The organism is Gilliamella sp. CG16 (assembly GCF_046635785.1).
Classification (GTDB): Bacteria; Pseudomonadota; Gammaproteobacteria; order Enterobacterales; family Orbaceae; genus Gilliamella; species Gilliamella apicola_I.
The window spans coordinates 1-57,671 of the sequence record NZ_JBIDFL010000007.1 but is presented as its reverse complement, the minus strand read 5'-3'; the positions used below and the strand labels follow the sequence as shown (position 1 = coordinate 57,671).

Genomic DNA, 57,671 nt, shown 5'->3' with positions numbered 1-57,671 from the left:
CAATAACAATGGTTTTACCAAGTTCATTCGCTGCACGTCGTAACTGTTTCATCATGGTCACAGCATGCTTCATATCCAAATTATTTAACGGTTCATCAAGTAACACATATTCAGTATTTTGACAAAGCACCATCGCGACATATGCTCGTTGTCGCTGTCCGCCAGATAACTCATCTAAAAAACGATCTTTAAACTCAGTTAAATTTAAAAAATCCAATGCTCGATGAATATGCTGATAATCATCAGGATTTAAACGCCCTTTTGTATGAGGATAACGCCCGAATCCGACCAGTTCAAATACGGTAAGCCTACTGGTAAAGCGATTTTCTTGTCTTAATACGGAAAGATGAGTAGCTAATTTATCACTCGGCGTTTCAAACACATCCATGTCTTGAATTTTAACGTTTCCTTCATCAGCGTTCAAAAGTCGACTTATAATCGAAAGTAAAGTTGATTTTCCAGCGCCATTAGGTCCAATGATTGCCGTTACTCCTCCTTGTGGAATAGTGGCGGTAACATTTTTTAAAACCGAAAGGGTTTGATATTTTTTATTAATATTATCAATTTGTATCACATCGGTACCTTTTTCAATAATAAGAAGATAAACAAACAACCACCAATAAACTCTATGACGACCGTAATGGCGCCAACCATATTCAAAACATGCTCTAAAAACATTTGACCACCCACCAGAAAAATCACGCCAAGTAAAAAGGCCGTGGGAAGTAAAAATCGATGTTGGCTTGAGCGACTTATGCTATAAGCTAAATTTGCTATCAGTAGACCAAAGAAGGTAAACGGCCCCACCAATGCGGTTGAAATTGCAACTAATATCGAGACTAAAAGTAAAATAATTGTCACGCTTTGATGATAATTAACGCCCAGATTAATAGCGTTATCACGTCCTAAAGCCAAAACATCAAATTGAAAACGCATTCTCCATAAAAATAGTCCGATACATATTGCAATAATGAATGAAAAAATAATTAAGATGGGATCAGCCCGAGTGAACGTAGCAAAAATTCGACTTTGCAGAACAGCAAATTCAGTTGGTGTCATTAACCGTTGTAATAAGTTTGCAAAACTGCGGAAAAGTGTGCCCAGAATAATCCCAATTAATAATACTAAATGAAGATTTTGCTTAAATTTTGTGAATAAACCTTTATATAACAATAGAGAAAATAAGATCAGTAAAAGCGATTCAACGATAAATTTGCCCATAATACCGATGTAAGGAATACCTTGCACATCGATAAAGAAAATGACAATTGTTTGAATTAAGACAAATAAAGATTCAAACCCCATTATCGACGGCGTTAATATGCGATTATGGGTCACCGTTTGAAAAAGGAGTGTGGATGTTGCAGCCGAAAAAGCAACTAATATCATCGTCAACACTATCCACATACGATGAGTCAAAATATACCTAATATTCCCTTTTAGATTAAAGGTCATAAAAAAGATGATACAAATAAGCGCTATACTCAATAATAGCCAAACTCTTTTTTGACTGGAAAGATAGTGTTTTGAACTAACTAGCATGTTTTTTTCGACTTAATAATATTAAAAAGATTACGGCACCGACAATACCAAGAATTACACTGACAGGGATTTCAAATGGATAGCGAATTAAACGTCCAATAATATCGCAAATTAATACCAATCCCCCACCAAATAAACAGACCCAAGGAATGGTTTTACGCACATTATCACCGAATAACAAGCTGACAATGTTGGGGACGATTAATCCTAAAAACGGTAATACACCAACCACCACAACAACAATACCGCCAATCAATGCTATGACAATTAGTCCAATTATCATGACTCGACGATAATTAAGTCCCACATTAACCGAAAAATCTCGACCTAACCCCACGACTGTAAACTGATCTGCACTCCAGCATGCTACCAATGTCAAACCACAAACTAGCCACAATAGTTCATAACGACCTTGTAAAATCCCAGAAAAATCACCTGATTGCCATCCATAAAGCGATTGCAATAGATCATAATACATGGCAAAAAATGTGGTTACAGCACTGATTATCGCGCCTAGCATAATCCCAATAAGTGGAACCATTAGTGCTGATTTGAGAACAATTTTATGGGATATTATCATAAAAAGAATCGTACCCATCATCGCAAATAAACTTGCAACCACCATTTTGATCATGACACTTTGTTCGGGCGCGAATACCATCATGATGAGTAAACCAAGACTGGCTGATTGGGTGGTGCCAACAAGGGTAGGCTCCACAAAGCGGTTTTGTGTTAATAACTGCATCACTAAGCCAGCGACACTCATTGCACTACCGGCTAACAATAACGCTAACGTTCTTGGCAAACGACTGACAAAAAAGATCTGCTGCATATTTGTATTGGTGAAAAGTTCATGTAAATTGACATGCCCTGCACCAATAAACAAACTTATTGCAGTCAAAATTAATAAAATAATGATGCCTGCAATAAAATATAACGACAACTTCATGTTTTTTTATTGATTAGTCGATGATTCTTGTAGTGCTTCTGCTATTTGATCCATTAAACGACTATACGTTTGAATCCCGCCTGCGATATACATCGATGTTGAATCAAGATAAACAATATGATTGTGCTGCCATGCTGCCGTTTTTTGAATTAATTCATTATTTAATACTTGTTGTGCTGATTGAGCTTCTTTATTACCAATGGCATTATCTCTATCTAACACAAATATCCATTCGGGATTAGTACTTAAAATGAATTCAGAAGTAACACTATTCCCATGACGACCGGCTTCTTGAAAAGTGGTTGCTGGTTGGAAACCTAACACATCAAAAACAAATCCAAAACGTGATTTAGGGCCATATGCAGACATTTTTCCACCATTAATCATAATCACTAATGCCGAACCGGCTGTACTGGTTTTCGATTTTAGTTGGTCAATTTTTTGATTAAAGTCTTCAATCAATTTAGATGCTTCTTTCTCTTTTTCAAAAATCCCACCTAATTGACGAGTTCGCTCCGTTAAACTTGCTAAGAAGTTATTGGAATCAATATCTAAGGAGATTGTTTTTGCTAATTTTTCCAATTTTGGATAGGCATCTGTTGCTCGTCCACCTGCTATAATTAAGTCAGGATTGATAGAGCTAAGTACTTCGTAATTTGGCTCAAACAAAGTCCCAATGTTAGTATAGGACTTATCACTATATTTAGATAAGAAATCAGGTAAATGGACATTTGATTGTGGTACAGCTGAGACTGGAATATTCAATGCATCAATAATATCAAGAGTTGCAATGTTAAAAACAGCTACTTTTTTGGGAACCGACCCAAAAAATGCTTCGCCTTGAGCGTGTTTAATTACCAGAACAATTTTCTTAGTATCGGAATAATCTGGTTTTTGGTTATTCTTATTATTATCACACCCAACAACTAACAGCAATACAGCAAACAGCACTGTAATTTTAACTTTGATAAATGAATACATATGAACTCCTAATTATTGTTCAGATAAAAACAACACAAATATAAATAATTCTCATTTGCATTAAATTGTATCTAAAAACAACTCAGTGTTCAATAAACTTTAAAGAATATCTAAAGTCAGTGTTAAATGATTAGAAAACGTTTCTTTACATAGCGTTATGTCAAAATTTTATAGATTAATTAGCCAATATCACTGTCATTTTTATTTGAAAACTCTTTTAACTTTCTGGTTAAAGTATTACGCCCCCACCCTAATAAATTTGCTGCTTCTTGTTTATGTCCTCGGGTAAAATTAAGTGCGCAATTTAATAAAATACGCTCTACTTCTGTCACTGCCTCAGTTAAAATGCCCGATTTTCCTGCGACAAGCGATTGTTTAGCCCATTGTTCCAGTAAAAATTGCCAATCCATTGCAACTTGAGAGTCGTTTAATGTCAAACTTATATCATTACGACCAACCGAAATTTTAGGCATCGGAAATTGTAATAGCTCTGGTGGTAGATCTTGCACTAAAATTTCTTTACTAGAAGACATGACTGTCACCCAACGACAGGTATTTTCAAGCTGTCTTACATTGCCCGGCCAATTAAATTTACATAGAACACTCATCGCTTCGGGACTAAAAACTTTACTTTCAACGCCTAACTCTTTAGCCGTGGTATATAAAAAATGCTCTGCAAGTTTCGGAATATCTTGAGCACGATCACGTAAAGGAGGCAATAAAATACGGATTACATTTAAGCGATGAAACAAATCATCCCGAAATTTGCCTTCACGCACTCTTGCTTCTAAATCTTGATGCGTTGCGGCAATAATTCTGACATCAACTTTTACGGGGGAATAACCACCAATACGATAAAATTGTCCATCGGCAAGGACTCGAAGTAACCGTGTTTGAACATCAAGAGGCATATCACCAATTTCATCTAAAAATAAGGTTCCACCATTAGCCTGTTCAAATCGTCCGTGCCTGATTTGTGCAGCCCCAGTAAACGCTCCTTTTTCGTGTCCAAAAAGTTCAGATTCAATCAGATCTTTGGGAATCGCTGCCATATTAAGTGCGATAAAAGGTGAATGTGATCGAGGGCTATGAGTATGCAACGCTTTTGCGACTAACTCTTTACCTGTACCTGATTCACCATTAATCAGCACACTAATAGAAGATTTTGATAAGCGTCCAATAATCCGAAATACCTCTTGCATTGAAGGTGCTTCACCTATTATGCCTGTTGATGCTTTTGCCGTAACATGAGTACGTTGATAATTTGGTACTTGTAAATGTTGAGACTGTGCAATAGCACGTTCAACAAGTTGGATCATTTCATCCACATCAAAGGGTTTGGGAATATAATCAAAAGCGCCTTTTTGGTAAGCATTGACAGCAGCATCAAGATCAGAATGCGCTGTCATGATAATGACAGGCAAATGGGGGAATTGTGCTTTGATATAATTAAGTAATGATAGACCATCGATGCCAGGCATTTTAATATCAGAAATTAGTACAGCTGGTTTGGGTAGTTGATTAGTCAAAGCTTCGATCACATCTTGACCGTTTGCAAAACTAATACAATTAAAATGCGCATTGGTAAGTGCTTTTTCTAATACCCAACGAATTGAACTATCATCATCAACAACCCAAACATTCATTTTAAATTACCTCATTGTTTGATTGGCAAATAGACAGAAAATTCAGTGTGTCCAGGCCAACTATTAAATTCAATTTTACCATGATGTTGATCAACAATATTATGTGCAATAGAAAGACCGATTCCTGTCCCACCTTCATAACCGCTTACCATAGGATAAAAAAGTGTATCTTGAATATGAACAGGTACCCCCGGTCCATTATCTTCAATATCAATACGTGCACATAGTCGATAACGTTGTCCATGCAATGTAATTTGAAAGGCAGTTCTCGTTCTGATTGTTATCGTACCTGTTTTCGTACCAATAGCCTGTAAAGCATTTCGCACAATATTTAAAATAACTTGTTCGATCTGCTCTGAATCATGGATAAATTCTGGCAAACTTGGATCATAATCCCGTAAAATAGTCACATTTAATGGTTTTTCGATGCATAATAACGCATAGGTTCGCTCAATCGCTTGATGAATATTTTGTACTTTTTGGTGCAAGCGTTGCTGTGGTCCCAATAACCTATCTACTAGATTTCTTAATCTATCTGCTTGTTCAATAATAATCTGCGTATAATCTTGCAACTCATTTTTTGGTAATTCTCGTGATAATAATTGTGCAGCACCTCGAAGCCCACCTAATGGGTTTTTAATTTCATGTGCTAGCCCTCGCACAAGTTCACGAGCAGCACTTTGTTGAGCTTGTTGTAACTGTTCTTGGCTTAACCGTTTATGATTATTTAAAGGCGCCATTTCAATTAAGATCTGTTCATTACTTAAGGGTTGTGCCGTTAACGATAAGATATGCAATTCATTATTCACCACCAAATTCACTTCAGTATCCGTAAAACCTTGATTTTTGGATAATGAACTTTGCATTAACTCGAAATCTAAAGAATGGTAACTCAATAAATCAGGAAGATAACTATCTAATAACTTTTTGGGACTTTGTGCTAATAGCTGTTGGGCAGCGGTATTGGCGTAAACAATATTGAGATTTTTATCAAGTAATAAAATACTTGTAATCATCGAGTTGAGAACAAGATCAGCATCAGATTCACTATCAAATGTCATCGTCGGTATTCCGTCCTCATTAAAATCCACCGCTTTAGACGGTGGATTAACTGTTTAAATTTTAGATAAATTTATAAACTATAGTAAAGTTCAAATTCAACTGGATGTGGTGTCATACGTACACGATCAACATCTTGACGTTTTAAATCAATATACGCATCAATCGTATCATTAGTGAAGACATTACCACGCGTTAAGAAGTCACGATCAGCATCTAATGCATTAAGCGCTTCTTCAAGTGAACCCGCCACTTGTGGAATTAATTTAGATTCTTCCGGTGGTAAATCATATAAGTTTTTATCCATTGCATCGCCAGGATGAATTTTGTTAATAATACCATCTAAACCAGCCATTAACTGCGCGGCAAATGATAAATATGGATTACCTGCTGGATCAGGGAAACGAACTTCAATACGGCGTGCTTTCGGGCTAGTTACAACCGGAATACGAATTGAAGCAGAACGGTTACGAGCAGAATACGCAAGCATAACAGGCGCTTCATAACCCGGTACTAAACGTTTATATGAGTTTGTTGCAGGGTTAGTAAATGCATTGATAGCTTTAGCATGTTTAATAATACCGCCAATATAGAATAATGCCATTTCAGAAAGCCCAGCATATTTATCACCGGCAAATAAGTTAACTCCATCTTTAGCTAAAGATTGATGGCAGTGCATGCCTGAACCATTATCGCCAAACATCGGTTTCGGCATAAATGTCGCTGTTTTACCATAAATATGCGCTACATTTTGCACAACATATTTATAAATTTGAACTTCATCCGCTTTTTTAGTTAATGTATTGAAACGACAAGCTATTTCATTTTGTCCTGCAGTTGCCACTTCATGGTGATGAGCTTCAACCACTAAACCAAGTTGTTCCATAATTAAACACATCTCTGAGCGGATATCTTGCGATGAATCAACCGGAGGAAGTGGGAAGTAACCGCCTTTTACGCCTGGGCGATGACCTTTGTTACCTTCTTCATATTTTGTGCCTGAATTCCAAGCGGCTTCAATATCATCAATATGAACAAAACTACCTGACATCGGTGAACCAAAACGAACATCATCAAATAAAAAGAATTCGGGTTCAGGTCCAAAAATAACGGTATCAGCAATGCCTGAAGATTTTAAAAACTCTTCAGCACGTTTTGCGATTGAACGAGGATCACGATCATAACCTTGTAATGTTGCAGGTTCGAGTACATCACAACGGAGATTTAATGTTACATCTTCAAAAAATGGATCAATAACGGCACTTGAAGCATCAGGCATTAATACCATATCCGATTCATTAATCCCTTTCCAACCAGCAATTGATGAACCGTCAAACATTTTACCGTCTTCAAAAAAGTCAGCATCAATTTGACTAACGGGTATCGTAACGTGTTGCTCTTTACCTTTGGTATCAGTAAAACGCAAATCGACAAATTTAACATCATTTTCTTTAATTAGTGTTAATACTTTTTGTATAGACATGTATCTTCTCCGTTGAGGACAAATAATTGTTCAGTTCGTAAGGCATTCTTGCCAAGTTATTTTCTTTAATGCAAATATGATGCCAAGTTTTAAGTCACGTTATTCTAGTGAATTTACGGGTTAAATAGTAACACAAATAGCATTGATGCACCAAAATAATGCATAAAAACACTTAAAATGCACCAATAAAAGGCGTTGCATATTTATTTTGCTAAAAAGAAGTCGTTCACGCATTCAATCATCCTTGTAATAATTAAAATCTCAATAAGAATCTTCTCAATTTAACGCTCGATAATTAGGGGAACACAAGATTTTCTTATAGGTACTGTATTTCAGTGCATAATATCGCTATAATCTCTTCTTATATTGAAAAACTAGGTAATTATAAAAGTATGGACTTTATTACACTCGAAATTATACCTTTTGTTAAAAATCATATTTTACTTTCTTTAGGTTGGATTGTACTTTTTATTGCAATAATTGTATTAACCATCAAAAGTAAGTTATCAAAAGTTAAAATCATTAATAATGCTCAAGCAATCAATCTGATTAATAAACAAAATGCTAAAATCATTGATTTGCGATCAGCTGATAGTTTCAAAAAGGGGCATATTACCGATTCCCTGAATATACTCCCCATTGATATCAAAAATACGAGTGCAAATTCTATCGAAAAACATAAAGAAAATTTTGTTATCTTGATTGATGATAATGGTCTGTCATCAGTCGGCATCGGTGAAATACTTGTTAAACAAGGTTTCTTGAATGTTTTTGCATTAAAAGATGGCATTGCAGGATGGAATGGCGAAAATTTACCATTAGTTAGAAAATAAAACTATATTTAAAATAAGGTTAGATCATGACAGAACAAAACAATACACAACAACCAGAAACACAATTTGCAATTCAACGTATTTATACAAAAGATGTTTCATTTGAAACCAATAATGTACCCGAAGTTTTTACCAAACAATTTCAACCTGCCATGAATGTTGAATTGAATTCATCATCTCAATCCTTAAATGATGATGTTTATGAAGTCGCATTACGCATTACAGTAACAATGAAATCACAAGACGAAGTTGCCTATATTTGTGAAGTTACGCAAGCAGGTATTTTTTCACTTGTTGGATTCAATGACGCACAGTTACAACACTGTTTAGGTGCTTACTGTCCGAATATTTTATTCCCGTATGCACGAGAAACAATTTCTAACTTAGTCATTAAAGGTTCTTTCCCACCAGTTAATTTAGAACCGGTTAACTTTGACGTGTTATTTATGAACTATCTTCAACAGCAACAACAATCAGTTGAAGAAGAATCAACAGAAACATTACAATAATCATTGTGATTTAATCTAGAACGATAAATCTAACGGTTAATTATGGAAAAACATGCTGTTGTCACAGTAATCGGTGCAGGTTCTTACGGAACCTCTTTAGCTATTTTACTTGCACGTAATGGTCATCAAACATTATTGTGGGGACATAATTCACACAAAATGATGGCTTTACAGCATGACAGGCAAAATAAACAATTTTTGCCTGATATTCCTTTTCCTGAATTACTGCACATTGAAAGTGATCTGCAAACAGCTGTTTCAGCGTCACCAATCTTACTCATAGTGGTACCTAGCCATGCTTTTGGTACTATTTTAAAGCAAATAAAACCCTATTTACGCAAAGATAGTAAAATTGTTTGGGCAACCAAAGGACTTGAGGTCAATACCGGACGTTTATTGCAAGATGTCGCCAGAGAAATTTTAGGCAATCAAATCCCCCTAGCTGTCATTTCAGGCCCTACTTTTGCTAAAGAAGTTGCCTCAGGTTTGCCAACGGCGGTAACAGTTGCTTCAACGGATGATGATTTTTTAACTGAGTTACAAAATTTATTTCATTGTAGTAAAAGTTTTCGGGTCTATAGCAGTAAAGATTTTATTGGGGTGCAACTTGGCGGCGCCATTAAAAATGTGATTGCGATAGGAGCAGGATTGTCTGATGGGCTGGGTTTTGGTGCGAATGCAAGAACAGCGTTAATCACACGTGGACTGGCTGAAATGATGCGATTGGGCGAAGCGCTTGGTGCAGATCCTGCAACGTTTATGGGCATGGCTGGACTTGGTGATCTTGTATTAACCTGTACGGATAATCAATCACGAAATCGACGTTTCGGTATTTTGCTGGGACAAAATAAATCTATTCAAGAAGCACAAGATATTATCGCACAAGTTGTCGAAGGATTTAAAAATACTAAAGAAGTTTGGACACTTGCAAAACAATATCATGTGGATATGCCAATCACTGAACAAATTTATAAAGTACTATACGAGCATAAAGATCCTAAACAAGCGGCAATGACCTTACTCGGACGATCACAGAAAGAAGAACTAAAAAGTTAATTTTTAATACCGTTATATCATCACTTTGTATTAACGCTATTAAATAACGTTGTAATTAAAATGAGCTATTCTTTCTAATCTTTAGGTTATATAGTTGTTCCAATACCCTTTTCTTTTGCTTTTAGATAAATATCATATCCAACATAAACATCGAGAACGGCTGTTCCCACCGTTTTAAATAATGTGATTTGCTCATCGTTTTGGCGACATTTTTGCGAATCAGTAACTAATTCACCCAACTCAAAAAAATCATTTTTTGATACACGTTTCTGGTTAATTGGATCAATAATATCCCCTGCTTCGGCAAAAACGCCCTCTTTAGTATCAAGTACACGAATGTCCGCTTTTTCAACAATATTACCTGGTATTTCATGCATTTCAGGGGTATATGCACCCACACCATTAATATGAGTACCAGGCTTAACGATATCACCATTAAATGTGACCACTTTAGATGTTGTCACTGAGGTGATTATATCTGCTTGACCAATGTCTTCATCAAAATTTTGCGAAAAATAGAAATTGGCTGAAAAATGTGAAAAGTGTTTTTTCATCGCTTCCGTAAATTGTTTCGCTTTTTGTTCATCGATATCGTAAATAGCTACATCAGTCAGATCCCGAACGGTTAACATGGCTTCTAATTGTGATACTGCCTGACCTCCTGTTCCAATTAATACTGCTCGTCGAGCATTTTTTCTTGCTAAAAGATCGGTTGCCGCACCTTGTACCGCCCCTGTACGAAGTTGAGTTACAAAAGTACCATCTAAAATGGCACAAACTTCCCCAGTTAAAGGATCTAACATCATCACTTGCGCTGGTACGGAGGGTTTACCCAATTTAGGATTATCCGGAAATACAGACACAATTTTAATGCCAACAATATCCTTACCTTTTATATGCGCGGGCATAAATAAACTTTGCCCTTTCTGCATATCAAAATTGATACGTAAAGGCACTTCACTATCTCCTTGGGTATAGATTTTTAAAGCTTGTTTATCTGCCTCAATGGCATCTTTCATACTATAAACATGTTGAATATCATTTGCGGATAAAATTAACATTTTCACTCCAGACCTTTTTTTATGATTTATTTTACGTTTTTTATAGGCATTGTCTAACTTTTAGATAACTAACCAAAGAAAATCATTAATCATGTTCAGATTATTCATAATAAATTCAAAATAAACAACATATCTTGTGTATTTCCTCTATTTTCACTATTATGACAAGGTGCAATTTTGCACGGAAATTGAGAATTAAGATGTTATTCAATATATTAAGGGTTATTTTAAAGTTTCTTTTTCATGTCAAAATTTATGGTAACCTAAAAAACTTAAAGCAAGAAAGATTGCTTATCACTCCTAACCATGTTTCCTTTCTTGATGGTCTTCTAATCGGTGTTTTCTTACCTGTTAGACCCGTGTTTGCCATTTATTCAGGTTATATTGATCACTGGTTAGTTCGTTTAGCAAAACGGTACGTGGATTTTGTGCCGATGGATCCTATTAATCCTATGGCGATTAAACGCTTAGTACGCGAAATTGAAAAAGGACGTCCGATAGTCATATTCCCTGAAGGAAGAATCACCGTAACAGGGTCATTAATGAAAATTTATGATGGAGCGGCTTTTGTAGCGGCTCGATCGAAAGCAACGATTGTACCAGTCTGGATTGAAGGAGCAGAGTTCACATTAACTAGCCGCCTAAAAGGACTGTTTAAACGTCGCTTATTTCCTAAAATAACGATTCATGTACTTGAACCGACCACAATTCCAATGCCAAATGTGCCTAAAGCAAAAGACAAACGCTATATAGCGGGTGAAAAATTGCATCAAATCATGATGAATGCTCGTCTAGCAAGCCGTCCTAAATTAACACTATTTGAAGCATTACTTGAAGCACAAGTTCGCTACGGGACAAAATCAAGAACAGTACAAGACCCGACAACGTCCGAATTATCTTATCGTAATTTACTTAAGCAAATTATTGGTGTAAGTTGCATTATCGAAAAAATTACCGAAAAAAAAGAACGAGTGGGTGTTTTACTCCCCAATGCCACAATCACCGTTGCGACTATTTTCGGTTTATTAGTGAAAAACCGAGTACCTGCCATGCTTAATCATACTGCTGGTACAAAGGGATTAACCTGTGCAATTACTGCCGCCGAAATTAAATCCATTGTCACGTCGCGTAAATTTATTCAAAAAGGTAAACTCGATTATCTCTTAGATGAGATCAAAGGCATTAAGTGGTATTTTCTGGAAGATTTACGCAGTAGTTTGACTTTAAAAGATAAGCTCTATGTGGCAGTGAATCAATATATTCCACGTTTTGTTGAATGTAATCAAACGAGTGATGATGAAGCACTTGTTCTTTTTACATCAGGCTCTGAGGGTAACCCTAAAGGGGTTGTGCATACGCATGGTAGTCTACTTGCTAATGTTGAACAAATTCGATCGATCATTGATCCTACTCCAGCCGATCGATTTATGTCTGCGTTACCGTTGTTCCATGCTTTTGGTATCACAGCTGGTTTATTTTTACCGCTTTTTTCAGGTAGTCGTACATTTTTATATCCAAACCCATTACACTATCGAATGGTACCAGAAATTATTTATGACCAAAATTGTACCGTTCTATTTGGTACACCAACTTTTTTAGCTAACTATGCTCGCTATGCCCACCCATTTGATTTTATGCGTTTACGCTATGTGGTAGCTGGCGCTGAAAAATTATCAGAACCAGTACGAGAACTATGGAAAGATAAATATGGCATTCGTATTTTAGAAGGTTATGGCGTCACCGAATGTGCACCGGTCGTTGCCCTCAATGTACCTATGGCATTTAAAAATGGCACAGTTGGTCGTTTATTGCCGGGGATGACTTCACGGTTAATTCATATACCTGGCATTAGTGAGGGAGGAGAGTTACAAGTTAAAGGGCCAAACGTGATGAAAGGTTATTTGCGCGTTGAAAATCCAGGCACCCTTGAACCACCTGTCGCCATAGATGAAAACGGTGAAGCTGAACAGGGTTGGTACGATACTGGTGATATCGTTTCAATTGATGATGAAGGTTTTATCACCATTAAAGGACGACTAAAACGATTTGCCAAAATAGCAGGTGAAATGGTCTCTTTAGAGAGTGTAGAGGCACTCGCTAAAAAAGTGGATCCCGATGCAATGCATGGTGCAACAGTAAAAGCTGATGCAGCAAAAGGGGAAGCAATTGTACTTTTCACAACTTCAACCAAGTTAGATCGTGAACAACTAAGTCAAACAGCACAAGAACTTGGTATTCCTGCTTTAGCCGTTCCTCGTGATATTCGAGTTGTTAAAGAACTTCCACTTCTTGGAACAGGAAAAATAGATTTTATCACACTTCGAAAAATGGCTGACGAATAGCATAAGGATATCACATGAACCACAATTCACTATTAAGCAAAGGCATGGTGGCAACCATGCTGGCGCAATTCTTTTCGGCATTTGCAGATAATGCAATATTCTTTGCTATTCTTGCCTATATCAGAAAACTTCAGTACCCAGAATGGAGTGAGTCAGCACTACAAATCGGTTTTGTGATTCCTTTTATCATCCTTTCTCCTTTTGTTGGTCAATTTGCAGACTGTATGTCTAAAGGAAAAGTCATGATGATTTCAAATGGTATGAAGCTATTAGGCGCAGCCTGTATCTGTCTTAATTTCAACCCTTTTATTGGCTATTTTTTAGTAGGTGTTGGTGCAGCGGGTTATTCGCCTGCTAAATATGGCATTTTAGGCGAACTGACTTCAGGTAATAATTTAGTCAAAGCGAATGGATTGATAGAAGCATCCACTATTGCGGCTATTTTACTGGGTTCACTTGCTGGTGGACATCTTGCCGATATGAATGTCAGTGCGTCCTTACTTGCATGTGTATTAATGTATGGTTTTGCTGTTATTGCTAATATTTTTATTCCTAAACTCCCTGCTGCCAGAAAAGATATTCAATGGAATATAAAGGGTATGATAAAAGATTTTAGTAAAACCGTTCACATTATTCTCAATAATAAACTTGTTTTATATACTTTATTAGGCACAAGTCTATTCTGGGGGGCGGGAGTTACCTTAAGATTTTTATTAATCCTTTGGGTACCAGCTGTTTTAAATATTACTGATATCGCAACACCAACAAATCTAAATGCAGTCGTTGCTATCGGCATTGTTATTGGAGCAGGATTAGCCAGCTTACTGGTCTCAATCAATAATACGTTACGTAGCATTCCGGCAGGTATTATGATGGGCATTGCCGTTATCGCATTCACTTTACAAAGCAATCTTATTGCTTGTTATGTATTATTAATTGTTATTGGTGCGTTAGGCGGATTCTTTTTAGTACCCTTAAATGCATTAATTCAAAAAACGGGTAAAGATATCGTTGGAGCAGGCAGTGTCATTTCCGTACAAAATTTAAGTGAATATACTACAATGATGGTTATGTTGGGTCTTTATACTGTTGCTGTATCTTTTAAGATCTCGATAATAACAATTGGCGTTAGTTTCGGCGCTTTATTTGCAATTGTCATTTTTTTACTGTGGCTAGGATTAAAAAAGTATGCAACCAATAAATCTATCAAAAATGTTAACTGAAAGTCGTAATCCATACAGCGAAAAAATTGATAGCTGTTCGACGATCGATATACTCAAAATCATTAATAATGAAGATAAGCATGTTGCCGTTGCTATTGAAAAAGAGTTAGCAAATATCGCTAAAGCAGTGGATGTGATTAGTCAAACTTTTTTAAATCACGGTCGTTTAATTTATCTCGGTGCCGGCACTTCAGGTCGGCTTGGTATTTTAGATGCAAGTGAATGCCCACCCACCTATGGCACCCCTTCTCAACAAGTCATCGGATTGATTGCTGGTGGTCAAACGGCAATTTTTAAAGCAGTTGAAAATGCAGAAGATAATCCTGAATTAGCAATAACTGATTTGAAAAATATTCACTTTTCAGCCAATGATATTTTAGTTGGTATTGCCGCAAGTGGTCGCACTCCCTACGTTATAGGTGGTATGCAATTTGCTAAATCAATTGGCGCAACAGTGATAAGTTTATGCTGTAACCCCAATGCCCCTATGATTGATCTGGCAGACGTCGCCATCACACCAATTGTAGGAGCTGAAGTGATAACAGGTTCATCAAGAATGAAAGCCGGAACAGCACAAAAACTTGTCCTTAATATGTTAACCACCGCTAGCATGATCAAAATTGGTAAAGTTTACGGTAATTTAATGGTCGATGTCGAAGCCACTAATGCTAAATTAATTGAGCGACAAATATCCATTGTCATGCAAGCAACTGAATGTGACCGCCAAACGGCAATGTTAGCGCTTAAACAGAGTGATAGACACTGTAAAACAGCTATTTTAATGATTCTCGGTCATCTTGATGTTGATCAAGCAAAAAAATTATTATCAGAAAATAATGGTTTTATCAGAAAAGCACTATCGGCGAGTTGATAAGATAATTATAGAAAAAATAAACATAAATGGTCTGTTTTTATGATCTATGTCTAATTTTCAAATTAGGATTATTGACAATCTATTACATAATAGAGAAATATAAAAACTGTACCATTTATTTAAACAGAATATTACAGGCATAACAGTGCACTGAGATAATTATAATAATATGATTTAGTAAGATTAAGCGTAAATTCATCACTTCTTTCATGGATGTATACACTTCTCGCTAATTTCTGATATTAATTTTTTATTCATTTTTTGAAAGACACAAGGACATTGTATGAGGAAATCACTATTTCATATCGCTATACTTGGTATTTTCATCCTATCAACGCCAATTGTTGTCTATAGTCAAAATCATCAGCTTTTAACAAATTCCAATTTATCAACGATATCCACTATCTCGGATCCAACTTTGATAAAAACCCAATTTGGATTAGTTAAAGGTCAACTCGACAACCTCAACAACGTTCTCGTGTGGACAGGCATACCTTATGCGAAAGCACCCTCAGGGGAGTTAAGATGGAAAAAACCGATTGACCCTGAACCATGGGAAGGTATATTTGATGCAACTCAAGCAAGTCCTATCGCATTTCAGCTCAATGAAAATAACATCATTGGTTCAGATAATAGTTTAAATCTCAATATCTATCGACCGAATAATAATAAAAAAAATTTACCAGTTCTCGTTTATATTCACGGTGGCAACAACCAAATCGGAAAAGCAGAAGAGATGACAGGCAACGGCATGGTAACCGATCTGGATGCAATTTTTATCTCAATTAATTATCGTTTGGGGCCACTCGGATTTAATCCGCTTCCTGCCTTGCAAACGGGTGATAGACTCGAAGATTCGGGTAACTATGCGTTATTGGATATGGCAAAATCATTAGATTGGATTAAAGACAATATTACCTATTTTGGTGGAAATCCTCACAATATCACTGTCTCTGGCTTTTCAGCGGGTGGACGAGATGTGATGGCGATGTTAATCTCACCTATTTTTAAAGATAAATTTCAAAAAGCGATCTCTTTTAGTGGCGGTATGACCATTGCAAATAAAGAGGATAGCATTAAAGTCTTTGCCAAAGCTATAGCCCCACTTGCTGTTGAAGATAAAATAAAGCCAACTGAAGAACAAGCTTATCATTGGCTGTTAACCAATCATCCCGATGTCAAAGCATATTTGTATAGCCTATCTTCTGAAAGATTGGTTTCACTAATGAATAATGCCGGAATCAGAATGAGTGTCTTTCCGCATTTATATAACGACGGCTATGTAATCCCCAAAGAAGGGTTTAATACGCATCAATATCATTCTGTGCCATTGATCATGCTGACCGGTACGGGTGAATTTTCATTATTCGCAAAATCTTCAGCTTATTTTAGCTCATCCTTCAATCATGGTATACCAAGTGGACAAACACTAACAGCATTTCAATTCGCCAATAAATATGGCGGAAAATTATATGATTTATTTAACGTTTCAGACTCAGCCCAAAAAATGGCACCTTTTTATAAAGCAAAAATTTATGGTATGGAAATACAATATGGCGAAGATCAAAATGTTGTAGGCTTACCAATGGGATTATATGGTGCTTTTCATGGTGTTTTTTTACCACTGATGGATCCGTATTCAGAAAATTATAACGGGTTAATAGCAAATGCCTATAAAACTCAAGGCGCTAAACAACTCAGTAAAATTTATAAAAAATATATTCATAATTTTATCTATAACGGCGATCCTAATGGCAACGATTTAGTCTATTGGAATAATTGGTCTATAACAAATAATAACGCGAATAAAGGACTACTCTATATCAATGCCGACAGAGAAAAAGCTATAGTTTATATGGGAAGACAACATTTTTCTTACCGTGATGTGCTTGATGAAATGGATAACGATCAATCTATCCCACCAGAAATAAAAAAAACGCTTATTTCTGAGGTATTAAATGGTCGGTGGTTTAGTCATGAACTTGATCTTAGATATCATAATAAGTCATTATGGTTAAAATAACTAATCTTAATGAATAAGATTATCGATCTTATTGTTCTGTCAAGAAGTTGAAATTTGTCAATGAGTAAACTTTAACATCCAATGACACAACTCAATTATCAGATAAAAGACTTTAACTTTTTTATGATTAAACATTTTGTATTTTATGAAGGACAACAGATTATTTATACAAAAAGCTATTTACAAAATGGGGATTTATTTCAATAATTCTATTCGAAATAAAACTTATATTGGTTCGTTAATATCACGAATTTCAGCCCTGTTTAAAGTTACAGACTATATTATTTATAGTTAATTTTTAATATCAATTTTTGATAAAAATTTATGACATTTATATTATGAATATAATATAAAAATTGGGAGGTAGTTGTATGGTAGGAATTATTCTAGCAACTCATGGTGAGTTTGCAGAAGGGATTCTACAATCTGGGTCAATGATTTTTGGAGAGCAAGAAAACGTGCAAGCCGTAACCTTGCATCCGAGTGATAGCCCTGAAAGTTTAAAAGAACGAATGTTAGCCGCAATAGCAACATTCGACGATCAAAATGAAGTACTTTTTTTAGTTGATTTATGGGGTGGCACGCCATTTAATCAAGCAAATAATCTATGTGGTGAGCACCCCAATTGGGCAATTGTTGCAGGTTTAAATCTACCGATGCTTATTGAAGCTTATTCATCTCGTTTTTCAATGGAAACAGCTAAAGAAATTGCCGTTGCAATCTTAGAATCAGCGAAAGAAGGAATTAAAGCAACAGTTGAAGCACCGGCTGCAAGCACCACTAGTACTCAACAAACGAATACCATACCTGAAGGCACCGTTCTAGGTGATGGTAAAATGAAAATTGTCTTGGCTCGAGTTGACTCTCGTTTATTACATGGTCAAGTCGCCACCGCTTGGACAAAATCAACCAATCCTAATCGTATCATCGTTGTATCGGATTCAGTATCGAAAGATGAATTAAGAAAAAAACTGATCGAAGAAGCCGCTCCTCCGGGGGTAAAAGCAAATGTCGTGCCGATTAAAAAAATCATCGAAGTTTCGCGCGATCCACGATTTGGCAATACTAAGGCATTGTTACTATTCGAAAACCCACAAGATGTATTACGAACTATTGAAGGCGGTGTCGACATTGATACCCTTAATATTGGCTCAATGGCGCACTCTGTCGGTAAAGTAATGGTAAATAAAGTACTTTCAATGAATGCGGATGATGTAGAAACATTTGAAAAATTAAAAGAAAAACACGTTAAATTTGATGTTCGCAAAGTACCAAATGATTCTAATAGTAATATGGATGAACTGTTGAAAAAAGCGAAAGAAGAATTAGCAGCACAAAAGAATTAGGACTTATACAAGAGGTTATATTATGACATTATCAATTGTTGCTATCATTTTAGTGATAGTTATTGCCTTTCTGGCAGGAATGGAAGGTATTTTAGATCAGTTTCAATTTCATCAACCGTTAGTTGCCTGTTCATTAATTGGTTTGGTGACTGGTAATCTTGAAGCGGGTGTTGTTCTGGGTGGATCATTACAAATGATAGCCCTAGGTTGGGCTAACATTGGTGCCGCCGTTGCACCCGATGCGGCTTTAGCCTCTGTGGCTTCGTCCATTATTTTGGTTTTAGGTGGACAAGGTGCTGCAGGCGTATCAACAGCTATTGCTATTGCCATTCCTTTAGCAGTTGCAGGATTATTTTTAACAATGATTGTCCGAACGATTGCTGTACCATTAGTACATATGATGGATGCAGCAGCAGAAGAAGGTAATATCCGTAAAATTGAACTATTACAAATATTAGGTATCTGCTTACAAGGTTTAAGAATCGCCATTCCGGCAGCAGCGCTATTATTTATTCCAGCCGAAACAGTAAAAGGCGCATTAGAATCTATGCCTGAATGGTTAACAACAGGTATGGCAATTGGTGGTGGTATGGTCGTTGCTGTGGGTTATGCCATGGTAATTAATATGATGGCAAATCGTGAAGTTTGGCCATTCTTCATCATCGGTTTTGTGGTTGCGGCTATCTCACAATTAACCCTTATTGCGTTAGGTGCATTAGGTATTGCATTAGCAATGATTTATCTTAGCCTTTCAGAACGTGGCAATTCATCAAATGGTGGAAGCAAAGGTGATCCACTTGACGATATTTTAAATGATTACTAGGTACTTGGAGTAAAAAAATGACTGATAAAATTCAATTAAGCAAAAAAGATCGTTTAGCGGTTGCTTGGCGCTCAACCTTTCTCCAAGGTTCTTGGAATTATGAACGTATGCAAAATGGTGGTTGGGTCTATTCAATGATCCCTGCAATAAAAAAACTTTATACCACCAAAGAAGATCGTTCAGCAGCACTTAAACGCCATTTAGAATTCTTTAACACTCACCCTTATTTAGCTTCACCGGTTCTTGGTGTAACGCTTGCTCTCGAAGAAGAACGTGCTAATGGCGCTGCAGTTGATGATGTTGCCATCCAAGGTGTAAAAGTTGGGATGATGGGACCTTTAGCCGGAGTTGGTGATCCCGTGTTCTGGTTTACGGTAAGACCAATGCTTGGTGCGCTTGGCGCATCACTTGCACTTAGTGGCAATGTTATGGGACCAATTTTATTCTTTCTACTTTGGAATATTATCCGTTGGAGTTTTATGTGGTACACCCAAGAGTTTGGTTACCGTACAGGTTCTAAAATCACCGATAATTTATCGGGTGGCTTATTGCAAAAAATTACCAAAGGTGCTTCCATTTTAGGGATGTTTATTCTGGCGGCCTTGGTGCAAAGGTGGGTATCAATTAATTTTCAACCTGTTGTTTCAAAAGTTAAATTAGGCGACGGTGCTTTTATTGATTGGAATCACTTACCAGCTGGTTCAGAAGGCATTCAAACCGCATTACAACAAATGCAAGCGGGGTTATCCCTTACTCAAGAAAAGGTCACCACCCTACAAAATAACTTAGACCAACTGATACCAGGACTGGTTCCGTTACTTTTAACCTTTTTATGCATGTGGTTATTACGTAAAAAAGTATCACCAATCTTAATAATCCTCGGACTCTTTGTTGTCGGGATTGCAGGACATGTGATTGGTCTTTTATAAGTTCAAACTTTAAGTAATCGATAAAAAGCATAATTTACTGTTTAAATTATGCTTTTTTATCTTTTATCAATAAATATTTGAATAATTGAGTCCAAAGGTTTTGGCTGTTCACATCATAAAAAAACAATAAATTAACTTTAGTATTAATATGGAAGTCATATAAATGGTTCAATCATTAAACTCTAAAATAGACCTAACCGTTAAAGCTACCGCATTTACAGCTTTTACCGAGTATGGACAAATTATGATTGGAAATAAAGCGTTGGAATTTTATCATCAGCGAGATGTACGTAAATACATCCAAATCCCATGGCAAGAAGTCGAATATGTTTCTGCATCCATCTTATTTGGGGGAAAATGGATACCACGTTATACTATCCACACGAAACAAAATGGCTCCTTTACCTTTGCCTCAAAAAATCCTAAAGACGTATTAAGAGCAATCCGAGTTTATATTGGTGGTGACAAAATGGTAAAATCATTAGGTTTTTTTGGTGTTTTAAAGCGAGCATTTACTCGCAAACCAAGTCAAAAATAATCGATGCTAATATCCAAAATATTATAAATTATTCTAGTGTTATTCATGGTGAGGGTGACAACGGATAATGAATGCCATTTTGTCCATTCATTTTTTAATTGAATCTATTATATACTATCTTGTCTCTATCAATCATAATCAGTCATTGCACTTTTTGCCAGAAGGAGTATAATTCTGGGGCTTTGATTCTGTCCATGTTGGGCAGGAAAAAGATTATTTTTTAATTTAAGAGGATGTTATGGTAACTATTCGTTTAGCTCGTGGTGGCTCTAAAAAGCGCCCTTTTTATCAAGTAGTTGTCACTGATAGCCGTAACCCACGTGATGGTCGTTTTATCGAACGCATTGGTTTCTTTAATCCAATTGCACAAGGTAAAGCAGAAGAATTACGTTTAGATCTTGGTCGCGTAAATCATTGGGTTGGTTTAGGTGCAACTGTTTCTGATCGTGTTAATTCATTGATCAAACAAGCACAAAAAGCTGCTTAATTAAGTAATAGATAGTCACTGTAAAATGAATACTGAGAATTTCATTGTTGTTGGTAAACTTGGTTCAAGCTACGGCATTCGTGGATGGCTCAGAATTTTTTCGTTTACAGAATTTCCAGATAGTATTTTTGATTACACACCTTGGTATATCCAGCGAGCTGGAAAATGGCAAGAGGTAATCGTAGAAAGCTTTAAACCCCATAATCAAGATATGATTGTGAAACTCAAAGGTGTTGACGATCGTGATCAAGCCAATGCATTAACCAACATTGAAGTGTTTGTCGATGCTGAAAATTTGCCTGAACTGAATCATGGTGATTTTTATTGGAAAGATCTGATTGGGTGCCGAGTAAAAACAGTCAACGGTTACGATTTAGGTCAGGTCACTGATTTAATGGAGACCGGCTCTAATGATGTATTGGTGGTAAAAGCAAATCTAAAAGATGCATTTGGAGCAACAGAACGTTTAATCCCTTTTGTTGAAGAACAATTTATTAAACAAGTTGATTTAACAACAAAAATGATTGTGGTCGATTGGGATCCTGCTTTTTAATTGGTAAGGTAACACTATGTGGATTGGCGTAATTAGCCTTTTTCCCGAAATGTTTCAAGCCATTACCTGTTATGGCGTAACTGGTCGAGCTGTAAAAAATGGGCTGTTAACAGTAAATTATTGGAATCCGCGCGACTTTGCGCATGATAAGCATAAGACTGTCGATGACAGACCTTATGGTGGTGGGCCGGGTATGTTAATGATGGTACAACCCCTTAGGGATGCAATTCATGCAGCGAAAGCTGTGGCAGGTGACAATACAAAAGTAATCTATCTTTCCCCACAAGGGCGCAAATTGAACCAACAAGGCGTTTGCGAATTGTCGCAAAATCAAAAATTAATTTTGATTTGTGGACGTTACGAAGGTATTGATGAACGCGTGATCCAAACCGAGATTGACGAAGAATGGTCAATTGGAGATTACGTATTGAGTGGTGGTGAATTACCGGCAATGACGATGATTGATGCACTGGCAAGATTTATTCCCGGCGTGTTAAATCATGAATCATCAGCAGAAGAAGACTCTTTTGCTAACGGTTTGCTTGATTGTCCTCACTATACCAGACCTGAGGTGTTAGATGGAATGGCGGTGCCTGACGTGTTAATGTCTGGTCACCATGAAGCGATTCGTCGTTGGCGATTAAAACAATCCCTTGGACGAACTTGGTTAAGAAGAGAAGATCTTCTTGAAAATCTAGCTCTGACTGATGAAGAGCAATGTTTACTCGCTGAGTTTCAACGTGAATATCAGGATAAACATAGCCATTAAGATTTCAGTATAACTAGTAAGAGATAATATTATGAAAAATGCAATTATTCAGCAATTAGAACAAGAACAAATGAAAAAAGACATCCCGTCTTTTCGTCCGGGTGATACGGTTGAAGTAAAAGTATGGGTTGTTGAAGGTAACAAAAAACGTCTTCAAGCATATGAAGGTGTGGTTATTGCAATTCGCAATCGTGGTTTACATTCTGCATTTACAGTACGTAAAATTTCGAATGGCGAAGGTGTTGAAAGAGTATTCCAAACTCACTCACCGATTGTTGATTCAATTACTGTGAAACGTCGTGGTCAAGTACGTCAAGCTAAACTTTACTACTTACGCGAACTTCGTGGTAAAGCGGCTCGTATTAAAGAGCGCCTAAACTAGTTTTTATTGATTAACAATAAAAAACGATTAAAATAGATTAAATTAAATATGGTCACCATTAAGGTGACCGTTTTTATGTGTAACCAATATTTTTTCCCACCAGCTATCGTTGACACAATTCAAGCAATATCTTGGTCGAATAAAAGGTAATACTATGGCTAACTATCTTGTTGAGATTCTTGCCACAACAATAAAATTATTTGCATTAATGACACCACCTGCTGTATTAAGTGCATTTTTGAGTGGTACAAAACAGTATGATGAACAAGCACGCCGAAAAACCGCACGTAAAACGTCTTGTGCCGTGTTTATTATTGGCATTGTGCTATTCTTTTTCGGTAATGCGATGTTTAGTATTTTTGGGTTTACTCTCGATGCATTTCGAATTGGATCGGGGGCATTACTCTTTGTAACGGCAGTGGCATTAATGAACGATTCGCCTGACAAAAATAAAATTAATAGCGATGATGATATTAGTGTTGTCCCTTTGGCTATCCCGCTTTGTATGGGCCCCGCATCAATTGGTACGATTATTGTGTTAGGGACAAGTTCAGATGGTTTAATTCAAAATTTAATTGGTGCGTTATCACTATTCATTGCATCAAGTGGTATTTATGCCATGTTATTATGCTCTAAAACCATCGCTAAAGTTTTAAAAAATACCGGAATTGCAATTTTATCAAAATTAACCGGATTATTAATTTCAGCAATTGCTGCCCAAGTCGTATTTACTGGCGTCGCCGGAATTTTAAATCTTAATTAGTCACATCATTGAATATATTAGATAATGACAAAAGTCAGATGTTATCTTCGCGGTAATCACTACTACGTTTACGGTAGTGAGTGATTACACCAACCTTATTTAACCAAATAGTTTAGTCATTTGCATGAGGCATAATTAATTTTCTTTTTTTGAAGAAAAAATACGAACTGATAATAATCATAATTAATACCAATTCCGATATAAAAATAAAATAACCGGATTCACCAAACCAAACTCCAATAATGATAATCGTATTAATCACCATCGAAATGATCGCAAGCCATGGATAAAATGGCGATTTAAATTTAACGGTCTCTTGCGGATATTTCCCCTTATTGACCCCTTGACGAAACTGAAATTGACACCAAGCGATAATAATCCAAGCAAAACATCCAACCTGCCCTGTCGCTGCAACCAAATAAAGATAAAGTTTTTCCGCAGCAATGTACTTTGAAAATAATGATACCAGCGCAATAATGGATATAAACAATATTCCTTTGGTCGGCACACCCCGCCTATTTACCTCTGCAAAATATTTTGGTGCTAAATTATCCTGAGACATTGACCATAACATTCTAGAACTGGCATAAATTGCAGAATTAGCTGCCGATATAGCGGCGCAAAAAATCACAAATAACATGACATAAGATGCAAAATTGATGCCTGCTTGCGTAAATACCCAAACAAAAGGACTTATCTCTTCTTGTGCATTACCATAGGGATAAACAAGTGCCAAAACTGCAATTGCTAAAACATAAAATAGGATGATTCTAAAAGCGACACCTGTAATTATTTTAGGTAAAACGGTTTGCGGTGATTGGGCTTCCCCTGCTGCACTTCCTATCAATTCAACGCCTTGAAAAGAGTAAGTGACAATCGTCATACAGACAAAAATCGCTGAAAAACCGTTAGGAAACCATCCGTTTTCTGTTTTCAATGTTGGTAGCACATGAGTTTCAGCATATTGATGATATAGCAAGTAAATACCTGTCCCAATAAAAGCAATAATTGCCAGAACTTTTATTGTTGAAAACCAGTATTCACTTTCGCCGTAAGCTCGTACCGATGTGAGATGTACAAAGGTTAAAACAATTAAAATAATTAGACTAAACAGATAAATAGGAATAGAAGTGATAAATTGGTGAGCAATAATTGATGCCGCCGTTAAATCAGCCGCCATCGACAGCACCCAACTTAACCAATATAACCAACCTATAGTATAGCTCCAAATGGGATTAGGTATAAACATTAACGCATAGTGCTGGAAAGAACCAGCATGAGGAAATGCGCATGAAAGCTCACCTAAACAGAGCATGGTGGAGAGCATAATACAACCAGCCATCAAATAAGCGATAATCGTCCCTAGCGGACCAACTGTGCTAAGTGGTGCTGCAATACCAATAAATAATCCGGTACCAATCGAACCACCCAAAGAGATCATCAACAGATGCCGATTTTTTAAATTCTTTTTTAAACTAGTGGTACTCGGATAGGAACTTCCTTGATATTCAGATGTTGCCATGTAAACCGCCTAGTAAGGTAAAAAAGCTGCTGGAAACCAGCAGCTAACACGAATTAATAAATAAACCGTTTTTCTACACCATTCGTTTGACATGCCATAAGTAAGGCTGTGTAATCGAGTTCAAAACCAATCATATCACCTACTTTCAATGTTTCTAACACATCTTCAATATCAACGATGGTATGATCACTGGTTTGCCCCAAAACCGTAATACTATCATCGATAGGTACACAGTTTTCAGCCGGCACATCTTGACGACCAAAAGCAAGTAGTGCACGTTTACGAGTACCATGATCGACAAAGGTTTTACTATTTAAAAAGGCATCGACTCCAAGCTCCCCTACAGGCACGGTTGGCTTACTATTGAGTTCAATAATTTGTGCGTATAGCTTATAGATATCGCTACAGGCTTTATCGACAGGTTTATTGGAATGATGAAATTCATCCAGATATTTCATATCGACATATTCAATACCAAACTCATGTAGACCACCTATTCTGATGTGATTCAATCCTTTAGGCCAAACACCTTTATCTAACAAATGGTAACTGGTACAATTACCGGCAGATAAATATTTGATTTTAATGCCACAAGTTTCCTCTACTTTGCGTGCTATGTGTAAAAAATCAACACCATTTTTAACCGTAGGCAAAACGGTTCCATAGCAGTTAAAGTTGGTGCCAAGCCCATAAAGCTCAACACCCGGTAACGAAAGAATGAGATTGACGGTATCAATAATCTCATCAAGATGCTCAAACCAGATACCTTCTCGTAAGTCCCCCATATCCACCATGAGCAACACTTGGTGAATCTTTCGCTGTTTAACGGCTTCATCAGATAAAGCCGTTATGACTTGCTTTTCACTATTTAAGCTAATATCCGCATATTTCACAACGTCGCTGATTTCACTTAAACAAGGACTGCGTAATAAACACGTTTTACAATTTAATGCCTCTTTGAGTTTTTTTAAATTGTAAGTTCTTGATTCAGCAATAACATCAATACCACCATCTAATACAGCTTTCGCTGTTTCGACGCAGCCATCAAATACTTTATTGACAGCCATGACTTCAATGCCGTGTTTAGCTAAAATGTCTTTCTCAACACGGGCATTTTCTTTTAATTTGCGTAAATCAATTTCCAATATGGGTTTGTACATGCTTTACTCCTCTATACCTTACTGTTCGAGCAAACGATTGCGTTTTTGAGCACGATGATATATCCATTCTGCTAATACAATCGCAAGTACAGCGCCACCAACTATCTTAGCAATATACTCAACGTATCCACCCATATCGATTTGAGCTGGTGGTATAAAGACTAAAATCACAGCAAATAGTGTAGATAAGAACCCTAAAGCGGGTAATACCACTGGTAACACTTTACCCGGAATTTTAAAGCTACGTGGTACATCAGGTTGAGTCACTCGTAATCGATAGTAAGCGATAAACATCACTAAGTAAGGAATGAAATAGCAAATTGTTGTCAACGCCGTCAACATCCAATAAGCTGCAGCAATACTTGGTGATACAAATGTTGAGAAGCAAAGTACAGTAACGATGATTGCTTGAACAACCAGTGCAAATGTCGGTGTTTGATAAACCGGATGTAAACGACCTACACGCTCACCCAACAAATTATCCTCTTTAGAGGCTTCTTGTAGCATATAGATTGGCCCAACTAACCATGAGTTAATTTGTCCTAAAGCACCAAAGAATAAACATATTGCCATAACAGGTAACAACCAAGGCATATGTAATACATTGGCAGCAGATTGCATCGCTTGCATAACGCCAGCAACAATATCAGTATCTTCGGCTGGTAATAATGTATTGATAGCCCAAGAGCCAATCATATAAATACCAACAATAACAATTGCTGACACAGCCATCGCTTTTGGAAAATCACGTTGTGGATCACGTGTACGCCCGGCAATCATTGGCGCCACTTCAAGCCCAGCAAACGCAAACATCATACTGGATAAAAACACAATCGTATCCCAACTGCCTAAATCAGGGATCCAATCACTTAAATGCGTATAATCAGTTGCCATTGGATGACCAGTCAATAACCAAACAATCGCGAGTAAGACAATAATCGCTGCGGGAATAAATACACCAAGCCAAGCACTCACGCTATTAATAATCTTAGTCCATTTTAATCCCCGAATATTCATCAATGTTAAAATCCAGAAGACCACCATGGATCCCACCCCAATAAATACTTCATTTTGGGCTAATTCGGGACTAAACATATAACCAATAGCCGTAAAACCAAATTGCAACATCAATGGGAAGAAGAGTACACAGGAAAATAAAAAACAAACAACTACAATCCAAGCGATACGCTTACCAAATGCCTCTTTAACCCAAACAAATATCCCGCCATCTTTTGGCCAACCTGTTGAAAGTTCACCACACACCATGGCTAATGGAAAAAACAAACAAAATGCCGCAATGAGCCAAAGCACCATTGCTGATGCGCCATAAGGAGCAACGTTAGGAATTTGTCGTAAACTCAGTATCGCAATGACATTCATAAATACAATGTCTTTGATACCGAGCAAACTTGAATCTTTAGAATCACTCATAATAACCTCACATTGTAGTATCTGGGGCAACGTTTACCCCAGATAGATCATGATTAATAGATGTCGTATCCAACCATATCTTCGTAAGTGTCCTCACGGCGAATCAAGCGATCTTTGCCTTTTTTGTCTATCATCACAACCGACGTACGAGGGCGATTGTTATAGACTGTCTGACTTTCAATGGTGTAAGCTCCAGCATCAAGGAAAGCAATAATATCGCCAATGTCGGTATCTTTAGGTAATAAGAACTCTTCACCTTTAACACCAACATGATAGTAGTCACCACCATCACACAAAGGACCGGCTAATTTAATATATTCATCATGTGATTCATTAATTCGAGATGCATTATAAACATAGAAGAACCAATCGAAATGTTGACTATCAGATAACACGCTATAACCTGCATCAACAAATTTCCATTCAACATGTTCTTCAATGTTACCGTCTAAATCGTAATTCGTTTTACGTTTTTCACAGGCAACTTCTGTTAATAGCACTCCAGCTGAACCGGTAACTTTTCGACCAGGTTCAATACAGATTTCAACATCGGTACGCCATTTATGTACTTCACGAATGACTGCATCAGCAAAATCTTGGGCAGTAATACCGGCATACATATTGTCTTGTAATGGGTTACCGTTTTCGTCATCGTATTTATAAGGAACAGGAATACCACCCCCTACATTAATTAAATCAAACTTGATTCCTAACACCTCTTCTAAACGGCGAGATTCATCAACAAGTACTTTGGTTGCTTTCGCAAAAGGTTCAGCTTCCGGTACCTGATCCCCAACGTGCATATGTAGTCCACGTAAATGGACATAAGGCATTTCAAGAATACGGCGACAAGTCTCTTCTGCTTGTTCTAAATCGATACCTGACTTAGCATGATAAGCAGTAACTAATTCAGCGTGTGTTGCTGATGGTACATTCGGTTCAACACGTACACACACATTCGCCACTTTTTTCAATTTTTTTGATATTTCATCGATAATATCAAGTTCATATAAACTATCGACGTTAATAATATACAGATCATTTTTAATGGCATATTCAAGATCAACTGGTTTTTTTACCACACCATTAAACACGATTTGGCTACCCGGAAAACCAATCTCTAAACATTTACGTACTTCAAACATTGAGTTTGCTTCAGCGTAAATACCCGCATCTTTAATGGCTTTGAGTACGCCCATAACAGAACAAGTTTTAGAAGCATAGAAAATTTTTGTTTTTGGATGCGCTTTGAATGCTTGTTTAATTTCTTGAACATTACGATCAATTTCTTTTTCAGAAAACACATAAAAAGGCGTTGGATATTTTCTTGCTAACTCTTCTAAATTAACGCCATCAAAACATAATTTACCGTTTTCAGCACTAAAACGACGATCTTTAGTTATAAGATCGTGACGTAATTTGTTATAATTTGACATAATTTTGTCGGACATATGACCTCCAGTTAATGAGTACTCAAAAAGTACATAAGAAAATAAGTAAAATGGCTTTTCTCTTGTAATGCAATCAGCATGCCAACTTAATAATACAAATAATCAATAAGTTAAACTAAACAATCTAGCAACAATTTTTGTCATTAAGTTAAAAACATGTCTTTATGACAAAAATTTGTCATTTTTTAGTGATAGTCGAAAGGTATTTAAATAAAAGTATGCTATTAAGCAATAATCCAAATTTTATAAGGTACTAATATCATGACAGTTGATCCTGAATTATTACAATCATTGGAAATATTTAAACATTTTTTTGATCTAATACATCAGCCAATGGCCATTATTGATAAAGAAGGTAAATATATTTACTACAATCAGGAAAGTGCAGAACTCGATGGCTATCCTCAAGATAAAGCTATAGGAAAACCATTGCTTAAAGTTTATCCTAATTTACAAAAAGAAGATAGTACTATGTTAAAAGCCTTGCTAGAAGGTAAGGAATATCTGGATAATTATCAATGCTATTATAATCATGTTGGTAAAGTTGTCGATTATTTGCATACCACGGTTCCACTTTACAATCATAACAAACAGATCATTGGCGCAATCGAAATCGGTCGAAATTTATCTAATGTAAGACAATTACAAGATCAAGTTTTTAAACTCAACAGCCGTTTATATCACAGTAAAGAACAATCACTTCCCGAAATCGTATTTGTATCTCAAAAAATGCAATCGGTCATTGATCAAACGAATATTTTAGGCGCTAATGATGTGCCGGTACTCATTGTTGGTGAGACAGGTACCGGTAAAGAACTCTTTGCCCATTTAATTCATCAAACTAGCGACCGCCGAGATAAAGCCTTTATTTCACTCAATTGTAGTGCACTACCTACTACGCTAATTGAAAGTACACTATTTGGTACTGTGAAAGGCGCCTTTACGGGAGCTGAAAATCGCCAAGGTTATCTAGAACTGGCTAACGGTGGCACACTATTTCTTGATGAACTAAACGCCATGCCACTTGAAATGCAAAGCAAGTTATTGCGATTTCTACAAGAAAAAACCTACTGGCGACTAGGCGGCAATAAAGAGCTGCATTCTGATGTTCGCATTGTGGCCGCCATGAACGAATCACCTACTGATCTTTTAAAAAACGGTAAAATGCGCAGTGATCTGTTTTATCGATTAAATGTGGGATTAATAAAACTTCCTGCACTACGCGAACGGACAGAAGATATTCCTGTTTTAGCTCGCTATTTTATTGATAAACACCAAGATGAGATAAAAGTAACCATCAGTGGTATAAGTAAGCATGCTTTGAAACAATTGATGTCAGCACCATGGCCAGGCAATGTACGTATGCTTGAAAATGCAATTGTCCGAAGTATGGTTTTACAAAATGAACCCGGAGAATTACAACATATCGTTCTTGATGAAGAGCTATTTGAAATTGAAAGCCCTCATCAGCAAGCAGATGTCATGACAAAAATCGATGATTCTGCCACAAATTTTTCTCGATTTAGGGATTTAACAACCCAAGTGGAAAACTATGAGCGACAATTGATTATCGATGCGTTAAATCAAGCTAACGGAAAAATTATCAATGCCGCTAAATTATTAAATGTTTCGCGTACTACATTACAATATAAGGTCAAAAAGTACCATATTCAAATGGGTGTAATGAATCATTAACATTGATGGCTAACAGTTTTTTCATCCAATGCCTTCGCACATGCAAAGGCACTGCTCCAAGCCCACTGAAAATTATAACCACCTAACCAACCCGTTACATCAACCACTTCGCCAATAAAATAAAGATTCGGCTGTGACTTGGTCGCCATTGTTTTTGATGATAATGCATCGGTACTCACCCCGCCTAATGTGACTTCAGCCGTTCGATACCCTTCGGTTCCGTTTGGTACAATATGCCACTTGGTTAATGTGTCAAAAAGACGCTGTTGTTGATGCAAATTGAGTTGTTTCACAGTGATATCTGTAATCATATCCAGTTGTATCAATGCTTCTACTACTCTTTTAGGTAAAATTTGTGCTAAACAATTTTTCAAAGTCTGGTTACGATTTTTTTCTAATAACGGTTTAAATGATGATTCAAATGTCATATCTGGTAATAAGTTGATCGTAATGGGCTCACCCACTCGCCAATAGTTGGATATCTGTAAAATGGCGGGGCCTGAAAGCCCTCGATGAGTAAATAATAAATTTTCTTTAAAATGCATTTGCTCATAAGTCACTTCAACCGGAATAGCAATACCGGATAGTTGCGATAACACATCTAATAAGGGTTTATGTAAGGTAAAAGGCACCAGCCCAGCTTTGACCGGTACAATTGGAATGGAAAATTTTTCTGCCACTTTATAACCTATTGAAGTCATACCGAGAGCTGGCATCGATAACCCGCCTGTAGCAATAATCAGGTTTTGACAACTCAGCATACCTTGCGAAGTCTGCAATTTAAATCCATCTTCAACCGCTTCGACGTCATCTAATTGCGTTTGCATCATTAGGTTAACTTTTCCTTTTTGACACTCGCTAAGCAGCATATCGACAATATCTTTGGCTGAATTATCACAAAACAACTGACCATGATCTTTTTCATGATAAGCAATATTATATTGATTAACTAATTGGATAAAATCCCATTGGTTAAATCGTTTCAAGGCTGATTTACAAAAATGACGATTTTCAGAAATGTAATGGTGCGCATCCACATCAAGATTAGTAAAATTACATTTTCCGCCACCCGACATTAAGATCTTTCGTCCCGGTTTTTTTCCGTTATCAATAACGGTCACACGATGCCCTTTTTGCCCTAATAATCCAGCACAAAATAGACCCGCAGCCCCTGCTCCAACAATTGTAATATTAGTTTGCATAATTAATAGTTAAAAATAAGCGTTGATAAATTATAACAGCATCAGTTCTGGATGTGACATTCTCTATGAGTTTATAGATTTAAACATACACTAAAAATGAAAGTTTTTTACAAATAAGAAAAAGAATTTATGATTATTATACAATTTATTTTAAAAATGACGCATTAATAAAGAATAAATAGTTTAATAATCAATGAAATAAAATTAATTATTAGCTTCATTAATAACTCCAGTACAACTTATTAAAAGATTGACTTATAAGTAATATTTATTTGACCAAAATAGCATTTTTCTTTAATTTCTTAGCCAATATGGGATTAATGCCTATACCTTCACAAATTATAAAGCGATGAATTAGAGGCAATGATATGTTATATAACCAGCATCATGAAAAAGATAACTGCGGATTTGGTCTGATTGCTCATATTGAAGGGCAACCAAGTCATAAAGTGGTGCGCACCGCTATTCACGGATTAGCAAGAATGCAGCATCGAGGCGCAATCTTATCTGACGGTAAAACCGGCGATGGCTGTGGACTTTTATTACAAAAACCAGATCGATTTTTTAGATTAGTTGCGCAAGACGCAGGTTGGCGTTTAGCAACTAATTATGCGGTAGGCATGCTGTTTCTTAGCCAAGATGAGCAAGAAGCACAAGCAAGCCGTCAGATTGTAGAAGAGGAATTAGCTGACGAAACATTATCAATATTAGGTTGGCGAGAAGTACCTATTGATAAAAGTGTTTTAGGTGAAATTGCGTTATCTTCACTTCCTAAAATTGAACAAGTCTTTGTCAATGCGCCAGCAGGATGGACGAAAATTGATTTAGAACGCCGTTTATATATGGTTCGCCGTCGCATTGAAAAACGCGTACAAGACGACACCTTTTATGTTTGTAGCTTTTCGAATCAGGTTAATATCTACAAAGGCTTATGTATGCCTAAAGATTTGCCTCGATTCTATTTAGATTTAGCCGATATTCGAATGGAAACGGCGATTTGTTTATTTCATCAACGGTTTTCAACCAATACCGTTCCACGTTGGCCACTTGCTCAACCGTTTAGACATTTAGCGCATAATGGTGAAATCAATACCATTGAAGGCAATCGTCAATGGGCAAAAGCCCGTTCCTACAAATTTAAAACACCACTGATTCCTGATTTACAAAATGCGGCTCCGTTTGTGAATGTCACAGGGTCTGATTCCAGTTCACTGGATAACATGTTAGAACTGTTCCTTGTCGGTGGGATGGATATTGTCAGGGCGATGCGCTTATTAGTACCACCGGCATGGCAAAATAATCCCGATATGAATGAAGATCTTCGTGCCTTCTTTGACTTTAATTCGATGCATATGGAACCGTGGGATGGCCCAGCTGGTATTGTTATGTCAGACGGTCGCTATGCCGCATGTAATTTAGATCGAAATGGCTTACGTCCTGCTCGTTATGTTATTACCACCGATAAACTCATTACCTGTGCTTCTGAAATTGGTATTTGGGATTATCAACCTGACGAAGTCGTCAGCAAAGGACGAGTTGGGCCGGGTGAGTTATTAGTTATCGATACCGAAGAAGGTCGTATCTTACAATCTTCTGAAACGGACAATGACTTACAAAAACGTCATCCTTATAAAGAATGGATGGCAAAAAATGTTAAACAGCTTATCCCTTTTGAAAGTCTACCTGATGAGAACATTGGCTCACGTGATTACGATGACACTTTACTAGCTACTTACCAAAAACAGTTTGGTTATAGTGCAGAAGAAATCGATCAATGTATTCGTGTCTTAGGTGAAAATGGGCAAGAAGCAACAGGTTCAATGGGCGATGATACGCCATTCGCTGTCTTATCAAGTAAACCTCGATTAATCTATGATTATTTTCGTCAAAAATTTGCGCAGGTAACCAATCCACCTATTGATCCATTACGTGAAGCTCACGTCATGTCGCTATCAACTAGCATTGGTCGCGAGATGAATGTCTTTGCTGAAGCCGAAGGTCAAGCACATCGAGTCGCGTTTAAATACCCTGTTTTGGTTTACTCTGATTTCCAACAATTAACTGCATTGGAATCACGTTACTATCAATCAGAAACACTAGATATTACTTACGAAATCGATGGTAGCTTGCGTGATGCCATTGAACAATTATGCGGTGATGCCGAAGCCAAAGTACGTAATGGTACCGTATTAATCATTTTGTCCGATAAAAATATCGCAGCCGATCGATTACCGATTCCTGCCCCAATGGCTGTAGGTGCAGTACAGCAACGTCTAGTTGAAAAAAACTTACGCTGTGATGCCAATATTATTGTTGAAACCGCAAGCTGTCGCGATCCACACCAATTTGCCGTGCTGCTTGGTTTTGGTGCAACGGCTATCTATCCTTATTTAGCTTACGAAACCCTAGCCCAAATGGTCGACAATGGCACGATAAATAAGTCTTACCGTGAAGCCATTATCAACTACCGCAATGGTATTAATAAAGGCTTGTACAAAATCATGTCTAAAATGGGGATATCCACTGTCGCCTCGTACCGCTGCTCAAAACTTTTTGAAGCGGTTGGTCTGCATAAAGATGTGGTAGAACTTTGTTTCCAAGGTGTGACTAGCCGTATTAGTGGTGCAAATTTTGATGATTTTGCTCAAGATCAGTTCAATTTATCGAAAAAAGCATGGTTACGCCGTAAACCATTAGACCAAGGTGGTTTACTCAAATTTGTCCATGGCGGCGAATATCACGCTTATAATCCCGATGTAGTTCAATCGTTACAAAAAGCGGTTAACAATGGGCGTTACGAAGATTATAAGCTTTATACCGATATCGTTAATAATCGCCCGCCAGCGACATTACGGGATTTATTAAAACTTAATCCCCCTGAAAATGCAACAATTTCGTTAGATCAGGTTGAACCTGAAGAGTCACTATTCAAACGTTTTGATTCGGCGGCAATGTCAATTGGTGCATTAAGTCCTGAAGCTCATGAATCGCTTGCTGAAGCAATGAACACATTAGGTGGCTATTCTAATTCAGGCGAAGGAGGTGAAGATCCTGCTCGGTATAACAGTATAAAAGTGTCACGCATAAAACAAGTCGCATCAGGTCGATTTGGTGTAACGCCGGGCTATTTAATGAGTGCTGATGTGATTCAGATCAAAGTAGCGCAAGGTGCAAAACCGGGTGAAGGCGGTCAATTACCAGGTGACAAAGTAACCCCTTACATAGCTAAATTACGTTTTTCCGTACCGGGAGTGACATTAATCTCGCCACCACCGCATCACGATATTTATTCAATCGAAGATTTGGCACAGTTGATCTTTGATCTAAAACAGATTAACCCTCAAGCAATGATTTCGGTGAAATTAGTGTCCGAACCTGGCGTAGGAACTATTGCAACTGGGGTCGCAAAAGCTTATGCCGATTTGATCACGATTTCGGGATATGATGGTGGTACCGGTGCTAGCCCATTAACGTCAGTCAAATATGCTGGCTCACCATGGGAACTGGGTTTAGTTGAAACACAACAATCATTGGTTGCTAATGGTTTACGTCACAAAATTCGTTTACAGGTTGACGGTGGGTTAAAAACCGGTACAGACATTGTAAAAGCGGCAATTTTAGGTGCAGAAAGTTTCGGCTTTGGTACGGGGCCAATGGTGGCTTTAGGTTGTAAATATCTACGTATTTGCCATTTAAATAACTGTGCCACAGGTGTTGCGACACAAGATGAAAAATTACGTAGTGACCATTATCATGGTTTACCTGAAAAAGTGATGAACTATTTCCGTTTTATTGCACGTAACACAAGGGAAGTCATGGCAGAACTTGGCGTAAGTCGAATTGTTGATTTAATTGGACGTACCGATTTACTGTTAGAGCTTGATGGTATTACGGCTAAACAACAAAAACTGGATTTATCAGGATTACTTGAAACTGCGACACCAGTAGAAGGCAAACCCGTCTACTGTATTGAAGATAATAAACCGTTTGATAAAGGTGTATTGAATAAAGAAATTATTACTCAAGCACAACAATTTGTGGATAATCGTCAAAGTAAAAGTTTCTACTTTGATATTCAAAATACTGATCGTTCGGTGGGAACTAGCTTATCAGGTTATATTGCCAAAAAATATGGCGATCAAGGTTTAGTTGCCGATCCAATTTCACTCAATTTCACCGGTACTGCTGGGCAAAGCTTTGGTGTTTGGAATGCTGGTGGCGTAAATTTAACACTAACAGGTGATGCCAATGACTACGTTGGTAAAGGCATGGCAGGGGGTCGCATCGTCATTCGACCACCTCAAGGCTCGGCATTTTTAAGTCATGAAGCAACCATTGCCGGTAACACCTGTCTATATGGTGCAACAGGCGGTAAATTGTTTGCAGCAGGACGTGCTGGTGAACGTTTTGCCGTACGTAACTCTGGTGCAATTAGCGTGGTTGAAGGTATCGGCGATAACGGCTGTGAATATATGACAGGTGGCATTGTCTGTGTCTTAGGTAAAACTGGTGTTAACTTTGGTGCTGGCATGACTGGTGGATTTGCTTATATTTTAGATGCCGATGGTGATTTCCATAAACGGATTAACCAAGAACTTGTTGAAATGTTAAACGTTGCTGATTATTCGATTCATGAAGAGCATCTACGAGGCTTAATCATGGAACATGCTCAACTAACCCACTCTTCACGTGCTGAAGAAATTTTAGCTAACTGGGAAGATTTCGCTAAACAATTTGTATTAGTTAAACCTAAATCCAGTGATGTAAAAGCGCTGCTCGGTCATCGAAGCCGATCATCAGCAGAACTTCATGTTCAAGCACAATAAGGAGAGCACGGAAATGAGTCAAAATGTTTATCAGTTCATCGATTTACAACGTGTTGATCCACCTAAAAAATCGTTGAATATTCGAAAAATAGAGTTTGTTGAAATTTATGAGGGATTTTCGGCTTCACAATCTCAAGCCCAAGCCGATCGCTGCTTAGCGTGTGGGAATCCTTATTGTGAATGGCGTTGTCCTGTTCATAACTATATACCTAATTGGCTAAAACTGGTGAATGAAGGCAAAATTTTAGAAGCGGTTGAGCTTTCTCATCAAACAAACAGTCTACCAGAAGTGTGTGGTCGGGTTTGCCCTCAAGATCGGCTTTGTGAAGGCTCATGTACTTTAAATGCTGAGTTCGGTGCAGTAACTATTGGTAACATTGAACGTTATATTACCGATGAAGCTTTTAAACTGGGTTGGAAGCCTAACTTGTCTAATGTTGAAAAAACAGGGTTAAAAGTTGCAATCATTGGTGCAGGGCCTGCAGGACTTGCTTGTGCCGATGTGCTAGTCCGCAATGGTGTGACGCCCGTTGTTTTTGACCGCCATCCTGAAATAGGTGGACTATTAACCTTTGGTATTCCTGCCTTTAAATTAGATAAAGAAGTGTTGATTAATCGTCGACGTATCTTTACCGACATGGGTATTGAATTTCGGCTGAATACCGAAGTGGGGAAAACGGTACAATTAACGGACTTACTCAATGAATTTGATGCTATTTTTGTTGGAACCGGTACTTATCAATCAATGCGAGCCGGTCTAATGAATGAAGATGCGGATGGTGTTTATGATGCCCTTCCATTTTTAATTGCCAATACCAAACATATTATGAAGCATAATCAAAGCGATGATACGCCTTACATTGACATGAAAAATAAGCGTGTTGTGGTTTTAGGCGGTGGTGATACTGCAATGGACTGTGTACGGACGTCTATACGTCAAGGTGCAATTGAAGTCACCTGTGCTTATCGTCGAGATGAAGCCAATATGCCCGGCTCTAAACGAGAAGTAAAAAATGCGAAAGAAGAAGGTGCACAATTCCAATTTAATGTGCAACCCCTCAGTATTGAAATTAACAATACAGGTCAAGTTACTGGTGTCAAAATGGTTAGAACAGAACTCGGTCAACCCGATGCAAATGGTCGCCGTTCGCCAGTGATTATCGAAGGATCTGAATTCATACTTCCTGCCGATGCTGTTATTATGGCATTTGGTTTTAGACCTCATGCCATGCCTTGGTTAGCAGAACATGGTGTCAATCTTGATACTCAAGGTCGTATTGTTGCCCCAGAAATGAAAGGCTATCAAACCAGCCATCCAAAAATCTTTGCTGGTGGTGATGCAGTAAGAGGATCGGATTTAGTGGTGACTGCCATTAGCGAAGGTCGCAAAGCGGCAGAAGGGATTTTAGATTATTTAGAAGTATAAAGCGATTGACTAAGTTAACCTTATGCCCATACCCTACTGAGTGGGAGTAAGGTTTACTACTCAATATTTATTGATCTGTCTAAACCATAACGTTTATTGATTACAACCTAAATATCGTTATTTATCGGGTTGAAATTGCCAATGAATATTTACTTTGATAATTGGCATTAAATTACCATTAGCTGATACCATGAATTTGTATCAGCTAATAACCTTTGATTATTGGATTACTTGGCTATAAATAGACAACCTGAGAACCATTTTCAGGATTTTTAGTCGCCTCAGCAAACCCTTCTAAGAAAAAGGCAAGATGATCTGCTTCATCCCCTAAAAGGCGCCCTTTGACTTTATTCCAAGTTAATAACACGATAGCCGCTTGTGGTTCACAACTAATTAACATCGGTTGTTCAAGTTCTTCATTCCAATAAAACTCACCGCCGTATAATTTTTGGGCTGTCAGTAATAAATAACAACCATACTCTTGAGCAATCATATTAAGCTGTTCTTCAGGAATACTAAAATTTTTCTCAGCTAATTCACCAATAATCATTTCAACAACAGAAATACTTTTTTCGGAATAATCGAGCTGGTTAATACTCCACGTTGGACTATGTAAAATGGCATTTTGTGCCCATGCTTCGATTTCTTGATATAATTCATTTTTTTCAGTCATATTTATTTACTTCGCTAGTTGATATTTCCAATTGTTTAACAAGTTGCCATGCGGCTTCCATTTCTTCAAGTGTTGCATCCGTTAAACGACGATTATTTTGTTTCAGTATTGCTTCAACTTGTTTAAATCGACGTTCAAATTTATGATTTGCCCGTTGTAAACAGAGCTCCGATTTAACTTTTAGATGTCTGGCTAAATTGACGGTCGCAAAAAACAGATCCCCCAGTTCTTCCTCGATTTTTGATTGATCTTGTACCGTTTTATTAAGCTCATGTTCTACTTCGTCGAGCTCTTCCTTAACTTTATCTAAAACTGGAGTTAACTCCTGCCAATCAAACCCAACCGATGCACAACGTTTTTGGATTTTTTCGGCTTTCATTAAAGCAGGAATGGCGTTAGGTATGTCATCTAACAATGAGTATTGTGCGCGCTCGTCACGCTCTTTTTGTTTTAATTGTTCCCAATTCGGTTTTTCAGTTGTCTTATCATCAAAAATATGCGGATGACGACTAACTAATTTATCAGCAACAGCTTGACAGATATCCTCAAAATCAAACTGACCTTGTTCACTGGCAAGATCGGCGTAAAAAATAATTTGAAACAATAAATCGCCCAATTCTTTTTTGAGTTCATTCATATCCTGTTTATCTATCGCATCAAGAACTTCATAAGTTTCTTCTAGTGTATAAGATTTTAATGAATCAAAAGTCTGCATGCGATCCCATTCACAACCGTCAATAGGGTCACGTAATTGTTTAGTAATTGCAAGTAAACGCTTGAGTGGGTTCACAATCTATCTCACCAATCGTAACGGAACATTAATCTAATCAGTGTATCATAAATTTAAACTGTTTTTATTTTCAATAGTGAATTTATACTATTGTAAATATAATTGTCTATTATTTATCCTGAAACACGCACAAAAAAGATTAAATTAATTGAGTTATCATAACTTCTAGCCCATAAAGCTGAATTAAGTATATAATAACCGCATATTGAATTAACTTTACGATAATATATGAATAATTTACGAGAACTTACACTTCGAGGCACAATACTGGGTGCTTTTATTACAATTATTTTTACTGCATCAAATGTGTACCTTGGTTTAAAAGTCGGATTAACCTTTTCTTCGGCTATTCCTGCCGCTGTCATCTCAATGGCAATCTTAAGACTATTTTCAGGATCAACCATATTAGAAAATAACATGGTACAAACTCAAGCTTCTGCTGCCGGAACGCTATCATCTATTATATTCGTTCTACCTGGATTATTGATGATTGGTTACTGGCAAGATTTTCCATTTTGGTTAACTTTTGCCATTTGTGCCGCTGGGGGAATGCTTGGGGTACTATTCTCAATTCCATTGCGTCATGTGATGGTAGTCAAAAGTACATTACCTTACCCTGAAGGTGTTGCTGCCGCTGAGATTTTAAAAGCAGGCTCGAAAACAGACAGTAATGATGCTTCTGCCAACGAAGGATTGAAAGATATTTTAGTGGGAGGCGTTATCGCTTCTACTGTCAGTTTATTGACCAATGGTTTTCGGGTTTTATCTGAAAGCGCTTCATACTGGTTTACCGGTGGAAAATCGATTTTTCAATTACCTATGGGGTTCTCATTAGCACTTCTTAGTGCAGGTTACTTGATTGGAATTGTATCTGGGATTGCCGTTTTAATAGGAACCATTATTGCCTGGGGATTTGGAATTCCAATTTTAAGTGCAATGACAGATTATGATACAACGCAACCTCTGGCAAATATTGCAATGGGACTTTGGGCTAAAGATATCCGTTTTATTGGCGCAGGAACGATTGCTATTGCGGCAATTTGGACATTATTAACCTTAATCAAACCAGTTATTGAAGGTTTAAAAACATCATTCAAAACGTTACGTTCAGATGTATCTGTAAATGATATTGCACCGACAGAACGTGATCTATCACCTAAATCAATCTTTTTGATTATGGCAGGTATGGTTATTATTTTAGTCGCTACGTTTTACTCATTTATTTCAGATAGTGGGTTATCGACGGGCGTTGCATGGATACTGGTTATTTGTGCTGTTTTATTTGCTTTTATTATGGGCTTTCTTGTTGCAGCTGCTTGCGGATATATGGCAGGATTAGTCGGATCGTCAGCTAGCCCTATTTCAGGTATTGCAATTGTTGCCGCTATCGTGATATCACTTATCTTACTTGGATTAGGCGAAGCAAATAATATACTTTCCACGGCTGAAGGCACAAACTTTGCGACAGCCTTAGCGCTATTCACAACCAGCGCAGTATTAGCCGTTGCTTGTATCTCAAATGATAACTTGCAAGATCTTAAAACGGGTTACTTGGTTAATGCAACACCATGGAAACAACAAGTTGCATTACTAATAGGTTGTGTTGTTGGTGCCATTGTTATCGCTCCTATTTTAGAAATTCTTTATAACGCGTATGGTTTCACGGGCGCATTACCACGACCAGATATGGATCAATCACAAGTTTTAGCTGCACCTCAAGCAACACTGATGACAACCATTGCAAAAGGAATCTTTTCACATAAACTTGATTGGACAATGATTCTAATTGGGTTGGTTGTTGGAACCGTGATTATTATTATTGATCTTCTTTTGGCGAAAGCAAAATGTAAATTTCGCTTACCCGCACTAGCTGTCGGTTTAGGTATCTATTTACCACCAACGATTACTGCCCCAATTTTTGTCGGTACATTGCTATCATGGATAATTAAACGTAATGCTTACGCTAAAGCTCAAAAATACAATTTAAATCCTGAAGAACAATTTAAAAAAGTGGATCGTAAAGCGGCATTAATTTCTTCGGGATTAATAGTTGGTGAAAGCTTAGTTGGTGTCTTATTAGCGATCGTTATTGTTATTAGTATCACGCAAGGTAAAGGTGAAGCTCCATTAGCAATCGAGGCTGATTTAGGTTTCTTACCACAATATTTAGGTTTAGCTGTCTTTGTGGGTATTTGCTTATATATTATTCGTCGAGCATTATCCGCAATTAAAAAACAGTAATAATTTATATTTATAATTAAGCCCTTTATTGCTTAAAATAGAGGGCTTGATAAAATCGCTTTTCCAATTTAAACCCCGCTATAAATTAATTATCATCCTTCTTTTGTGACTAGATTAAATGATAACCTTTTCCCTGTCTGGAAATATTCAATAGCACGCTCAACCAATTATTACCACAAGTTAAAGTCTAAAATAATAAAACTTTCACTTTGCCCATTAAACTTTTTCATTTTGCATAACTTTCAATATTTGTTAGCATAACCCAATTTATTTTACATATTAAACAGCAAAATCATGATAGTATTTGATTCCATTCAAGTTCGCTTAGGCATTAACCTACTTTTAGATAATGCCTCTGCTACCATTAATCCTAAACAAAAAGTAGGGTTAGTTGGGAAAAATGGTTGCGGAAAGTCCACCCTATTCTCATTAATAAAAGGCGAAATTCAAACGGATGCAGGCAGCTTAAGTTTTCCATCACAATGGCAATTAGCTTGGGTTAATCAAGAAACCCCCGCGCTAGATATACCCGCTATTGAATATGCTATTGATGGTGATCGTGAATATCGACAGCTAGAACAAAAGCTAGCTATCGCCAACCAAGACAATAATGGTGAACAAATAGCTAATATTCATGAAAAACTGGATAACATTGACGCATGGACAATACGAGCAAGAGCCGCCACATTATTACATGGTTTAGGATTTTCCAACGAGCAACTACAATTACCAGTTAAATCTTATTCTGGTGGTTGGCGCATGCGTTTAAATCTAGCTCAAGCACTCATGTGTCGTTCTGATCTACTCCTTCTTGATGAACCTACCAATCACCTTGACTTAGATGCCGTTATTTGGCTAGAAAAATGGCTGAGTAACTATCAAGGTACATTAATTTTAATCTCACATGATCGTGATTTTTTAGATCCGTTAGTTAATAAAATTATTCATATTGAACAAAAAAGTTTGTTTGAATATACCGGTAACTATTCATCATTTGAAGTTCAACGTGCAACTAAATTAGCACAGCAACAATCACTTTATGAAAGCCAACAACAAAAAGTCGCACACCTACAAAGCTACATAGACCGCTTTAGAGCAAAAGCAACCAAAGCCAAACAAGCTCAAAGCAGAATAAAAATGCTAGAAAAAATGGAACTCATTGCCCCTGCACATGTAGACAATCCTTTTCATTTTAATTTCAAACCTTCTGAATTTTTGCCAAGTCCATTACTGATGATGGACAAAGTTGTGGCAGGCTACGATGATAAAATCGTACTTGAAAAAATTAAATTAAATCTTGTTCCGGGTTCACGCATAGGCTTATTGGGTCGTAATGGTGCCGGTAAATCAACCTTAATAAAATTATTAGCGGGCGAACTTCAACCTAAAGAGGGGCATATTAATCTCGCTAAAGGTGTTCAATTAGGCTATTTTGCTCAACATCAATTGGAATATTTACGTGCCAATGAATCACCACTTTGGCATTTAACTCAGCTTGCTGATCCAAAAATAACAGAACAGGAATTGCGTAACTATCTGGGTGGTTTTGATTTTCATGGTGATAAAGTGAACGAACCAGTTAAAACATTTTCGGGCGGTGAAAAAGCTCGATTGGTTTTAGCGCTAATTGTGTGGCAAAAACCGAATCTATTATTACTTGATGAACCCACTAACCATTTGGATTTAGATATGCGTCAAGCATTAACTGAAGCACTTATAGGGTTTGAAGGTGCTTTAGTCGTTGTATCGCATGATCGCCATTTATTGCGCTCGACAACGGATGAATTTTATTTAGTGCATGATCACAAAGTCGAACCATTTAATGGCGATCTTGATGATTACCAAAAATGGCTTGCCGAAGAACAAAAAGCAGAAAATAAACCAGATACCGTTAACGTAGCCAGTAAAAATGATAGCATTCAAAATGTTTCCGCCACCGATCGCAAAGAACAAAAACGCCGTGAAGCAGAATTAAGAGCACAAATGCAACCCATTAAAAAAGAGCTACAAAAAATGGAGCAAAAACTTGAGCTATTAACTGAGCAATTACAAAATATTGAACAGTTACTAGTAGATCCTGCTATTTATGAAAACGATAAAAAAACAGCGTTGACCGAATTACTACTTAAACAAAGTAAAATTAAAAGCGAACAAGAAGACACTGAAATGAACTGGTTAGATTTACAACAACAACTTGAAGATTTTCAATTAAACTAACTTTGTAGTTAAGATATAAAAAGAGAAGCGCACAAAATATTAAGAGCATGAGTCTTAATTCAATCGCAATAAGTTTCAGGTTGTTAATCGTATTTTAACTATTTATTTTGTGCAAAAAAAATCACAGCCTTTGCTGTGATTTTTTTATTCTTAATTGAACTAAACTTATTCAATTAAAATTAACTTTTTTCAACTTGACTAAAATCAAGCTCAACAGGTGTTGAACGCCCAAAAATTGAAACTGAAACTTTCAGGCGACTTTTTTCATAATCGACTTCTTCAACCACACCATTAAAGTCTGCAAATGGACCATCATTAACACGTACCAATTCGCCTGGCTCAAACAACGTTTTAGGACGAGGTTTATCACCAACTTGTTGTAAACGATTCATAATAGCATCAACTTCACGTTGGCTTATTGGGGCTGGTCTGTCAGAAGTACCGCCAATAAATCCCATGGTTCTTGGTACACTTTTAACTAAGTGCCAAGTTGCATCATTCATCATCATTTCAACTAAAACATAACCGGGAAAGAATTTACGCTCACTTTTACGACGTTGACCACTTTTCATTTCAACAACTTCTTCGGTAGGCACAAGCACTTCACCAAAAGAATCTTCCATATTATGTAACTTGATATATTCACGTAGTGATTGTGCAACACGTGCTTCATAGCCAGAATAAGCTTGAATAACATACCATCGTTTTTGTTGTATTTCACTCATATTAACGTCCTATTGATGTTAAATAAAAGACGACCCAACGGAATAAAGTATCCATTCCCCAAAGGGCTAAACCAACGACTACTGTAACAGCCACAACGAGCATAGTTGTCTGTGTAGCGTCTTTACGAGAAGGCCATACCACCTTTCTTAACTCTTTTCTTGAATCCTGTAAAAATGCAAGAAATGACTTACCTTTAGTGGTTGTAAGAGCAATAAATAAAGTGAAAAGTGAAATTACACTAACCGTAATAATGCGGACGATTGTATTAGGTTGATATATATCATTTGCTTGAGCAAAATAGGAATTTCCCCAAACAATAATTGCAATCAATACTAAAACTAAACCCCATTTGAGTTTATCTAGAACCGAGTTTGTAGCTTGACTTTCGTTACTTACTTGCATATAAAACCTATGAGTATGTTATTTATAATAATATCTATTTTCCAAAATGCTCTTTTTAAAATAAAAACATTTTGCTAAACAGACCAGATAAGAAAGGGCATCGCATGATACCCTTTCAACAGTTATTAAATATAAATTATTTAATAACCTTAGCAACAACACCCGCACCAACTGTACGACCACCTTCACGAATCGCAAAACGTAAACCTTCTGCCATCGCGATTGGGTGAATTAATGATACTGACATTTTGATGTTATCGCCTGGCATTACCATTTCTACGCCTTCCGGTAATTCGATTGTACCAGTCACGTCAGTTGTACGGAAGTAGAACTGTGGACGGTAACCTTTGAAGAATGGAGTGTGACGACCACCTTCATCTTTACTTAAGATATACACTTCTGATTCGAAATCAGTATGTGGGGTGATTGAACCTGGTTTTGCTAATACTTGACCACGTTCGATTTCTTCACGTTTAGTACCACGAAGTAATACACCTACGTTTTCACCAGCACGACCTTCGTCTAGTAATTTACGGAACATTTCAACACCAGTACAAGTTGTTTTTGCTGTTGGTTTGATACCAACGATTTCAACATCTTCACCAACTTTGATAATACCGCTTTCTACACGACCTGTTACCACTGTACCACGACCTGAAATTGAGAACACGTCTTCAATTGGTAATAGGAATGGTTTATCGATGTCACGTTGTGGCTCTGGGATATAAGTGTCTAATGCTTCCGCTAATTCAACAATTTTGTCTTCCCATGCTGCATCGCCTTCTAACGCTTTTAACGCTGAACCACGAATAACTGGTGTATCATCACCCGGGAAGTCGTATTGAGATAGAAGTTCACGTACTTCCATTTCAACTAATTCTAATAACTCTTCATCATCAACCATATCACATTTGTTTAAGAATACGATGATGTAAGGAACACCTACTTGACGACCTAAAAGGATGTGCTCACGAGTTTGTGGCATAGGACCATCAGTTGCTGCTACTACTAAAATAGCACCGTCCATTTGCGCTGCACCGGTGATCATGTTTTTAACATAGTCAGCATGGCCTGGGCAGTCTACGTGTGCGTAGTGACGAGTTGGTGTGTCGTATTCAACGTGTGAAGTATTGATGGTAATACCACGTGCTTTTTCTTCCGGTGCGTTATCGATTTGATCGAATGCACGAGCTTGTCCGCCGTATTTTTTAGCAAGAACAGAAGTAATTGCAGCAGTTAAAGTTGTTTTACCATGGTCAACGTGGCCGATTGTACCAACGTTAACGTGGGGTTTTGTACGTTCAAATTTTTCTTTAGACATTTATTGTCCCTCAAATGTAATACAAATCGGTGGTGAATCACCACATTAACCAAGTATTATATTTTATATCAACATAATACTAACTTAAAATTAGCTCTGAATGATAACAGATAAAGCCGTCCAGTGACAAGCTTTTAAGCAGTCAAATTCGATATTTTTAGAAGTTTAGGAAAGTAACAAGAATGGTGCTGATAGGCAGATTTGAACTGCCGACCTCACCCTTACCAAGGGTGCGCTCTACCAACTGAGCTATATCAGCAATTGGAGCGGGCAGCGGGAATCGAACCCGCATCATCAGCTTGGAAGGCTGAGGTAATAGCCATTATACGATGCCCGCATGTTCAAACTCGGCTACCTAAATGCTTCAATTAGCTATTGCTAATATTAGATATATGGTGGTGGGGGAAGGATTCGAACCTTCGAAGTGTGACACGGCAGATTTACAGTCTGCTCCCTTTGGCCGCTCGGGAACCCCACCCCGAATCTTTTTAAATTTGTCTACTTAGGAAAATGGTGCCGGCTGCCGGAATCGAACTGGCGACCTACTGATTACAAGTCAGTTGCTCTACCTACTGAGCTAAGCCGGCCTAAGTGCTGCGCATTATGGACTAGAACATTTAAGCTTGCAAGCAAAAAAAACAAATTTTATTTTGTTTGCTTAAAAAAAAATCAAAAACATAAAAAAACCCCGAAATATAGACAATTTCAGGGTTTTATTTAATCAAAAATAATTTTTTAGATTATTTCTTTTTTACCGCTTTTTTCTTAGTAGTAGAAGCTACACCTTTAGCCGCTGTATGCACAGCAACATCTTCACTGATATCTCCGTTATCTTGATATGGACGACCATAATAGGTATCAAGCAAGATTTGTTTTAGTTCAGCAATTAAAGGATAACGAGGATTTGCGCCAGTACATTGGTCATCAAATGCATCTACAGCAAGTTGGTCAACTTGTGCTAAGAACGTTTTTTCATCCACACCAAACTCTTTTATAGAGAATGGTATTTCAAGATCTTTTCTAAGTTGATCTAACCAACCAATTAATTTCTCAACTTTCTTCTCATCTTTATCCGCAGCAGCCGTTAAACCTAAATGATCAGCAATTTCAGCGTATCGACGAATGGCTTGAGGATAACCATATTGACTAAATGTACCTTGTTTAGTTGGCTTATCTGTTGCATTAAAACGGACAACATTGCTGATGAGCATTGCATTAGCCACACCATGTGGGATATGGAAAGCTGCACCAATTTTATGCGCCATTGAGTGACAAATACCTAAAAATGCTTGAGCAAAAGCAACACCTGCTAATGTCGCTGCACTGTGTACTTTTTCTCGAGCGATAGGATTTTTAGCCCCTTCTTTATAGCTTGCCGGTAAATAGGACTTAAGCATACTTAAAGCTTGTAATGCTTGACCGTCAGAAAACTCTGTTGCCATTACTGACACATAAGCTTCTAAAGCATGAGTTACCGCATCGTAACCACCAGCAGCACAAAGTGAACGTGGCATATTCATCACTAAGTTAGCATCTACAATTGCCATATGAGGCGTAACAGCATAATCGGCTAACGGATATTTTTGTCCGGTTGCATCATCCGTCACAACTGCGAATGGCGTCACTTCAGAACCGGTTCCTGATGTTGTGGTAACACAGATCAATTTTGCTTTTTTGCCCATATTCGGGAAATGACAAGCACGTTTACGAATATCCATAAAACGTAATGCTAATTCATCGAATTTAGTTTCTGGGTGTTCATAAAGAACCCACATGATTTTTGCAGCATCCATTGGTGAACCACCGCCTAAAGCAATAACCGTATCAGGCTGGAATGCTCTCATTGATTCAGTCCCTTTACGAACAACACTTAAGGTTGGATCAACTTCAACATCAAAGAATGTTTCACAAAGAACACCTTGTGACTCTAATTGATCGGTGATTTGTTTTGAATAACCATTATTAAATAGGAATTTATCAGTGACTAAAAAGACTCGTTTTGCGCCTTGCTCAACGACTTCATTTAAAGCAATAGGCAGTGAGCCACGTTTAAAATAGATAGAACTTGGTAATTTGTGCCATAACATGTTTTCTGCTCTCTTAGCGATTGTTTTCTTGTTAAGTAAGTGTTTCGGTCCAACATTTTCAGATACCGAGTTACCTCCCCAAGAACCACAACCTAATGTTAGTGACGGCGCTAAATCAAAATTATATAAATCGCCAATACCACCATGCGCAGCAGGTTGGTTAATCAAAATACGGCAAGTTTTCATTTTTTTGCCAAAATAATCGATACGTTCACGATTGCTATCTTGATCGGTGTAAAGAACAGAAGTATGACCCATACCACCCATTTCAACTAATTTTTCAGCCTTTTCTACTGCTTCAGTAAAATCTTTAGCTTTAAACATAGCTAATGTCGGTGAAAGTTTTTCATGCGCAAACGGTTCAGATAGATCAACTTTGCTCACTTCACCTACTAGTACTTTTGAACCTGCTGGTACTTTAAAACCTGCTAATTCAGCAATTTTGGTCGCTGGTTGACCAACGATATTAGCATTTAAAGCACCCTTGTCATTTAGAATGATACCTTGAACGGCTTTAGTCTCTTTAGCATTTAAAACGTATGCACCGTATTGTGTTAACAAGCGACGTACTTCGTCATAAACAGAATCAACCACGACGATAGCCTGTTCAGAGGCACAAATCATACCATTATCAAACGTTTTAGACATCAGAACGGAAGCCACTGCTCGTTTTAAATCGGCTGTTTCGTCAATGATGACAGGCGTATTACCTGCGCCAACACCTAATGCTGGTTTACCTGAACTATAAGCTGCTTTCACCATACCTGGGCCACCGGTTGCTAAAATTGCAGCGACATCATCATGATGCATTAAAGCATTTGATAATTCGATAGAGGGCTCATCAATCCAACCAATAATATCTTTTGGTGCACCAGCTTTGATTGCTGCATTTAGAACAATTCTGGCTGCTTCAATAGTTGATTTTTTTGCTCTAGGATGAGGAGAGAAGACGATTGCGTTACGGGTTTTAAGACTGATAAGGGATTTGAAAATAGCGGTGGAAGTTGGATTGGTCGTTGGTACTATTCCACATATGATCCCTAAAGGTTCGGCTAGCGTAATAGTTCCAAAGGGTTCATTTTCTGCCACTACGCCACAAGTTTTGTCATGACGATATTTGTTTAGAATATATTCTGCAGCAAATAAGTTTTTAATCACTTTATCTTCTACAATCCCCATACCCGATTCAGCAACAGCTTGTTGGGCTAGTGGAATTCTCGCAGCTGCAGCAGCTTTTGCAGCCTCCGTGAAAATTTTATCCACTTGTTCTTGAGTATAAGTTGAATAAGTTTCCTGTGCTTTTTTTACACGGGCCATTAACTCATTTAACTCATTCATATTAGTTACTGCCATAGATTACTCCTTGAAATTAAAAAATAAATCTGAATCGTTTGGCGTCTTCCTTGAATCTTTTTAATGCCTATGCATAATAACAAAACGAAATTGCCGTTATCGTAAATCAGTTTTTTACTTTATACAATAAGATCTTGCAGAAAAATAAATGTTATTGAAATGGGTAAGTGAGATTCATCCTAATAGATAGGAAAAAATTAATTTTTGAGATTTTTAGATAAAAAAAACTATTTTACTTAGGTAAAATAGCTTTTTTTAAATATGCTAAATTTTTTTGAAGAAATAAAAAGTTCACTTAAATTTTTGATAATTTGTCCAGTACATAACTAACAGCAACAAATCCAAAACTTGCCGTAACAGTCGTCACTGCGCCAAAACCTGATTCACAATCCATTTTTTTAGTGCCATGCGCTTCACTTTTAGTAAAACAAATTTGACCATTTTGCGCCGGATATGTCAGTTGTTCTGTTGAGTAAACACAAGGTATCGAATATTTACCTTTACTATCTTTATTCAATTTATAATCGTTCTTTAATCTTTCTCGTAATTTAGCTGCCAAAGGGTCTTGAATGGTTTTAGCCAAATCAGCAATTTTAATCTGTGTTGGATCTTTTTGGCCACCAGCACCACCAATAGTAATGACTTTCAATTTTTGTCGCTTACAATAATTAAGCACTGCCGCTTTATCGCGCACACTATCAATAGCATCAATGATATAATCATAACGAGGCAAGTTTTGAGCACCTAAATAATCTGAAACATTATCAATATTTATAAAGTCATCAATTTGATTAACAATACATTCAGGATTTATTTGTAATATTCGCTCAGCCATGACGGCGGTTTTAGCTTTACCTATATTTGTGGTTAAAGCATGAATCTGGCGATTGGTATTAGTCACACAGACATCATCCATATCAATCAAAGTAATTTGCCCGATACCACTGCGAGCAAGGGATTCAGCTACCCAAGAACCAACACCACCAATCCCTATTACACAAATATGTGCACGAGCAAAACACGACAATGCGGATTGACCATACAACCGAGCAATGCCACTAAAACGTTGAAAATAACTATCAGAAAATGTGTTATGCATAATTACCACTGATTTATCGAAATGTTAAAATACTAGCAGTGCATAAAGATTAACGCAACTAACGCTACTATTCTTGTCATTGAGGTTATCGGTATTAGACTCATAAATTAACTATTTACGTCCTAATTTTAATATCTCTTGTACCATTTGTTTAGTATGGGTTTGCATATATTTTACTAAATGGTCATTTTTTTCATTGAGTAAAATGAGATAAAAACGATTACGAGCCAAATGCGTTGATTCATCATAAGTACTGACGATTAAATAACCTATACTATTTTTTTCATCCGTTCCTACGGCATAAGAAACGTTACCTTCTTGAGTGACTTTCGGATCAGATGAACGCATTGCGATTTGCAATTTAAAGAGTTTTTGAGCATCTTGAGCATTGGCAACGATATCATCCATAATGATGAAATAATCTTCATAATAGGTTGCTGATTTAGGATCTTGCATGTACATAATTGCACGCTTATCATTAGGATTACCTGAACCACTATCGCGACTTTGATTATATATATAATAGGTTTTATTGTGGAAATCTAATTTTTTAGGTAAATCATAAGCGGGTAATTTTTGATTAATTACCGTTAACATCGGACCATAGTTGCCAGGTTGATAATTACTTTCTAAAATCCCACAACCAAACAATAATATTGAGATAAAACTGACTATAACTTTTTTCATTTTTGTTTCCTTTTATTTTTTATCAATTAATTTTAGATAAGTCAGAAAAATGAGACTAATTAATTCATTACCAAATAGTATCCGTGTGATTGCTCATTATAGGGATAACCGTAAAATGAAGGACAAAAAAATCACATTTTGGATTATCAGGTAGAAATCAATAGACAAAAAGTCATGTGATACCTTGTCTTTTTTGATATACAAGGCATCACAAAATAATCGCTTAGTTTTTGAAGGAGTGAATCGGAGCAGGAATACGTCCACCACGATTAATAAAATCAAATGAGCTATATTTATTTACTGGCATCACAGGCGCATGACCCAATAACCCACCAAATTCAATATTATCACCCACTGTTAAACCAACCGCAGGAATGATGCGAACGGCAGTGGTCTTATGATTGATGACGCCGATTGCTGCTTCATCTGCAATAATAGCAGATATTGTTTCAGCTGGTGTATCACCCGGAATAGCAATCATATCAAGCCCGACCGAACAAACACAGGTCATTGCTTCTAATTTTTCTAAATTGAGTGCCCCCTTATTTACCGCATCAATCATCCCAGCATCTTCTGACACAGGAATAAATGCCCCACTTAAACCACCCACATGACCACATGCCATGACCCCACCTTTTTTGACAGCATCATTAAGCATCGCCAACGCAGCCGTTGTACCATGGGTTCCAACCACTTCCAGTCCCATTTCTTCTAAAATATGGGCAACTGAATCACCTATTGCAGGCGTTGGCGCTAAAGATAAATCAACAATACCAAATTTAACGCCTAAACGCTCCGAAGCCTCTTTACCAACAAGTTGTCCCATACGCGTAATTTTAAAAGCCGTTTTTTTGATTGTTTCTGCAACCACATCAAAAGGTTGACCTTTTACTTTTTCGAGCGCTCGCTTAACCACCCCTGGTCCACTGACACCCACATTAATGACACAATCTGCTTCGCCTACACCATGAAAAGCCCCAGCCATAAACGGATTATCCTCAACAGCATTAGCAAACACAACTAATTTTGCACAAGCCATACTGCTATTATTCGCCGTTAATGCGGCCGCCTCTTTAATAATATACCCCATCTGTTTTACAGCATCCATGTTGATACCGGTTTGTGTAGAACCTACATTAACCGATGAACAAACACGTTCTGTTTGGGCAAGAGCTTGTGGGATGGATTTAATCAAAATTTCATCACCTTTATGGTAACCTTTCTGCACTAACGCCGAAAATCCACCAATAAAGTTCACCCCCACCGCTTTAGCAGCTTGATCAAGTGTTTTTGCGAACGCGACATAATCACTATCATTACTTGCTCCTGCAATTAAGGATATTGGTGTAACAGAGATACGTTTATTAATAATTGGAATACCAAATTCAGACGTAATTTGATCACCAACTTTTACTAAATTTTTGGCTAATTTAGTAATTTTGTCATAGATTTTTTGACGGGCTTTTTCACCATCGCTATCAATACAATCAAGCAAAGAAATACCCATGGTTATTGTGCGAATATCAAGCTTTTCTTCCTCAATCATTTTAATCGTTTCGAGGATCTGTTTGGTTTCCATTAGTACTATCCTTCAGTAAAAATTATTGAATAAAATTTAAAGACGATGCATTGCATCAAATATCTCTTCGCGTTGAATATTGACTTTAACTTTAAGATTTTCGCCTGTTTGCGTTAAAGTATTTTTAACATCATCAAATGAAACATCGATTTTGGATAAATCGAGTAACATAATCATCGTGAAATATTCACCCATGATAGTTTGAGATACATCTAAAATATTAATATTCAATTCATATAATTTTTGACTTATACCAGCAATAATTCCGGTCTGGTCTTTTCCTATGACAGTTAAAATGGTTTTCATCACATACTCCGCACAAATTTTGGACAATCAAAAGATATTTACTTGGTTGATTATAATAACATCTTCAAAAATTATCGAAATAGGAGTAGATTGTTTTTTTGTTAAAAATAAAAAAACACTAAAATAATTAAAAAGGGCAACATTATGAAAAATTTCCAAAAATCAAATAAATTGGATCATGTCTGTTACGACATCCGTGGACCAATTCTTGAGCACGCAAAGCGTCTTGAAGAAGAAGGTCAAACTATACTTAAACTCAATATTGGAAATCCTGCCCCTTTTGGTTTTGCCGCACCTGATGAATTATTAGTTGATGTCATCCGTAATTTGCCTTCTTCACAAGGATATTCCGATTCAAAAGGACTTTACTCTGCACGTAAAGCTATTATGCAACACTATCAAGCCAGAGGAATAACCAGTTTAGATGTCGAAGACATTTTTATCGGCAATGGTGTTTCTGAACTTATCGTACAATCGATGCAAGCATTGCTCAATAGCGGTGATGAAATCTTAGTTCCTATGCCAGATTATCCATTATGGACAGCTGCAATTAGTTTATCTGGTGGTAGTGCTGTTCATTACCTTTGCGATGAAGATGCTAATTGGTCACCCGATTTAGAGGATATTAAACGAAAGATCACCCCTAAAACCAAAGGAATTGTGATCATTAATCCTAATAATCCAACCGGTGCCGTTTATAGTAAACAGCTTCTACTTGATATTGCCGAAATTGCGCGTCAAAACAACCTTATTATTTTTGCTGACGAAATTTACGACAAAATTTTATATGATGATGCTGTTCATCATTCAATAGCCGCTTTAGCGCCCGATCTATTTGTCGTAACCATGAGCGGACTATCTAAAACTTATCGTGTTGCAGGTTTTAGGCAAGGATGGATGGCACTTTGTGGTCCTAAACAACATGTAAAAGGATATATTGAGGGACTAAATATGTTGGCGTCAATGCGATTATGCGCCAATGTCCCATTGCAACATGCCATTCAAGGTGCACTTGGCGGTTATCAAAGTATTAATGAATTTATTGTTCCTGGTGGTCGTTTATATGATCAATGTATGCTTGCATGGCGTATGTTAAATGATATCCCAGGGGTAAGTTGTACTAAACCACAAGGCGCATTGTACTTATTTCCTAAACTTGATCAGCAAAAATTTAATATTCACAATGATCAGAAATTGGTTTTAGATTTTCTATTGCAAGAAAAAGTTCTTTTAGTACAAGGCAGTGGTTTCAACTGGCATAAACCCGATCATGTCAGAATTGTTGCACTTCCACATACAGGTGAATTACAAGACGCTATCGAACGTTTTGCCAAATTTTTATCAAATTATCAACAATAAAACGAATCAACTCCCAATTTTAGTTGGGAGTTTTCTATCTGCAATGCTTCGTAAAATTTTTTGATTTCATTCAACGAAGATAATAAACACTTTCAGTGTTATGCTTAAATTCATCAATACTGCTCTATTTATGCTAACTAATTAATATGACAATGTTAATTTATTAACCGGCATTCAATTTTAATTATATTTCTACAACTCTACTCATTTTCAGTGCTCTAACACTAAAATCTATTTATATAAAATAATAATTTAGGATGCTTAATATAAAAAACCCCCGATAAACGGGGGAAAGAGCTGAAAGGATAGGAATAAACAGACCTACTTGTCTATCTTTATGTTTAATGGGAATTACTGATTTACCTCCGTAACACCAAAATCAACTTTACTTGGTAACCCCGGTGATACTCTTACCACTTTTGGATTACGTCCGTTTACTTTGTATTCCTTCGGTAAGCTTCGTGGGTCTAGTTTGATAACGAAGTTTGCACCTCGTTCCCAACGGCCTCCCGATACACCAACTATATGGTAACGTCCATGCGTATCGGTTGTGATAATTTCGCCACGGGTGGTCACTAATTTCACGCCGCCCAGACCATCTTCACCTTCATCCTGTATGCCATTACCGTTTCGGTCGATAAACACTTTTCCGAAGATTAACGCATTGTCAAACAGTGGATCGGCTGTCACCGTTACCGTCGCTTCCGCTATATTCGACGACACTTTACCCGTCAAGGCGTTTAGTGCCATCGCCGTATTGGTATACTCGCCTTGGGTAACGCCCGAGCCCACAACTAACATATAGCTGATCACCACTTCACTGTTAGCCGTTAAATCCAGAGAATCATACATCACCGCTTTAGTGCCTTTGGGATCCGCCACTTTTTTGCCATTTAAACGCGATGAACCTTTCACGAACTTAAATCCTGACGGTAAAATATCTTTTACTTTAATGCGTGATTTGTGTGACGAATTGTTAATCACCTTGATGGTATAAGGGACAATATCACCCACCACGACATTATCCTTCAGTGCCGTTTTTATTACGGTTACATTCGCATTATGTACTCGATAACCCAATATAATATCGTTACTTGTTGCACTAAAGGTGATACTGCCATCATTTAACTTAATCGGCACTGTTTGCATACCACCTGTGCCATTATAAACAATCGATGCTGGCGGTGTAGCAATATCAATTAAGTCATGTTTGACCACTTTACCATTACTATCAGTATATTGTTCAAAATATGGCACTTTTTCATATAATGGATTGCTATTATCTGAGCCAACCACGCCGTCGTGATATTCACCAAACAGTAAACGGATACTATATTTTGAATCATCAACCACATTCGGATCTATCACCAGATTACGGAATATAAATTTACCATCACTGCGTGTCATAAACGACAGTGGTTTACCATCTTTGTTCATCATATGTTTCTGATTATTGTTTAACAGATAAACCTCTGCACCCGATAATCCGGTTAATTCTGACAGACTGACCAGACCTTTACCTTCACGATCTTCTACCAGTTTACCCTCAATAATACCACCATGGATATAACCAAAGTCCTGATCGGTTAGGTTACCTGTGATATCAATGATTGCCTGATTGATTGTCTTCGGTAAGGTTAAGTAACCTTTGCTGTCATGGTGCGCATCATCCGGGTCAAAGCTTGCTCGTAACGTGCTTGGTACTCCTTCCACTTCAATTTGCCATTTGCCCGGGATCATGCCGCTTAGTTCATAAACTGTCTCACCGGCTGCAATCGTTTGTGTTAACTGTAATGCCGGATTGTTGATATTACTCAATTTCACCGTTAAGTCCGCATTAACACTGCTGTCCGTGGAGGCGTTGTATACCCCGTTATCATCACTGTCTAAGTAAATTTTACCTTTAATACTGGTGCTACCTTTCCACGCAAAGCTTACCCCTGTCGC

At 37.2% G+C, this 57,671-nt stretch carries 45 protein-coding genes, 4 tRNA genes and 1 pseudogene (1 of these 50 running past the window's edge); 22 read left to right on the top strand and 28 right to left on the bottom strand.

Translation table 11 applies throughout. The features are described 5' to 3' along the window. From ACGH47_RS08135 to glnA, 7 genes are all read right to left on the bottom strand, one after another. On the bottom strand, positions 1–574 hold the 5' portion of the coding sequence (locus ACGH47_RS08135) for an ABC transporter ATP-binding protein (RefSeq protein WP_411599607.1). It extends 182 nt beyond the left edge of the window; the window shows 574 of its 756 coding nt (coding positions 1–574); the start codon lies at positions 572–574; its stop codon lies beyond the left edge, outside the window. Beyond that, a complete protein-coding gene (locus tag ACGH47_RS08130; RefSeq protein ID WP_411623169.1) occupies positions 571–1,542 on the bottom strand; it encodes an iron chelate uptake ABC transporter family permease subunit in 972 nt (323 codons plus the stop codon). Before ACGH47_RS08130 ends, ACGH47_RS08135 begins: the two co-directional genes overlap by 4 nt. Next, on the bottom strand, positions 1,532–2,491 hold the full coding sequence (locus ACGH47_RS08125) for an ABC transporter permease (RefSeq protein WP_220215855.1): 960 nt from the start codon (positions 2,489–2,491) through the stop codon (positions 1,532–1,534). The genes ACGH47_RS08130 and ACGH47_RS08125 overlap by 11 nt, the downstream gene beginning before the upstream one ends. Positions 2,492–2,497: 6 nt before the next feature. Beyond that, positions 2,498–3,472: a siderophore ABC transporter substrate-binding protein gene (locus tag ACGH47_RS08120; RefSeq protein ID WP_411623168.1), complete on the bottom strand. Its 975-nt coding sequence runs from the start codon at positions 3,470–3,472 to the stop codon at positions 2,498–2,500. A 179-nt stretch (positions 3,473–3,651) separates the two neighbouring features. Continuing rightward, a complete protein-coding gene (gene glnG / locus ACGH47_RS08115; RefSeq protein ID WP_267360732.1) occupies positions 3,652–5,118 on the bottom strand; it encodes a nitrogen regulation protein NR(I) in 1,467 nt (488 codons plus the stop codon). Between the two features lie 11 nt (positions 5,119–5,129). Next, the gene (gene glnL, locus ACGH47_RS08110; protein ID WP_220215858.1) at positions 5,130–6,179 is read right to left on the bottom strand and encodes a nitrogen regulation protein NR(II); all 1,050 of its coding nucleotides are present in this window, start codon (positions 6,177–6,179) and stop codon (positions 5,130–5,132) included. Positions 6,180–6,250: 71 nt separating this feature from the next. Further along, positions 6,251–7,660, bottom strand: coding sequence for a glutamate--ammonia ligase (glnA, locus tag ACGH47_RS08105; protein ID WP_267360734.1), 1,410 nt, complete (start codon positions 7,658–7,660; stop codon positions 6,251–6,253). Positions 7,661–8,052: 392 nt separating this feature from the next. Here glnA and ACGH47_RS08100 point away from each other — a divergent pair, with 392 nt between their 5' ends. From ACGH47_RS08100 to gpsA, 3 genes are read left to right on the top strand one after another with little or no spacing between them, the layout of a single operon-like run. After that, positions 8,053–8,493 carry a rhodanese-like domain-containing protein gene (locus tag ACGH47_RS08100; protein WP_411623190.1) on the top strand — a complete coding sequence of 147 codons (441 nt, stop codon included), beginning with the start codon at positions 8,053–8,055 and terminating at the stop codon, positions 8,491–8,493. Between the two features lie 26 nt (positions 8,494–8,519). Then, positions 8,520–9,002 carry a protein-export chaperone SecB gene (gene secB / locus ACGH47_RS08095; RefSeq protein ID WP_065559694.1) on the top strand — a complete coding sequence of 161 codons (483 nt, stop codon included), beginning with the start codon at positions 8,520–8,522 and terminating at the stop codon, positions 9,000–9,002. Between the two features lie 39 nt (positions 9,003–9,041). Beyond that, complete coding sequence (gpsA, locus tag ACGH47_RS08090) at positions 9,042–10,058, top strand: NAD(P)H-dependent glycerol-3-phosphate dehydrogenase (protein ID WP_370632180.1); 1,017 nt, start codon at positions 9,042–9,044, stop codon at positions 10,056–10,058. An 86-nt stretch (positions 10,059–10,144) separates the two neighbouring features. Here the strand turns inward: gpsA and ACGH47_RS08085 are convergent, their stop codons facing one another. Further along, a complete protein-coding gene (locus ACGH47_RS08085) occupies positions 10,145–11,119 on the bottom strand; it encodes an ornithine cyclodeaminase family protein (RefSeq protein WP_411623167.1) in 975 nt (324 codons plus the stop codon). Positions 11,120–11,319: 200 nt separating this feature from the next. Between ACGH47_RS08085 and aas the strand changes: the two genes are divergently transcribed. From aas to ACGH47_RS08020, 13 genes are all read left to right on the top strand, one after another. Further along, on the top strand, positions 11,320–13,461 hold the full coding sequence (gene aas, locus ACGH47_RS08080; RefSeq protein ID WP_411623166.1) for a bifunctional acyl-ACP--phospholipid O-acyltransferase/long-chain-fatty-acid--ACP ligase: 2,142 nt from the start codon (positions 11,320–11,322) through the stop codon (positions 13,459–13,461). A gap of 14 nt (positions 13,462–13,475) precedes the next feature. After that, positions 13,476–14,684, top strand: coding sequence for a lysophospholipid transporter LplT (gene lplT / locus ACGH47_RS08075; protein WP_411623165.1), 1,209 nt, complete (start codon positions 13,476–13,478; stop codon positions 14,682–14,684). Continuing rightward, entirely contained in the window at positions 14,650–15,555 is a 906-nt protein-coding gene (murQ, locus tag ACGH47_RS08070) for an N-acetylmuramic acid 6-phosphate etherase (protein ID WP_411623164.1), read from the top strand. Before lplT ends, murQ begins: the two co-directional genes overlap by 35 nt. Before the next feature lie 286 nt (positions 15,556–15,841). Further along, a complete protein-coding gene (locus ACGH47_RS08065) occupies positions 15,842–17,581 on the top strand; it encodes a carboxylesterase family protein (RefSeq protein ID WP_411623163.1) in 1,740 nt (579 codons plus the stop codon). 371 nt (positions 17,582–17,952) lie between these two features. Further along, positions 17,953–18,927, top strand: coding sequence for a mannose/fructose/sorbose PTS transporter subunit IIA (locus tag ACGH47_RS08060; protein WP_411623162.1), 975 nt, complete (start codon positions 17,953–17,955; stop codon positions 18,925–18,927). Positions 18,928–18,949: 22 nt separating this feature from the next. Continuing rightward, the gene (locus ACGH47_RS08055; protein ID WP_065559702.1) at positions 18,950–19,750 is read left to right on the top strand and encodes a PTS mannose/fructose/sorbose transporter subunit IIC; all 801 of its coding nucleotides are present in this window, start codon (positions 18,950–18,952) and stop codon (positions 19,748–19,750) included. 17 nt (positions 19,751–19,767) lie between these two features. Further along, a complete protein-coding gene (locus ACGH47_RS08050) occupies positions 19,768–20,679 on the top strand; it encodes a PTS system mannose/fructose/sorbose family transporter subunit IID (protein WP_267380138.1) in 912 nt (303 codons plus the stop codon). A gap of 163 nt (positions 20,680–20,842) precedes the next feature. Next, positions 20,843–21,217, top strand: coding sequence for a DUF956 family protein (locus ACGH47_RS08045; protein ID WP_411623161.1), 375 nt, complete (start codon positions 20,843–20,845; stop codon positions 21,215–21,217). Positions 21,218–21,455: 238 nt separating this feature from the next. Continuing rightward, positions 21,456–21,704 carry a 30S ribosomal protein S16 gene (gene rpsP, locus ACGH47_RS08040; protein ID WP_411623160.1) on the top strand — a complete coding sequence of 83 codons (249 nt, stop codon included), beginning with the start codon at positions 21,456–21,458 and terminating at the stop codon, positions 21,702–21,704. Between the two features lie 25 nt (positions 21,705–21,729). After that, positions 21,730–22,257 carry a ribosome maturation factor RimM gene (gene rimM, locus ACGH47_RS08035; RefSeq protein ID WP_220215871.1) on the top strand — a complete coding sequence of 176 codons (528 nt, stop codon included), beginning with the start codon at positions 21,730–21,732 and terminating at the stop codon, positions 22,255–22,257. Positions 22,258–22,273: 16 nt separating this feature from the next. Continuing rightward, positions 22,274–23,026 (top strand): tRNA (guanosine(37)-N1)-methyltransferase TrmD, encoded by a 753-nt coding sequence (gene trmD, locus ACGH47_RS08030; protein ID WP_220215872.1) that lies wholly within the window; start codon positions 22,274–22,276, stop codon positions 23,024–23,026. A 31-nt stretch (positions 23,027–23,057) separates the two neighbouring features. Next, positions 23,058–23,408, top strand: a complete 351-nt coding sequence (rplS, locus tag ACGH47_RS08025) for a 50S ribosomal protein L19 (protein WP_034900792.1) — start codon at positions 23,058–23,060, stop codon at positions 23,406–23,408. A gap of 154 nt (positions 23,409–23,562) precedes the next feature. Continuing rightward, positions 23,563–24,171 (top strand): MarC family protein, encoded by a 609-nt coding sequence (locus tag ACGH47_RS08020; protein WP_267352013.1) that lies wholly within the window; start codon positions 23,563–23,565, stop codon positions 24,169–24,171. 112 nt (positions 24,172–24,283) lie between these two features. Here the strand turns inward: ACGH47_RS08020 and ACGH47_RS08015 are convergent, their stop codons facing one another. The 4 genes from ACGH47_RS08015 to lysA are packed head-to-tail and all read right to left on the bottom strand — an operon-like array spanning position 24,284 to position 29,735. After that, on the bottom strand, positions 24,284–25,693 hold the full coding sequence (locus ACGH47_RS08015) for an amino acid permease (RefSeq protein ID WP_411623159.1): 1,410 nt from the start codon (positions 25,691–25,693) through the stop codon (positions 24,284–24,286). A gap of 53 nt (positions 25,694–25,746) precedes the next feature. Further along, a complete protein-coding gene (locus tag ACGH47_RS08010) occupies positions 25,747–26,853 on the bottom strand; it encodes an alanine/ornithine racemase family PLP-dependent enzyme (RefSeq protein WP_220215875.1) in 1,107 nt (368 codons plus the stop codon). A gap of 18 nt (positions 26,854–26,871) precedes the next feature. Beyond that, positions 26,872–28,284 (bottom strand): APC family permease, encoded by a 1,413-nt coding sequence (locus tag ACGH47_RS08005; RefSeq protein ID WP_065559712.1) that lies wholly within the window; start codon positions 28,282–28,284, stop codon positions 26,872–26,874. A 53-nt stretch (positions 28,285–28,337) separates the two neighbouring features. Then, the gene (gene lysA, locus ACGH47_RS08000) at positions 28,338–29,735 is read right to left on the bottom strand and encodes a diaminopimelate decarboxylase (protein WP_065559713.1); all 1,398 of its coding nucleotides are present in this window, start codon (positions 29,733–29,735) and stop codon (positions 28,338–28,340) included. Between the two features lie 258 nt (positions 29,736–29,993). Here lysA and ACGH47_RS07995 point away from each other — a divergent pair, with 258 nt between their 5' ends. Next, positions 29,994–31,430, top strand: a complete 1,437-nt coding sequence (locus ACGH47_RS07995) for a sigma-54 interaction domain-containing protein (protein ID WP_370632181.1) — start codon at positions 29,994–29,996, stop codon at positions 31,428–31,430. On the opposite strand, the gene ACGH47_RS07990 is transcribed toward ACGH47_RS07995, so the two are convergent. After that, positions 31,427–32,632 (bottom strand): NAD(P)/FAD-dependent oxidoreductase, encoded by a 1,206-nt coding sequence (locus tag ACGH47_RS07990; RefSeq protein ID WP_411623158.1) that lies wholly within the window; start codon positions 32,630–32,632, stop codon positions 31,427–31,429. The genes ACGH47_RS07995 and ACGH47_RS07990 overlap by 4 nt on opposite strands. 368 nt (positions 32,633–33,000) lie before the next feature. On the opposite strand from ACGH47_RS07990, the gene gltB reads away from it, so the two are divergent. Next, positions 33,001–37,458, top strand: a complete 4,458-nt coding sequence (gene gltB, locus ACGH47_RS07985; RefSeq protein WP_411623157.1) for a glutamate synthase large subunit — start codon at positions 33,001–33,003, stop codon at positions 37,456–37,458. A 13-nt stretch (positions 37,459–37,471) separates the two neighbouring features. Then, positions 37,472–38,884 (top strand): FAD-dependent oxidoreductase, encoded by a 1,413-nt coding sequence (locus tag ACGH47_RS07980; RefSeq protein WP_411623156.1) that lies wholly within the window; start codon positions 37,472–37,474, stop codon positions 38,882–38,884. Positions 38,885–39,119: 235 nt separating this feature from the next. On the opposite strand, the gene ACGH47_RS07975 is transcribed toward ACGH47_RS07980, so the two are convergent. Both ACGH47_RS07975 and mazG read right to left on the bottom strand, forming a co-directional pair. Further along, positions 39,120–39,557 (bottom strand): hypothetical protein, encoded by a 438-nt coding sequence (locus tag ACGH47_RS07975; RefSeq protein WP_065559718.1) that lies wholly within the window; start codon positions 39,555–39,557, stop codon positions 39,120–39,122. Continuing rightward, a complete protein-coding gene (mazG, locus tag ACGH47_RS07970) occupies positions 39,550–40,347 on the bottom strand; it encodes a nucleoside triphosphate pyrophosphohydrolase (protein ID WP_411605344.1) in 798 nt (265 codons plus the stop codon). The genes ACGH47_RS07975 and mazG overlap by 8 nt, the downstream gene beginning before the upstream one ends. 228 nt (positions 40,348–40,575) lie before the next feature. Between mazG and ACGH47_RS07965 the strand changes: the two genes are divergently transcribed. After that, positions 40,576–42,588, top strand: coding sequence for an OPT family oligopeptide transporter (locus tag ACGH47_RS07965; RefSeq protein ID WP_267360764.1), 2,013 nt, complete (start codon positions 40,576–40,578; stop codon positions 42,586–42,588). Between the two features lie 294 nt (positions 42,589–42,882). Next, complete coding sequence (locus ACGH47_RS07960) at positions 42,883–44,805, top strand: ABC transporter ATP-binding protein (protein WP_411623155.1); 1,923 nt, start codon at positions 42,883–42,885, stop codon at positions 44,803–44,805. Between the two features lie 179 nt (positions 44,806–44,984). Here the strand turns inward: ACGH47_RS07960 and nusG are convergent, their stop codons facing one another. The 12 genes from nusG to ACGH47_RS07900 all read right to left on the bottom strand — a co-directional run bounded on the left by nusG (position 44,985) and on the right by ACGH47_RS07900 (position 54,365). Next, positions 44,985–45,530 (bottom strand): transcription termination/antitermination protein NusG, encoded by a 546-nt coding sequence (gene nusG / locus ACGH47_RS07955; RefSeq protein WP_065559722.1) that lies wholly within the window; start codon positions 45,528–45,530, stop codon positions 44,985–44,987. Between the two features lies 1 nt (position 45,531). Beyond that, complete coding sequence (secE, locus tag ACGH47_RS07950) at positions 45,532–45,933, bottom strand: preprotein translocase subunit SecE (RefSeq protein WP_065559723.1); 402 nt, start codon at positions 45,931–45,933, stop codon at positions 45,532–45,534. Positions 45,934–46,069: 136 nt separating this feature from the next. Continuing rightward, on the bottom strand, positions 46,070–47,254 hold the full coding sequence (gene tuf / locus ACGH47_RS07945) for an elongation factor Tu (protein ID WP_065558713.1): 1,185 nt from the start codon (positions 47,252–47,254) through the stop codon (positions 46,070–46,072). Between the two features lie 183 nt (positions 47,255–47,437). Then, positions 47,438–47,513, bottom strand: a tRNA-Thr gene (locus ACGH47_RS07940). Between the two features lie 3 nt (positions 47,514–47,516). Beyond that, positions 47,517–47,591 (bottom strand) — tRNA-Gly (locus ACGH47_RS07935). A gap of 56 nt (positions 47,592–47,647) precedes the next feature. Continuing rightward, positions 47,648–47,732, bottom strand: a tRNA-Tyr gene (locus ACGH47_RS07930). 33 nt (positions 47,733–47,765) lie between these two features. After that, positions 47,766–47,841: transfer RNA gene (locus ACGH47_RS07925), tRNA-Thr, on the bottom strand. A gap of 153 nt (positions 47,842–47,994) precedes the next feature. After that, positions 47,995–50,694 (bottom strand): bifunctional acetaldehyde-CoA/alcohol dehydrogenase, encoded by a 2,700-nt coding sequence (gene adhE, locus ACGH47_RS07920; protein WP_411623154.1) that lies wholly within the window; start codon positions 50,692–50,694, stop codon positions 47,995–47,997. Between the two features lie 295 nt (positions 50,695–50,989). Further along, positions 50,990–51,793, bottom strand: coding sequence for a tRNA cyclic N6-threonylcarbamoyladenosine(37) synthase TcdA (gene tcdA, locus ACGH47_RS07915; protein ID WP_411597298.1), 804 nt, complete (start codon positions 51,791–51,793; stop codon positions 50,990–50,992). A 111-nt stretch (positions 51,794–51,904) separates the two neighbouring features. Beyond that, the gene (locus ACGH47_RS07910; protein WP_411623153.1) at positions 51,905–52,480 is read right to left on the bottom strand and encodes a hypothetical protein; all 576 of its coding nucleotides are present in this window, start codon (positions 52,478–52,480) and stop codon (positions 51,905–51,907) included. A 223-nt stretch (positions 52,481–52,703) separates the two neighbouring features. Beyond that, positions 52,704–54,059 (bottom strand): PFL family protein, encoded by a 1,356-nt coding sequence (locus tag ACGH47_RS07905; protein WP_411623152.1) that lies wholly within the window; start codon positions 54,057–54,059, stop codon positions 52,704–52,706. 36 nt (positions 54,060–54,095) lie between these two features. After that, positions 54,096–54,365 carry an ACT domain-containing protein gene (locus ACGH47_RS07900; protein ID WP_065558707.1) on the bottom strand — a complete coding sequence of 90 codons (270 nt, stop codon included), beginning with the start codon at positions 54,363–54,365 and terminating at the stop codon, positions 54,096–54,098. A 144-nt stretch (positions 54,366–54,509) separates the two neighbouring features. Between ACGH47_RS07900 and ACGH47_RS07895 the strand changes: the two genes are divergently transcribed. Continuing rightward, the gene (locus tag ACGH47_RS07895; RefSeq protein ID WP_411597301.1) at positions 54,510–55,724 is read left to right on the top strand and encodes a pyridoxal phosphate-dependent aminotransferase; all 1,215 of its coding nucleotides are present in this window, start codon (positions 54,510–54,512) and stop codon (positions 55,722–55,724) included. 351 nt (positions 55,725–56,075) lie between these two features. Here ACGH47_RS07895 and ACGH47_RS07890 read toward each other — a convergent pair. Continuing rightward, a pseudogene (locus ACGH47_RS07890) lies at positions 56,076–57,671 on the bottom strand (hypothetical protein); the annotation flags it as partial.

What these genes read in the sequence shown, in the direction of transcription:
- ACGH47_RS08130 (WP_411623169.1), bottom strand. Translation starts at nt 1,542, where the DNA reads ATGCTAGTTAGTTCAAAACACTATCTTTCCAGTCAAAAAAGAGTTTGG.
- ACGH47_RS08125 (WP_220215855.1), bottom strand. Translation starts at nt 2,491, where the DNA reads ATGAAGTTGTCGTTATATTTTATTGCAGGCATCATTATTTTATTAATT.
- ACGH47_RS08120 (WP_411623168.1), bottom strand. Translation starts at nt 3,472, where the DNA reads ATGTATTCATTTATCAAAGTTAAAATTACAGTGCTGTTTGCTGTATTG.
- glnG (WP_267360732.1), bottom strand. Translation starts at nt 5,118, where the DNA reads ATGAATGTTTGGGTTGTTGATGATGATAGTTCAATTCGTTGGGTATTA.
- glnL (WP_220215858.1), bottom strand. Translation starts at nt 6,179, where the DNA reads ATGACATTTGATAGTGAATCTGATGCTGATCTTGTTCTCAACTCGATG.
- glnA (WP_267360734.1), bottom strand. Translation starts at nt 7,660, where the DNA reads ATGTCTATACAAAAAGTATTAACACTAATTAAAGAAAATGATGTTAAA.
- ACGH47_RS08100 (WP_411623190.1), top strand. Translation starts at nt 8,053, where the DNA reads ATGGACTTTATTACACTCGAAATTATACCTTTTGTTAAAAATCATATT.
- secB (WP_065559694.1), top strand. Translation starts at nt 8,520, where the DNA reads ATGACAGAACAAAACAATACACAACAACCAGAAACACAATTTGCAATT.
- ACGH47_RS08085 (WP_411623167.1), bottom strand. Translation starts at nt 11,119, where the DNA reads ATGTTAATTTTATCCGCAAATGATATTCAACATGTTTATAGTATGAAA.
- aas (WP_411623166.1), top strand. Translation starts at nt 11,320, where the DNA reads ATGTTATTCAATATATTAAGGGTTATTTTAAAGTTTCTTTTTCATGTC.
- lplT (WP_411623165.1), top strand. Translation starts at nt 13,476, where the DNA reads ATGAACCACAATTCACTATTAAGCAAAGGCATGGTGGCAACCATGCTG.
- murQ (WP_411623164.1), top strand. Translation starts at nt 14,650, where the DNA reads ATGCAACCAATAAATCTATCAAAAATGTTAACTGAAAGTCGTAATCCA.
- ACGH47_RS08065 (WP_411623163.1), top strand. Translation starts at nt 15,842, where the DNA reads ATGAGGAAATCACTATTTCATATCGCTATACTTGGTATTTTCATCCTA.
- ACGH47_RS08060 (WP_411623162.1), top strand. Translation starts at nt 17,953, where the DNA reads ATGGTAGGAATTATTCTAGCAACTCATGGTGAGTTTGCAGAAGGGATT.
- ACGH47_RS08055 (WP_065559702.1), top strand. Translation starts at nt 18,950, where the DNA reads ATGACATTATCAATTGTTGCTATCATTTTAGTGATAGTTATTGCCTTT.
- ACGH47_RS08050 (WP_267380138.1), top strand. Translation starts at nt 19,768, where the DNA reads ATGACTGATAAAATTCAATTAAGCAAAAAAGATCGTTTAGCGGTTGCT.
- ACGH47_RS08045 (WP_411623161.1), top strand. Translation starts at nt 20,843, where the DNA reads ATGGTTCAATCATTAAACTCTAAAATAGACCTAACCGTTAAAGCTACC.
- rpsP (WP_411623160.1), top strand. Translation starts at nt 21,456, where the DNA reads ATGGTAACTATTCGTTTAGCTCGTGGTGGCTCTAAAAAGCGCCCTTTT.
- rimM (WP_220215871.1), top strand. Translation starts at nt 21,730, where the DNA reads ATGAATACTGAGAATTTCATTGTTGTTGGTAAACTTGGTTCAAGCTAC.
- trmD (WP_220215872.1), top strand. Translation starts at nt 22,274, where the DNA reads ATGTGGATTGGCGTAATTAGCCTTTTTCCCGAAATGTTTCAAGCCATT.
- rplS (WP_034900792.1), top strand. Translation starts at nt 23,058, where the DNA reads ATGAAAAATGCAATTATTCAGCAATTAGAACAAGAACAAATGAAAAAA.
- ACGH47_RS08020 (WP_267352013.1), top strand. Translation starts at nt 23,563, where the DNA reads ATGGCTAACTATCTTGTTGAGATTCTTGCCACAACAATAAAATTATTT.
- ACGH47_RS08015 (WP_411623159.1), bottom strand. Translation starts at nt 25,693, where the DNA reads ATGGCAACATCTGAATATCAAGGAAGTTCCTATCCGAGTACCACTAGT.
- ACGH47_RS08010 (WP_220215875.1), bottom strand. Translation starts at nt 26,853, where the DNA reads ATGTACAAACCCATATTGGAAATTGATTTACGCAAATTAAAAGAAAAT.
- ACGH47_RS08005 (WP_065559712.1), bottom strand. Translation starts at nt 28,284, where the DNA reads ATGAGTGATTCTAAAGATTCAAGTTTGCTCGGTATCAAAGACATTGTA.
- lysA (WP_065559713.1), bottom strand. Translation starts at nt 29,735, where the DNA reads ATGTCCGACAAAATTATGTCAAATTATAACAAATTACGTCACGATCTT.
- ACGH47_RS07990 (WP_411623158.1), bottom strand. Translation starts at nt 32,632, where the DNA reads ATGCAAACTAATATTACAATTGTTGGAGCAGGGGCTGCGGGTCTATTT.
- gltB (WP_411623157.1), top strand. Translation starts at nt 33,001, where the DNA reads ATGTTATATAACCAGCATCATGAAAAAGATAACTGCGGATTTGGTCTG.
- ACGH47_RS07980 (WP_411623156.1), top strand. Translation starts at nt 37,472, where the DNA reads ATGAGTCAAAATGTTTATCAGTTCATCGATTTACAACGTGTTGATCCA.
- ACGH47_RS07975 (WP_065559718.1), bottom strand. Translation starts at nt 39,557, where the DNA reads ATGACTGAAAAAAATGAATTATATCAAGAAATCGAAGCATGGGCACAA.
- ACGH47_RS07965 (WP_267360764.1), top strand. Translation starts at nt 40,576, where the DNA reads ATGAATAATTTACGAGAACTTACACTTCGAGGCACAATACTGGGTGCT.
- ACGH47_RS07960 (WP_411623155.1), top strand. Translation starts at nt 42,883, where the DNA reads ATGATAGTATTTGATTCCATTCAAGTTCGCTTAGGCATTAACCTACTT.
- nusG (WP_065559722.1), bottom strand. Translation starts at nt 45,530, where the DNA reads ATGAGTGAAATACAACAAAAACGATGGTATGTTATTCAAGCTTATTCT.
- secE (WP_065559723.1), bottom strand. Translation starts at nt 45,933, where the DNA reads ATGCAAGTAAGTAACGAAAGTCAAGCTACAAACTCGGTTCTAGATAAA.
- tuf (WP_065558713.1), bottom strand. Translation starts at nt 47,254, where the DNA reads ATGTCTAAAGAAAAATTTGAACGTACAAAACCCCACGTTAACGTTGGT.
- adhE (WP_411623154.1), bottom strand. Translation starts at nt 50,694, where the DNA reads ATGGCAGTAACTAATATGAATGAGTTAAATGAGTTAATGGCCCGTGTA.
- tcdA (WP_411597298.1), bottom strand. Translation starts at nt 51,793, where the DNA reads ATGCATAACACATTTTCTGATAGTTATTTTCAACGTTTTAGTGGCATT.
- ACGH47_RS07910 (WP_411623153.1), bottom strand. Translation starts at nt 52,480, where the DNA reads ATGAAAAAAGTTATAGTCAGTTTTATCTCAATATTATTGTTTGGTTGT.
- ACGH47_RS07905 (WP_411623152.1), bottom strand. Translation starts at nt 54,059, where the DNA reads ATGGAAACCAAACAGATCCTCGAAACGATTAAAATGATTGAGGAAGAA.
- ACGH47_RS07900 (WP_065558707.1), bottom strand. Translation starts at nt 54,365, where the DNA reads ATGAAAACCATTTTAACTGTCATAGGAAAAGACCAGACCGGAATTATT.
- ACGH47_RS07895 (WP_411597301.1), top strand. Translation starts at nt 54,510, where the DNA reads ATGAAAAATTTCCAAAAATCAAATAAATTGGATCATGTCTGTTACGAC.